Consider the following 55,864-nt stretch of genomic DNA (forward strand, 5'->3'; position numbering starts at 1 on the left):
TCGTAGATATCCGGCTCATGGCTGCGCAGCTCGTCGAGGTAACGGCTGGCGCGGAACAGGAACATGCCGCTGTTCCAGTAGTAGCCACCGCTGCGCACGAACTCGCTGGCGCGCACAGGGTCGGGCTTCTCGACGAACTGCTTGACGCGGTAAGCGCCGGGGACCAGGGTCTCGCCCTCCTCGCCACGCGCCGCCTTGATGTAGCCGAAGCCGGTTTCCGGGCGGTCCGCGGGAATCCCGAACAGCACCATCTCGCCCTCTTCGGCGGCGATGCGCGCCAGTTCCAGGGCCTGGCGCAGGCTCAGCTCGTCACTGATCACATGGTCGGCCGGGAGGATCAGCATCAGCTCGTCACGCTCCTCGGCCAGCAGCTGCAGGGCGGCCATGGCCACCGCCGGCGCGGTATTGCGCCCGAACGGTTCGAGCAGCATGCCCTGGGCAGTGATGCCGATCTTGGCCAACTGCTCGTTGACGATGAAGCGATGCTCCAGGTTGCACACCACCAGCGGCTTCTGCATGCCTTCGAACGCCAGGCGTTGCAGGGTCTGCTGGAACAGCGACAGCTCGCCGGTGAGGGCGAGGAACTGCTTGGGATACATCTTGCGCGACAAAGGCCACAGGCGAGAGCCGCTACCACCAGAAAGAATGACCGGGATCATGGGTCTGTCTCCAATTTAATATCCGTTTAAATTTGGACCTGTCTCGCCGCCGGAACGGATGTACCGGGCAGCGGGAACTGCATCAGGAATCACTTTCAAGGCAGTTGCCCGGAAAACAGCTGGGTCATGTCACCGCCGAGCCGGTAGGTGCTCAGCGGCTCGATCGAGCGCCGCCACGCGTCCGTGCTCTCCGAGCACGGGTACAGCGCGCAGTAAGGCTCCAGCCAGGCAAATCGGTTGCTGTCCTGCAGGTCCTCCAGGGTCTGCGGGTAACCGGTCTTTTCTTGGAATATCTGCGGCTCGCGCAGGCCGGCCTGCATGCGTAGCGCCAGGCGTTGCAGGGCGCCGTCATTCTCGCCACGCAGGTCCAGGCCATTGGCCTCGGCGAACGCCGCGATCATCAGCAGCGGCCCCATGCTGTAGTTGTGGTACGCCAGCGCGCGGGTCTGCCGGGACAGCTCCAGCGGCAGATAGCCTTCGCCATCGACCTGCTGCATGCCATGCCGGTACTGCGCGACGGCCCAGTCGAACAGGTCGCGCCGGTCGAGCACCACGGCCGTGGCCATCACCGACCAGGCGGCCCAGTACTGGTGATTGTTGCGCCGCTCCAGCGGCTGGGCGTTCCAGTCGATCACCACCTGATCGGCCAGCTCGCCCAGCCACGCCTCGATGCGTTCGGCCTGTTCGGCATGCCCCGCGAGCGGCTGCGAGCGGGAAAACTTCAAGCGCAGGTAGGCGCCCGCGACGCTGCCCAGGGCCCATTTGCGCACCGATTTGCCGGTGTGGTTGTAACGCTCGCTGAGCAGCGCCTCGGCCTCGGCCCAGGTGTCCAGCCAGCTCAGCGCGCAATCGGCATAGGCCGGCTGGCCCGTCGCCAGGTAGCGGCCGACCAGGCGGTTGCTGCCGTTCTCCAGCTGGCGCACGTCCTCGGTGAGCTGCGCATAGCGGGCCGCGGCCGCACCGTTGATCTTGTCGCGGGCCGCATCGGACCCGGCGTACTTGCTCGGGAAGTACAGCTCGCCGGTATAGGGCGGCGGCACCGGCGGGCAGCTCGGCACCTTGCCCTGCGCCGTGGCGGCGCTGCGCAGGTAACCGGCGGGCGGCACCAGCGTGGCGCCAGCGCGCTCCCAGGAGCAGCCCTGGGCCAGCAGCAAGGCCAGGCAAAGCCCGCCACGCAGCAGCACCGCCAATGTCCGATCCGCAAGCTTCATGGCCATTCCTCAGTCGGTGGTGACCGGACGCTTAACCCACACCGGCGACAGCTTGTCGGCGCTGCCGGTGACGTACAGGCTGACCACCTCGCCACGCTCGATCACCAGGGGGCTGAGGTCGCTGACCTTGCGCTCGCCGGCAAACAGCGCCAGGCGCACCTTGACCGGGTTGATCTCGCGCTCGCCACGGGCCTGGCCGGCTACCGCCTTGATCACCTCGGTCTTGCCGTCGGCGGTCTTCAGCGTCAGCGCGCTGTCGGACAGGTTCTGCAGGCGCAGCAGCGACTTCTGCCGGTTCTTGAACAGCGGCTCCTCGATCAGGCTCAGCTCGCCGCCCGGCAGGCGCACCAGGGTGTAGTAGGTGTTTTCGGCCAGGCTGACGGCCAGGCTCTTGCCGCCCGCCTTGGCGCTGTAGCTGCCGGCGGGAAGAAACTCGTAGTCACTGCTGCCCTTCGGCGCGATATCGCTGAAGTGCAGGTTGCCCAGGTTGGCATCCAGGGTTTCATTGGCGGCGTTGTAGCTGCGCACGAAGGCCGAGCCGTCCGGGGCGACCGGACCGTACAGGGTGGCTTCGTCGGCCATGGCCAGCGGCGCGCACAGGCTGAGCAACAGGCTGCCCAGACGAGCGGAGCGGTTGAGGGTACGAATCATCGACATGGGTGTTTCCTCGGCAGACAGGACGACTCAGCGAGCCGTCGCGGGTTTAACGGGATCGCGCAGCGCCAGCTGCTCATTACCGCGCAGGCGCTCGAGCCAGGCGCTGTCGAAACCGGACAGGTCGCTCGGCAGCATCAGGTAGCGCTCCGGGAACTCCCAGATCACCAGGCGCAGATCGGCGGTTTCCGCCCGCTCGCGCTGCAGCAGGCGCAACATCGGCACCAGCGGGCCATGGCCATCCTCGGCGTAGTTGAGCAGGTCGCTGCCCAGCTCCTGCTTGAGCGCGCCGGCGAAGTTCCATTTCGGGTTTGCGCTGTAGCTGGTACCGACCAGCGCCACCTGCGGCTGGGCGTCGCCGAACAGTTCGGCGGCCGTCTCCGCGCCCGCCTCGGCGGCCTCGGTATGCCGCGGCTGCAGGCTTTCCGCCTGCGGCTGCAGGGCGGCGAAATAGGGTTCCATGGGCAGGAAGCTGAGCAGGTCGCCCTTGTGCGGCTGGCTATCGGTGGTACGGGTGACGAAGCGCTGCTCGCCACGCGACCAGTCCCCCCGTGCGGCCAGGTACTCGGCCAGCGCCTTGGCAGTGGCCTCGGCGCCATGGGGCGTCCAGTGGGTGTCGGTGCGCAGGAACACCGCCGCAGCGCTCTTGGCCTGCTGCAGCGCCGGCAGCAGATCCGGGCCCGGCAGCTGCTGCGTCTGCATCAGCGCATGGGCCTGGGCATACAGCGCCTGCTGGGCGGCGACCGGCTTGGCCGCGGCCAGCTGTTCCGGGTACAGGCGCGCCTTGGCCGGCAGCAGGGCCAGCACCAGTTCGATGTCGCGGCGCTTGAACTCCTCCTGCACGGCCGCGATCAGCCGCCAGTTGTCCTGCAGCTGCTGCGGGTTGCTGGCCGGCTTGAACTCCTCGTCGGTGAACAGCCAGTCCTCGCGCCCCACCACCACGCCCGGGCGACCTTCGCCGAACAGGGTGAACTCCAGGGCGGCCCAGGCGTTGGTGCCGAACTCCTTGACCGGGAACTGCTTGTCATAGTGCTTCTCGATGGCATGCGCCAGCTTGCCGTTCAGCAGCGGGGTTTCGCTGGCCGCGGAGAAGCTCAGCAACGCCGGCAGCGAGGCCAGCGACAGGGCCAGCAGCAAGCCGAGAAACAGCAGGCTGTACAGGATATTGGCGGTACGCGACATGACGGCGCCTCCTCAGAACTGGAAATACAGGAAGGGAGAGAAGCTCTGTGCCGACAGCTTCAGCACCGCGGCGGCGAACAGCAGCAGGACGGCAGCATGGAACAGCAGCGCGCGGTAGCTCAGCGCCACGCCCACGGCAGCGCCCCCCGCCGGGATGGCGTCCGCGGCCCGCGCCTTGGGCGCACCGGCCAGCGGCTGGGCATAGAACTGGCGAATGCCGCACCAGGCCATCACCGCATAGGACAGCAGCAGGGTGGCGACCTGCAGGCTGGTCAGCTGCGCGCGGGTCAGCTCGGAGAGGCGCCAGTCGCCGAAGCTGAACATGGCCGCATACATGCGCCAGGCCACGTCGAGGTTCTCGGCGCGGAAGATCACCCAGCCGATCACCACCAGGGCGAAGGTGAAGGCCCACTTCAGCGGGCGGATGCGCTGCGGCGCGGCGTCGACGCCCAGGGCGCGCTCGATGGCCAGCCACATGCCATGCCAGGCGCCCCAGATCACGTAGGTGAAGTTGGCGCCATGCCACAGGCCGCCCAGCAGCATGGTCAGGAACAGGTTGCGGTAGGTGGCGAAGGTGGTGCCGCGGTTGCCGCCCAGGCTGATGTACAGGTAGTCGCGCAGCCAGGTGGACAGGCTGATGTGCCAGCGCCGCCAGAACTCGGTGATCGACTGGCTGATATAGGGCTGGTTGAAGTTCTCCATGAAGCGGAAGCCCATCATCAGGCCCAGGCCGATGGCCATGCTGCTGTAACCGGCGAAGTCGAAATACAGCTGCGCGGTATAGGCCAGGGCCCCCAGCCAGGCATCGCCGGTACTGGGGTTGGCCAGGGCGAAGCAATGGTCGGCGATCGGCGCGATGCTGTCGGCGATGAACACCTTCATGATGAAGCCCTGCATGAAGCGCGTGCAGCCTTCGGCGAACTTGTCCACCGTGTGGGTGCGGTGGTTGAACTGGTCCACCAGGTCGCGAAAGCGCAGCACCGGGCCGGCGATCAGGTGCGGGAAGATCGCCACGAAGGCGGCGAAGTCGATCAGGTTGTGGGTGGCCGGGGTATCGCCGCGGTAGACGTCGATGATGTAGCTGATCGACTCGAACACGTAGAACGAGATGCCGATCGGCAGCAGGATGTGGGTGAGCACGAACGGCTCGATGCCGAACGAGGCGATGATGGCATTGAGGCTGTCCACGCCGAAATTGGCGTACTTGAAGTAGCCCAGCACGCCCAGGTCGACCACCACGCCGAGGATCAGCCATTTCTGCGCGGCCCTGGTGCGCACCCCGGCCGCCCCGACCCGCAGGCCGATCCAGTAGTTGAGCAGGGTGACCGCGGCGAACAGCGCGAGGAAGTCGATGCGCCACCAGGCGTAGAAGATGTAGCTGGCCACCAGCAGCAGCAGATTGCGGTAGCGATTGCCGCTCAGGTAGTACAGGCCGAGAAATATCGGCAGGAACAAAAACAGAAATACGTTGGATGAAAAAACCATGCCTTCACTCTCCGATTAAGCCGCGCCCTCCCCCCGATCCCTCGGGGGTAAGCCGGTGCCCGCTGGGCACCGGCGCGTCCTGGTTTCGTTAGTCCGCGCGAGCCTGCAGGGCCGCCCCGGCGTCGTCGCGACGCGGGCAGATGCTGGCCTCGACCTGCATGCCGGCGGGGATGTCCGCGGGCATCTCGATCTCCAGGGACAGCAGGGTCTGCCCCGACCACTCCGGGCCATCGCGCAGGCCGAAGACGAAGCGGCCGTCGGGCTCCACTTCCGGGGCGCGGGAAATGTTCAGGTTGTCGCGCGAGCCACTCATGTACAGAAACGAGCTGCGCAGGTCGCGCACATTGCCGCCGCTGAACTGGATATCGGCGACATAGTCCTCGCTGCGGATCGGCTTGACCGTGGTGTTCACCAGAATCTGGTTGACCCCCGGGTGCAGGGCCACCTTCTGGCTCAGCGCCGCCGGCGAGGCCTGGCAACCGTTGGCGAGCATCGGCATGATCTGCCGGTAGAAGATCGACATGGCCAGGTCGTAGTAGCTGTTGATCTCCCAGACCAGGATCTTCGGCGGGTCGTTCTGGAAGTCCTGGCTGCCCAGGTACTGCAGCATGGCGCTGTGGAAGCCACCGCCGGTTACCGAGCGGTTGTCCACATCGACACTGGCGTACTGCTTGAGGAAGCCATCGAAGTTGTACTGCGCGGAGCTGAAGCTGGTGCCCACCAGCACCACATCGGGCGCCGCGGTTTCGCCGAACAGCTCGGAGCTTTCATCCTTGGGCTCGGTGGCCACGCGGGTGAAGTATTCGTTGGCGTAACCGTTGCCGCAGATCTTGCCAAAGGCCTGGTTGAGCGAGCCGATCTTGTGCCGTACGCCCTCCGTGCGCGTGACGAACTCCTTGCGTGGAATGCTCTTGAACACCTCCGACTTGCCCAGCTCGGCGGCCAGCAGCTGCGCCGTCTGTTCGGCGCCACGGGGCGTCCAGTGGTTGTCGCGCTTGAAGAACAGCGTCTCGCGTACCGCCGCCGGCTGTTCCAGCAGCGCCGACAGGTCTGGCACGCGAATGCCCAGACTGCGCAGGCGCTCGATGGTCGCCAGGTAGTTCTTGCGTGACAGCTCGGCATCGTAGCCGCTGCGGCTCTGCGCGCTGAGCATCTCCGGGCTGACCAGGCCACGCGGCGGCAGGTAGACCATGACCAGCTCCACGCCCCGCTCCTTGAGGGCATCGCGCAGGCGCTGCAGGTGCTGGTAACCCTCGGCCGTGGTGCCGATATCGGTCATCAGATCGATCTTGCTGCGGAACAGCCAGTCATCGCGGCCCTGCACCAGCTTGGTGAACTCGCCCATGTCGCCGGTATAGGTGCTGTCTTGCAGGGCCTGCGGGCAGATTTCGCAGCAACGCTCGATCTTGTACTGCGGCGCCTCTTCGGCACGGGCGGTGCCGGCCAGCAGGCCGAACAGCCCCAGCGAGGCCAGCAGGCCGGCCGCTTTCGCGCTTGAATTGCGTGTCATCGCTCGTTCCTCACTTCTGCAATTGCGCCAGCTGGTCTAGCGGCAGGACCAGCACGGCCTTCTTCTGCCGCACGAGCAGGTCGAGAATCTGGTTCTTGTCGGCGGCCAGCGCGCCGAACATGCCGATACCCGTGGGTTTGGTCGGCATCAGCATGTCCAGCTGGTAGAGTTTCACGCTCTGCGGCCCCACCACCGAGATGGCACCCGACTGGTTGCCCACCAGGCGCCCGCCGACCACGGTCATCGACAGGTTCATGTCGAAGGGGTCCAGCGCCAGGTCGCGGTCGGTACCGTTGAGGTCCTTGACGTGGCCGTAGATGCCGAGCAGGCCGTTGGCCACCGCCAGGTTCTCGTACAGACCGACCTCGGCGCTGTTGCGCACCCGGATGCCGTGCCGGTCGTTGTTGAAGGCCTTGTTGCCCCAGAGCAGGTTCTGGCCGCTCTCGTAGATGGTGATGCCGTCGGACTTGTTGCGGTAAATCTCGTTGTAGGCGATCACGTTGTTGACGCTGGTACGGTCGATGACGATGCCGGACAGGTGGTTCTCGTAGGAGCGGTTGTTGAAGATCCAGCTGTCGTTGACCTCGCGCGAAATGATGATGCCGTGCTTCTGCACCGTGCCGTAGGCGGTGTTCTCGGCAATGATCAGGCGCCGCGAGCGGTCGTGGGGGTCGATGCCGTAGACCAGGTTGTTGCGGTAGGTATTGCCGCGCAGCACCACGTCGAAGGCCTCGTAGCAGTAGAAGCCGTACCACATGTCGTCGAACATCGAGTTGAGCAGCCAGCCGGTGGGATGACCGCGCTGCATGATCGGGTGCATCGCCGGGCTGTACTGCGAGATCGACACGCCGTAGGACTTGCTCGCGGTGTAGCCGAGGCTGGAAACCACGCTGTTGACGATGTAGGTCTCGGTGCCGCCCCAGGAGTTGAGGAACGGGCGGAACTTGCCCTTCTTGCGGAACCAGTCCTGCTGGTTCTCGGCCTCGCGCCAGGCGGTCAGGCGGCTGTCGGTGATGAACAGCTTGCCGTCGTTGATCAGGAACGCGCCGCGCTCGCTGGACAGACGGAAATCCTTGGTCTCCTTGCCGATGTGCAGGGTCGCGCCCTGGCTGACCACGATCGGCAGGCGGGCCAGGTACACGCCCGGCTCGGTCTCGCGGAAGTACTTCTGCGGCAGGCTGCGCGCCAGGTCCACCGGGGTCACGTAGCCGCCCTCGATGAACACCACCTGGGGCATCTCGCCCTGGCGCTTGACCCACTCGCGCAGGCGCTCGTCGCCACCGGTGAACTCCACCAGCGGGTTCTGCTCGATCATGCCGCGCACCACCACGCGCCCGGCCGGCTTGGCCTGGACCTTGGCGTAGACCGCCTCGGCGGTGTAGCCGCTCAGGTCGGGCAGCTGTGGCGCCTCACGCTGCAGCGACTCGACCGGGATGCTCGACACCCGATAGGCCTGGTGCTTGACCTCGGCGGCCTCGGCGGCCACGGCCAACGCCAGCCCGCCCGCCAGCAGCAGGCCATGGCGCAGCAGTTGCCTGAATGCTCTAGGTGAATCCATCTTGCCAGTCTCCATGTTCACTTCCGGCCGCCTCAGTAACGCCAGACCACGTCGACAACGGCGCGGTGCATGTTCGAATCGCTGTCGCGGGAAAAGGCGTCGCCCGGCAGGAACAGACCGCCGCGAAAACGCACCAGCGCCGACTTGGCACCCAGCCAGCCCAGTTCGGCGGGCATCTGCCCCTCGTTGAAGTAGCGGGTCAGTACCAGGTCGACTTCCTGCCCCAACTCCTTCTCCCCCGGTTCCAGCGCCGCCTGCAGGCCGCTGGCGCTGTCGGCCTGGTCATCCACCCGCCAGAAGCGGTGATAGACCAGGCTAGCGTCGTAGTCCTTGTTCAGCTGCCAGGCACCGAACAGGCTGGCCGCCTGCAGGTTGTTCAGCTCGCCGCGATAGGCCTCGCCGAAGCGGTTGACGGTGGAGTTGGTGCCGGTGAAGTTGGCGCGATTGCTCTGCAGATCGGTCTGCACGAACTGCTCGGAATCATCGCCATCGCCGCCGCCACTGGCGCGCGAATAGGTGGCGCCGAGCCGCCAGTGGTCATCGATGTTCCAGCGCAGGCCGAGATCCAGGGCCCAGGCATCGACGTCCTGATTGCTCTCGCCGACGGCCCGGCGCACACCGTCAACGCTGCGCGTGCTGAGCACGTCGGCATCGCCGGTCAGCCAGGTCAGGCTGGCCATGTAGCTCAGCGGCAGGCTGCTGCGGTAGTTGTAGAAGTCGCCATTGGCCTCGATGCCCAACCAGGTCAGCTGGCCGCTGTAGGTCTTGCTCAGCTGGTCCACCTCTTCGCCCGGATTCGGCAGGCTGCCGTTATCGTCGCTGTGGTGGAGCTTGAGCCCGGCCCAGTGCCCCGGCCGCCACTGGCTGGAGAGATCGCCCAGCAGGTGCAGGCGATCCTCGTCCTGCGGCGCCAGGTCGTCGAGGTCGGTGCGGTAGTCGCTGAAGCGCTCGGCGATGCCGACATGGGCGTTGAGCAGCGTGGTATCGAAGTTCCAGCGCAGCGCCTCGATATTGCTGTCCCACCACAGGCCGTCGACGCTGCGGATCTTCTGCCGGCCCAGGCGCAGGGACTCGCCGGGATAGGCGGTCAAGCCGCCGTAGTCGACCCAGAACTCGTGCAGGGCGAGGAAGTTGTCGTCGCGCTCGCGGGCATCGGTGGAGTCGATGGTGTCGGATTCGCTGGTATCGGATTCGATCACATCGCTGGCGACGAAGGCCTCGGCCATCAGGTAGGCGCTCCAGTCGCCGCGCAGGCCGTAGACCCAGGGCCGCACGCTGAGGCCGACGCCATTGAAGTCGCCGCCATCGCGGGTGCCCAGGTCGCGGTCGTCGAGCGACTGCGCGGTGATCTTCAGGTTGGCCCCGTAGGACAACCCGGGCTGCGCCTCGGCCGCCAGCAGGAGCGGGCTGCCGAGCAGGCCGGCCGTGCACGCGAAAACGGCGGCGCAACGGTTGGTCGAAGTCATAGCATTCCCTGCATTGGATGGGTCGAATTACGGATGCTCAGCTGCTCGCCGCCACGGGCACGCAGCTCGCGGGCCAGCAGGCTCTCCACCTGCGCGTAGTCCTGCGCTTGCAGGCGCGGCGCCAGGCGCTCCTGCAGCGCCTGGCCCTGGGGCGCGCCCTGCTGCTTGGCCAGGGTGGCGAAGGTGTAGGCGTACACCGCATTGATGCGGATGCCCTTGCCAGCGCCGAACAGCTGGGCCAGGGCCACGTCGGCACTGGGGTTGCCGCTGCGGGCGGCGATCAGCAAGTGCTCCAGGGCCTTGTCCGGATCGATGTCGCCCAGCTGCCCTTCGCTGTAGATCTTGCCGAGGAAGAAGTGCGCCTTGGGCTCCTGCGGCAAGGCCTGCAGCAGGTACTTCTCGGCGGCCTGGGGATCGCCCGGCAGGATCTGGCCTTTCATGTAGTGCTGGCCCAGGGTCATGGCCGCGCGCGAGGAACCCACCGCCACGCCCTGCTCCAGGTAGGCCTGGATTTCCGCGACGCCCCCCAGCTCCGGGTAGCTCTGCGTCAGTTCCGCCAGGCTGACCCAGGCGTCGGCATGGACGGGAGCGATCAGCTCGAACAGCTCCTTGGCGGTCTGCGCAGCCGGCTCGCCGTTGGCCGGGTCGGCGAGCACCTTGGCCACCGCCTGCAGACGGTCGGGCAGCACCGCGCCGGCCTGATAGCCCTCGCGCAGGCGTACCAGCAAGGCCTCCAGCGCCGCGCTATCGGCCTGCTGCTGGTAGATAGCCGCCAGCTCGGCGTAGCACTCGCTGACCTGGGCCAGCCAGGCTTCGCAGGTCTGCCTGATCTGTGCCTGGTGCTGGGCGTAGTCGCCGCGCACGCGGTACAGCTGGATCATGCCCAGCTGGGCCTCGCCCAGCCCCTGGGCCTGCCAGTGCGCCAGTTCGCGGTCGATCTCGCCGCTGCTGACCTTCAACGGGTCGAGCAGCTGCACCTGCACCAGCGGCAACAGTGCGCTGCGGTCGCCCTCCTGCAGGCCCTGGCGCAGCTGGCGCTCGGCCTCCTGGCGTTGCTCCACGCTCAACTGCGGCTGGCTGGCCAGCCACTTGCCGAGGCGCACCGGCGCCAGTGGCGAGCGCCCCAGGGCGCCGCGATAGAGCGCCTCGCCCTGCTCCTGCTGCGCCACCGAGGGGCTGCGCACGAGGATGTCGGCCAGGCCGATTTCGGCGTCGACATAGCCCTGCGCCGCCAGCGCCTGGAAGTTGGCCTGGGCGGTCGCCAGATCGCCGGCGTTTTTCGCCTGCTTGGCCAATTGCAGGTCGGGCAGGCTCATGCAGCCCGACAGCAGGCCGAGGCCCAGAGTCCCGAGTGCCAGGCTGAGCCGTTTCATTTGCCGGCAGCCAGGCTGTTGCTCGACCACAGCCCGCCCAGCGGCTGGATGCGTACGTCCACCGGGCGCTTGGCCAGTTCGCTGGCCAGCGGCAGTGCCGGCTCGATCATCACGCGGATGTCCGAGGCCAGGCCGCCGTCCTGCAGCGCCATGCTGCTGATCACGCCGCTGCGCGGCTCGGTCTCGCCGCCCACCAGGAAGCTGACCTGGGTGCCCGGCTGCAGCTCGGCGAAGGCCCGGTAAGGGAAGCGCGCCTCGACGGTCGCCACGCTGTCGGCCGGGGCCAGGGTGAACACGGCAGTGCCCTTGACCGCCATCTGCCCGTCGCCCACCAGCTGTGCCACCACGCGGCAATCGCAGGGGCTGGTCAGGGTGCCCTGGAAGCTCTTGCTGAACAGGCGCTCGAGGTTGTCCGGGGTCATTTCCGCCTCCGGCAACGCGCCTTTCAGGGCATCCAGCATGGTCGCGGAGAAGGTGGCCACCGGCGCCCCCTTGGCCACCGTGTCGCCGACCTTGACCAGGCTCTGCACCGATCCTTCGCGTGGCATGGCCACCTGCTGCCCGGGCACCATGACCTGGGCCGAGTCGGCATGGGTGACAAAGTAGATGTCATACAGTTGATAAAGCACGTAGCTGCAGGCGCTGACCCCGACCAGGAAGATCGCCAGGCTCAGGCCCAGGGCGCGCAGGCGCGCCAGCGGGCTGACCGGGCCGTCGGCCTTGTTGTTGCGCGCCTTGGTGAAGTTCTCCCGTTGCAGGGTGCTGATCAGGTCGCCGACGGTGACCAGCTCGCCGCTGAGGAAGCCGCTGATCAGGTAGCGCAGCGCGGAGACTTCGCGCGGCTTGAGGTTGTGGAACTCGCAACCGACGCGCTTGCCGCCCTGCAGCGAGCGCACCTGGAACTCCACGTCCATGGCGAAACCTATCCCCTCGATCTCGAACATCAGCTTGCCGCGCAGGTGCTGGCCTTCGCTGATCAGTCCGGAATTGGGCTCGAAGCTGAAACCACCGGCCGACAGATCCAGCAGCGGTGCTTCCAGATCCTGGCCCTGCGGGCTGCGGTAGACGATCTTCGCCGGCAGCTTCAGGCGCGCGTACTGGCGCTGGGCTTCCGACTCGTGGACAACATTGCTGTTGCTGCTTGGACTCATCACTGCACTCATGGCTTTTCCCTTTTAAATTAATGAGTTAACTCGGGCATCAAGTGGCCTTCGGCCATCCGTTGCCGCTTACACCACCCACATCAAGGCAGCGACGAAAATACTGCCCGCCGAAAAGGTCATGGCTCGCGACGACCAGGTGTTGAACCAGCGCTGGAAGCTGGCCAGGTCGCGATTGAGCTTGGTTTTCTGGCGGGTCCAGGACTGCTGGTCGAGGCGGAAGAACACGTACACCTTCACCAGGGCCCCGACGATCTGGTTGTAATAGAGGATCAACGGGTAGGCCGGGCCGATCTCATGCCCGGAGGCCAGCAACAGCAGGGTCAGCACCAGGCGCGTCAGGCCGATCCACAGCAGGTAGATCAGCAGGTAGGCGAAGCCGTACTTGATGCTGGCGATGATCGCCACGCTCGGCCCCAGCAGGCTGGTCCACATCGAGATGCGCTGATCCAGCAGCACCAGACTGGTGAACCAGCCCAGGCGCGACGGACCCAGGCCGAGGGCGCGCGAGTTCTGCCGCAGGTTGTTGCCGTACCAGCGGAACATCAGCTTGCGGCTGGCCTTGATGAAACTCTTCTCCGGCGGGTGCTCGACCGTATTGATCGTCGCGTCCGGCACGTAGAAGGTGTCGTAGCCCAGGCGCATCAGGCTGTACCAACTGGACTTGTCGTCGCCGGTGAGGAACTTGAAGCGGCCGAGGCGCCAGTGCTGCAGGTGGTCGTTTTCCACGTCGGCGATGAAGCCGGGGTTGGTCACCACCTCGGCGCGGAACACCGACATGCGCCCGGTCAGGGTCAGCACGCGCTTGGACAGGGCCATCGAGCACATGTTGATGTGGCGCTGGGCGAAGCGCAGCTTGTGCCACTCGTGCATGATGTAGCCGCCGCGCACTTCGCAGAACTCGTTGGTGGTCAGGCCACCCAGGTTTTCGAACAGGCCGAAGTACGGCACCGTCTTGCGCACCACGCCGGCACTCAGCACGGTGTCGCCATCGACCACGGCCACCACGGCCCGGTCGTCCGGCTGCGCCCGCGAGATGGCGCGGAAGCCCTGGGCCAGGCCGTCGCGCTTGCCGGTGCCGGGAATCCGCACGAAGGTCAGCTTGACTCGCTCCGGCGGATTCAGGCGATTCCACAGGTTCTTGACCAGCAGTTCGTCGGACAGCTCGACGATCGAGCAGACCACCGTGCACGGGTAGTCGCAGTTGATCGCCTCCTCGATCACCGAGCGATAGACCTCGGCGGTGGTCAAGGCATCGATGCGGAAACTGGTGACCATCAGGAACACATGCGATGGATCGGCATCCGCCCCCAGCTTGCGCGCCTTGCGCCGGTAATAGGGGAACACCAGGTAGAGAAAGATCATCCCGCGCACATAGTGGGTGATGCCCACCGAATAGCGCCAAATCCCCACTGCACCCAGCAGCAGGAGGAAATCGGTGGATTGCGGATCGAACACGCTGTGCGGCAGCAGTAACGCCATGCCCCCCAACGCGCTGAGATAGAAAAGCCAACCCGCGGCAGTGCGCAGGCGCCCCCGAATATCGTCCATGTAACCAACCCCGTTTGAGTTTCGACTCTGCAACGGGGGCGTTCTTATTCTTGTTGTAACGCCCTGTGCATGTTCAACGCTGCAGCAGTCGCTACCAGCAGAGGCCTTCCTTGACGTCGTCACTGCAGTGGCGCATGAAACCGACCAGATCGATCAGCTTCTTGCCCGCCGGCAGGTTCTGCACCACGGTCTCGAACAGCTCGTCGCTGTTGCCCAGCACGATCACGTCGGCATCGGCCACGACCTGCTGCAGGTCGGAGCGCAGCAGCGATGACACATGGGGGATCTTGGCTTCGATGTATTCGCGGTTGGCGCCATGGACGCGGGCATATTCGACGTTGCGGTCGAAGATCTTCAGGTCGAAGCCCTTGCCGATCAGTTGCTCGGCAAGCTCCACCAGCGGGCTCTCGCGCAGGTCGTCGGTGCCGGCCTTGAAGCTCAGGCCGAGCAGCGCGATCTTGCGCTTGTCCTGGCTGGCGATCAGGTTGTAGGCGTTGCGCACCTGGGCTTCGTTGCTCGGCATCAGCGAATTGATCAGCGGCGACTCGACGTCGAGCTGGGTGGCGCGATAGTTGAGGGCGCGCACGTCCTTGGGCAGGCAGGAGCCGCCAAAGGCGAAGCCGGGCTTCATGTAGTACTTGGACAGGTTGAGTTTGTGGTCCTGGCAGATCACATCCATCACCTCGCGACCGTCGACGCCGACCGCCTTGGAGATGTTGCCGATCTCGTTGGCAAAGGTGATCTTGGCCGCGTGCCAGACGTTGCAGGTGTACTTGATCATCTCCGCGACCTCGATGGTCTTGCGGATGATCGGGGCGTCCAACTCGCTGTAGATCGCTTCGAGCAGGTCGCCCGAGGTCTTGTCCAGCTCGCCGATCACGGTCATGGCCGGGAAGTCGTAGTCCTTGATCGCGGTACTCTCGCGCAGGAACTCCGGGTTGACCGCCACGCCGAAGTCCTCGCCGGCCTTGAGGCCCGAGTACTTCTCCAGGGTCGGGATGACCACGTTGCGCAGCGTGCCTGGCAGCACGGTGCTGCGTACCACCACGGTGTGGCGGGTGCTCTTTTCCGGGAGAACCCGGCCGATCTGCTGGCAGACTTCCTCGATGTAGGACACATCCAGGTCGCCATTGCGCTTGCTCGGCGTCGGCGGGGCGAGGAAGGAGATATCCGTCTCCAATACCGCCTCGCGCATGTCCAGCGTGCCGCGCAGCTTGCCGCTCTTGATGCCCTGCTGCAGCAGCTCCTCGAGCCCCGGCTCGACGATTGGCGCCTTACCGCTGTTGATCAGGTCGATCTTCAGCGCCGAAATATCCACACCGATGATCTGATGCCCCCGGGCCGACAGGCAACCGGCACACACAGCTCCTACATAGCCAAGCCCAAAAATGCTGATGCGCATTTGGCGATCTCCTCCTTGCGTTGATCGATGCGGCAGCCACACGGCTGACCCGCCTATCTCGCGAGACCGAAAACAGGTACGACAAAACCCTCGAGCCCCTTCACCAACCAGTCAACTTCTGCCTCATCCAAGGCAGAGAAAGTTCAACTTGGTCAGAGCAAAACCAATGCCACACGAAGACACTAAGTTCCTCATGTGACAGTTGTTAAGTTATTCCTTTTTAAAACAGTAACCTAGTTACCAAGAGTAACGCGTGACCAGCTTCACAAATGCCATTTTTCTGGCACCAAGATGATGCAAGCGCTCTGGAATGGATCATACAGAAGATGGATTAGAAAGTAACACCCAAAAAACAGGCATTACCCGAGGTAATAATCGCACCGAACAGCATATGTAAAACACGCGAATGCCATTTTTCTGACGCCATATATCGAGACAAAAACAGCACTATATAGGACACTATTAGCCGAGCCGGCTAAGTTGAATATCAATATCCACCGAACACTTCAGCCATTTCCCATTTACTGCATATATAAACAGCCAGTCCAAATAAAAAGTTGGCGCCAAAATATTCTTATCCATCCAGACAGGTTACAATCGGTTACGAACGTTCGGATCGACCGCTAAATTTTCACCGCTCACGGCCGATCAACTCTGACAAGCCCTTCGCCGAAGAATCGACACGCATGCGAAACAACCAGCCCATCACCCAGCGCGAGCGCACCTTCCCGGCCCAGCAGCGCCTGATCTCCACCACCGATGCCAAAGGTCAGATCACCTACTGCAACCAGGCCTTCATCGAGATCAGCGGCTTCACGCGCGACGAACTGATCCGGGCGCCACACAACCTGGTGCGCCACCCGGACGTGCCGCCGGCGGTGTTCGAGCACATGTGGACGACCCTGAAGAAGGGCCGCCCGTGGATGGGCATCGTCAAGAACCGCAGCAAGAACGGCGACCATTACTGGGTCAACGCCTACGTGACCCCGATGCTCGAAGGCGGCCAGGTGGTGGGCTACGAGTCGGTGCGGATCAAGCCGACCGCCGAGCAGGTGAGCCGCGCCCAGGCCCTGTACGCGCGGATCAATGCCGGCAAATCGGCGATCCCCAGCCGCGACAGCTGGCTGCCGCTGCTGCAGGCCTGGCTGCCGTTCATCCTGATCAGCCAGATCGGTTTCCTGATCGGCCACTGGATGGGTTCGACCTGGGGCTTCCTGCTCGCCGCCCTGCTCTCGGTGCCGCTGGGCCTGACCGGGCTGGCCTGGCAGAACCGCGGGATCAAACGCCTGCTGCGCCTGGCCGAGCAGACCACCTCGGACCCGCTGATCGCCCAGATGTACACCGACAGCCATGGCGCCGAGGCGCGCCTGGAAATGGCCATGCTCAGCCAGGAGGCCCGCCTGAAGACCTGCCTGACCCGCCTGCAGGACACCGCCGAGCGCCTGACCCACCAGGCCCGCCAGGCCGACCAACTGGCCCACAACAGCTCCGCCGGCCTGGAGCGCCAGCGCGTGGAGACCGAACAGGTCGCCACCGCGGTCAACGAGATGGCCGCCACCACCCTGGAAGTGGCCAGCAACGTGGCCCGCACCGCCATCGCCACCCAGGAAGCCAACCGTCTGACCGGCGAAGGGCGCAATGTCACCGCGGAAACCCGCGACGCCATCCAGCGCCTGTCGCTGTCGGTGGGCGAAACCGGCGAAACCGTGTCGCGCCTGGCCCAGGACAGCAACGAGATCGGCGGCGTGGTCGATGTGATCAAGGGCATTGCCGACCAGACCAACCTGCTGGCGCTCAACGCCGCCATCGAAGCGGCCCGCGCCGGCGAGATGGGCCGCGGCTTTGCCGTGGTGGCCGACGAGGTGCGCTCGCTGGCCCAGCGCACCGCCGAATCCACCGGGCAGATCCACGCCCTGATCGCCAAGCTGCAGCGCACCGCCGAAGAGGCGGTGATGACCATGGAAATCGGCCGCAAGCAGGCCGACGAAGGCGTCGAGCGCGTGCAACAGGCCGACCAGGCCCTGCTGGGCATCAGCGAGGCGGTGGCGAATATCGCCGACATGGCCAACCAGATCGCCGCCGCCGCCGAGGAACAGAGCGCCGTGGCGGACGAAATCAACCAGAACATCACCACCATTGCCCAGCTGGCCGACCAGACCGCCGGCGAAGCGCAGAACACGGCGAACCTCAGCGAGGCACTGACCAGCACCGCGCAGGACCAGTACTCCCTGGTGGAGCGCTTCAACCGCTGAAGACTGGTAACGTGCAAGAAAGCCGGCTGATGCCGGCTTTTTTTGTGGCGCGGCAACCGCGCAATGCCGCTGCGCAACCGCACCCGGCCGCATGCTTAGCCGCGAAAGCAGCGCCGGGCGGCGTCTCGCCCCGATCACCCCACGCCCACATCAGCCGCCGCTGCACGACCTCGCCGGCCGGGCGACTCAGCGCCGCAGAAACCCGGCCACCGCATCGGCGGCGCTGCACAGGTGCTGCTCGTGGCTGAAGCCGCTCGCCTTGAGCGGCTTCAGGTCATGATCCCCGGCAGCGAGCCAGTGCAGCTCGACCGCTGCCGACAGGGCATAGCCCGCCACCGTGGCCCGCGCACCCATGGCGTCGCGCTCGCCCTGGACGATCAGGGTTGGCGTGCGCAAGTCGGCCAAATGGGCGACCCGCGGCTTGTCCTGCTTGCCCACGGCATGGAAGGGATAGCCCAGACACACCAGCGCGTCGGCGCCCACTTCGTCGGCCAGCAGGCTGGCCATGCGCCCGCCCATGGACTTGCCGCCGATCGCCAGCCGCCCCGGCACCTGCTCGCGCACGGCGGCATAGACCTGGCGCCAGCACTCCAGCAGCTGCGCCTGGGGATTGGGCGGCCGCTTGCCGCCGCCCAGACGCCTCTGCGCCATATAGGGGAATTCGAAGCGCAGCACCGCGATGCCGCGTGCCGCCAACAACCCCGCCATGCCGGCCATGAACGCGCTGTTCATCGGCGCGCCGGCGCCGTGCGCCAGGATCAGATCGACTTGCGACAGCCTGTCACACCCGTCCAGAAGCCACTCACCCACCGTGCATTGACCTCCGTCAATAACTGTCACCGTGCCATTACCCATGCTTGTCCTGCTTTTCATAAACCGTGGATGGAAGCCCAACACATGAACACAACCAGCAGAACCGCCTACAACTACAAGGTGGTCCGCCAGTTCGCCATTATGACGGTGGTTTGGGGCATAGTCGGGATGGGGCTCGGCGTGTTCATCGCCGCGCAACTGGCCTGGCCCGAACTCAACTTCAACCTACCCTGGACCAGTTTTGGCCGCTTGCGACCCCTGCATACCAACGCGGTGATCTTCGCCTTCGGTGGTTGCGCCCTGTTTGCCACCAGCTACTACTCGCTGCAACGTACCTGTCAGACCCGCCTGATCTCGGACAGCCTGGCCGCCTTCACCTTCTGGGGCTGGCAGCTGGTCATCGTGCTCGCGGCGATCAGCCTGCCCCTGGGCTGGACCAGCTCCAAGGAATACGCCGAGCTGGAATGGCCGATCGACATTCTGATCACCATCGTCTGGGTCTCCTATGCCGTGGTGTTCTTCGGCACCCTGATGAAGCGCAAGACCAAGCACATCTATGTGGGCAACTGGTTCTTCGGCGGTTTCATCCTGACCGTGGCGATCCTGCACCTGGTCAACAACATGGAGCTGCCGGTCACCCTGACCAAGTCCTACTCGCTGTATGCCGGCGCCACCGACGCCATGGTGCAGTGGTGGTACGGCCACAACGCCGTGGGCTTCTTCCTCACCGCCGGTTTCCTGGGGATGATGTACTACTTCGTGCCCAAGCAGGCCGGGCGCCCGGTGTATTCCTATCGCCTGTCGATCGTGCACTTCTGGGCGCTGATCACCCTGTACATCTGGGCCGGTCCGCACCACCTGCACTACACCGCCCTGCCAGACTGGGCCCAGTCCCTGGGCATGGCCATGTCCCTGATTCTGCTGGCTCCGAGCTGGGGCGGCATGATCAACGGCATGATGAGCCTGTCGGGCGCCTGGCATAAGCTGCGCAGCGACCCCATCTTGCGCTTCCTGGTGGTGTCCCTGGCCTTCTACGGCATGTCCACCTTCGAAGGCCCGATGATGGCCATCAAGACCGTCAACGCCCTGTCCCACTACACCGACTGGACCATCGGCCACGTGCATGCCGGCGCCCTCGGCTGGGTGGCGATGATCTCCATCGGCGCGCTGTACCACCTGATCCCGCGCGTCTTCGGCCGCGAGCAGATGTACAGCATCGGCCTGATCAACGCCCACTTCTGGCTGGCCACCATCGGCACCGTGCTGTACATCGCCTCCATGTGGGTCAACGGCATCACCCAGGGCCTGATGTGGCGTGCGGTCAACGAAGACGGCACCCTCACCTACTCCTTCGTCGAAGCCCTGGAAGCCAGCCACACCGGCTTCGTGGTGCGCGTTCTGGGCGGGGCAATCTTCTTCACCGGCATGCTGCTGATGGCCTACAACACCTGGCGCACCGTACGCGCCGTGCAATCGGCCGAATACGACGCTGGCGCGCTGATCACTGAGGGAGCCCACTGATGAGCAGCAAACACGAAATACTCGAGAAGAACGTCGGCCTGCTGGCCCTGTGCATGGTCCTGGCGGTGAGCATCGGCGGCCTGACCCAGATCGTCCCACTGTTCTTCCAGGACGTGGTCAACGAGCCGGTACAGGGCATGAAGCCCTACACCGCGCTGCAGCTGGAAGGCCGCGACATCTATATCAAGGAAGGCTGCGTCGGCTGCCACTCGCAGATGATCCGTCCGTTCCGTGCCGAAACCGAGCGCTACGGCCACTACTCGGTGGCCGGTGAAAGCGTCTGGGACCACCCGTTCCTCTGGGGCTCCAAGCGTACCGGCCCGGACCTGGCCCGCGTCGGCGGCCGCTACTCCGACGACTGGCACCGCGCGCACCTGTACAACCCGCGCAACGTGGTGCCGGAGTCGAAGATGCCGGCCTACCCCTGGCTGGTCGAGAACAAGCTGGACGGCAAGGACACCGCCGCCAAGCTTGAAGCCATGCGCACCCTCGGCGTGCCTTACAGCGACGCGGATATCGCCGGCGCCGCCGAAGCCGTCAGCGGCAAGACCGAGATGGAGGCGCTGGTCGCCTATCTGCAGGCCCTCGGCACCAGCCTGAAGAACAAGAGGTAAGTCATGGTCATTCACCCCTTCCTGTTTCTGTCACGGAGTACACAGCCATGACCTCTTTCTGGAGTGGCTACATCACCCTGCTCACCCTCGGCAGCCTGGTCGCCCTGCTGTGGCTGGTATTCGCCACCCGCAGCGGCGAGAACAAAGGCACCACCGAGCAGACCATGGGCCATGCCTTCGATGGCATCGAGGAGTATGACAACCCGCTGCCCAAGTGGTGGTTCATGCTGTTCGTCGGCACCATCATCTTCGCCGCCGGCTACCTGGCCATCTACCCGGGCCTGGGCAACTGGAAAGGCTGGCTGCCGGGCTACGAGAACGGCTGGACCCAGGTCGGCCAGTGGCAGCGCGAAATGGACAAGGCCGAGCAGCAGTACGGGCCGATCTACGCCAAGTTCGCTGCCATGCCCATCGAAGAGGTGGCCAAGGACCCGCAAGCCGTGAAGATGGGGGGCCGCCTGTTCGCCTCCAACTGCTCGGTCTGCCACGGCTCCGACGCCAAGGGCGCCTACGGCTTCCCCAACCTGACCGACAACGAGTGGCGCTGGGGCGGCACTCCGGCCGACATCAAGCAGACCATCATCGCCGGCCGTCACGGCATGATGCCGGCCCAGGCTCCGATGATCGGCGAAGATGGCGTGCGCAACGCTGCTGCCTACGTGCTCACCGAACTGGCCGGGCGCAAGCTGCCGGAAGGCGTGAACGCCGACATCGAAGCCGGTCGCAAGGTCTTCTCCAGCACCTGCTTCGCCTGCCACGGCGCGGACGGCAAGGGCACCCCGAGCATGGGCGCACCCAACCTGACCAAGCCGAGCGCCTTCATCTACGGCAGCAGCTACGCCCAGCTGCAGCAGACCATCCGCTACGGCCGCAACGGCAACATGCCGGCGCAGCTGCAGTACGTGGGCAGTGAAGACAAGGTGCACCTGCTGGCCGCCTACGTGTACAGCCTGTCCGCCCAGGCCGAGAAAACCGCGGCCAAGTAAGCCCGCACCAACGCGCGGCGTCGCCCGACGCCGCCGCACAGGCAAACGACACATCCCGCCCAAACCACCTGCCGCGCCCGCGGCAGGTGGCATTTCCCCGTGCGACCGAGCGTCGCACCCCTCCGACCAGCAGCACACCCTGTCGTTTGACATGGACTAAGCTGCTGACAGTCGCACGCAGTAACAATTACAAGCGATTCCCTCTTCCGCGCAGCGCCCCTCAAGGTGCGAAAGCTTCGCAATTGCGGCGCTCTTTGCCCCCCGCCAAGGCCCGGCAAAAGCCGCTAAAACCTTGATCGCACAGGCATGTAGCGTTGCAATGGGTACCTCATTTCTCCATACTTGCCGCCGTTTTTTACCCCCCAAAAAACCTCCATTAACCGTGGAACCCCTAGCATGAGCACAGCAATCAGTCAGACTGCTTACAACTACAAGGTGGTCCGCCAGTTCGCCGTCATGACGGTAATCTGGGGCGTCATCGGGATGAGTCTAGGCGTGTTCATTGCCGCACAACTCGTGTGGCCAGAACTCAACCTGAACCTCCCCTGGACCAGCTTCGGACGCCTGCGTCCGCTGCACACCAACGCAGTCATCTTCGCCTTCGGTGGTTGCGCCCTGTTCGCCACCTCCTACTACGTGGTGCAGCGTACCTGCCAGGCCCGCCTGGTCTCCGACGGTCTGGCCGCCTTCACCTTCTGGGGTTGGCAAGCCGTGATCGTGCTGGCCGTGATCACCCTGCCGCTGGGCTACACCAGCTCCAAGGAATACGCCGAGCTGGAATGGCCGATCGACATCCTGCTGGGTCTGGTCTGGGTCACCTATGCCGTGGTGTTCTTCGGCACCGTGATGAAGCGCAAGAGCAAGCACATCTATGTGGGCAACTGGTTCTTCGGTGCCTTCATCCTGGTGACCGCCATGCTGCACATCATCAACAGCATGGAAATGCCGGTCAGCCTGTTCAAGTCGTACTCGCTGTACGCCGGCGCCACCGATGCCATGGTGCAATGGTGGTACGGCCACAACGCCGTGGGCTTCTTCCTGACCACCGGCTTCCTGGGCATGATGTACTACTTCGTACCCAAGCAGGCCGGCCGCCCGATCTACTCCTATCGCCTGTCGATCGTACACTTCTGGGCGCTGATCACCCTGTACATCTGGGCCGGTCCGCACCACCTGCACTACACCGCCCTGCCAGACTGGGCCCAGTCCCTGGGCATGGCCATGTCCCTGATTCTGCTGGCTCCGAGCTGGGGCGGCATGATCAACGGCATGATGAGCCTGTCGGGCGCCTGGCATAAGCTGCGCAGCGACCCCATCTTGCGCTTCCTGGTGGTGTCCCTGGCCTTCTACGGCATGTCCACCTTCGAAGGCCCGATGATGGCCATCAAGACCGTCAACGCCCTGTCCCACTACACCGACTGGACCATCGGCCACGTGCACGCTGGCGCCCTCGGCTGGGTGGCGATGATCTCCATCGGCTCGCTGTACCACCTGATCCCGAAAGTATTCGGTCGCGAGCAGATGCACAGCGTCGGCCTGATCAACGCCCACTTCTGGCTGGCCACCATCGGTACCGTGCTGTACATCGCCTCCATGTGGGTCAACGGCATCACCCAGGGCCTGATGTGGCGTGCAGTCAACGAAGACGGCACCCTCACCTACTCCTTCGTTGAAGCCCTCGAAGCCAGCCATCCCGGTTTCCTGGTCCGCGCTATCGGCGGTGCCTTCTTCGTCGCCGGCATGTTGCTGATGGCCTACAACACCTACCGCACCGTGCGCGCGGCCAAACCGGCTGAATACGAAGCCGCCGCCCGCATCCCTGCCGAGGTCGCTCACTGATGAAAAGCCACGAAATAGTCGAGAAGAACATCGGCCTGCTGGCTCTGTTCATGGTCATCGCCGTCAGCATCGGCGGCCTGACCCAGATCGTCCCGCTGTTCTTCCAGGATGTCACCAACACCCCGGTTGAGGGCATGAAGCCACGCACCGCCCTGGAACTCGAAGGTCGCGACATCTATATCCGCGAAGGCTGCGTCGGCTGCCACTCGCAGATGATCCGTCCGTTCCGTGCGGAAACCGAGCGCTACGGCCACTACTCGGTCGCCGGCGAAAGCGTCTGGGACCACCCGTTCCTGTGGGGCTCCAAGCGTACCGGTCCGGACCTGGCCCGCGTCGGCGGCCGCTACTCCGATGAATGGCACCGCGCGCACCTGTACAACCCGCGCAACGTGGTACCGGAGTCGAAGATGCCGGCTTACCCATGGCTGGTCGAGAACAAGCTGGATGGCAAGGACACCGCCACCAAGCTCGAAGCCCTGCGCTCCATGGGCGTGCCCTACACCGACGCCGACATCGCTGGTGCGGCAGAAGCAGTCAAAGGCAAGACCGAGATGGAGGCGCTGGTCGCCTACCTGCAGGGTCTGGGCACCTCAATCAAGAACAAACGGTAACGCATGATGGATATCGGGACGCTTCGCGGTATTGGCACCGCCGTGGTTTTCATCGCTTTCATTGGCGTGGTGCTCTGGGCTTACAGCAGCAGACGCAAGGACAGCTTCGACGAAGCCGCCAACCTGCCCTTCGCCGACGACGCCCCCGCCAAAAAGCGTGACGAACAAGCTTCTGGGAGCAATAAAGAATGACTACCTTCTGGAGTCTGTACATCACCGTGCTGAGCCTGGGCACCATCGTCGCCCTTACCGTGCTGATCTTCAGCGTGCGTAAGGGGCAACGCCAGGAAGCCACGGAAGAAACCCTCGGCCACGAGTTCGACGGCATCGCCGAATACGACAACCCGTTGCCGAAGTGGTGGTTCATGCTGTTCATCGGCACCATCGTCTTCGCCCTCGGCTACCTGGTGCTCTACCCGGGCCTGGGTACCTGGAAAGGCCTGCTGCCGGGCTACAACGAAGTAGGCGACGGCAAGCCGTTCGCCAACGGCGAGCCAGGCTGGACCGGCGCGCACCAGTGGGAAAAGGAGATGCTGCGCGCTGACAAGCAGTACGCACCGATCTACGCCCAGTACGCCAAGATGCCGATCGAGGAAGTGGCCAAGGACGAGAAAGCCCTGAAGATGGGTGGCCGCCTGTTCGCCTCCAACTGCTCGGTCTGCCACGGTTCCGACGCCAAGGGTGCCTACGGCTTCCCCAACCTGACCGACAACGAGTGGCGCTGGGGCGGCGCTCCGGCCGACATCAAGCAGACCATCACTGCTGGTCGTCACGGCATGATGCCGGCCCAGGCTCCGATGATCGGCGAAGATGGCGTGCGCAACGCTGCTGCCTACGTGCTCACCGAACTGGCCGGGCGCAAGCTGCCGGAAGGCGTGAACGCCGACATCGAAGCCGGTCGCAAGGTCTTCTCCAGCACCTGCTTCGCCTGCCACGGCGCGGACGGCAAGGGCACCCCGAGCATGGGCGCACCCAACCTGACCAAGCCGAGCGCCTTCATCTACGGCAGCAGCTACGCCCAGCTGCAGCAGACCATCCGCTACGGCCGCAACGGCAACATGCCGGCGCAGCTGCAGTACGTGGGCAGTGAAGACAAGGTGCACCTGCTGACCGCTTACGTGTACAGCCTGTCGCACGGCGCAAAGCCGGAAACAGTCGAGAAGTAAACCGCCATTTGTCCGGGAGCGCGACCCAAGGTCGCACCCGGACAAAGCTCGTTTCGGCGTACTATATAGGCATGCGTGACGCCCTGACTCCAGTCGGCATGTACTGACCGGAGCAATCACCTACCGCCGTGGTACGAGCCGATGAGCGAACAAATCCCCGTCAAGAATGTCACCCCGCAACATGCCAAAGGCAGCGTCGACCTGTACGCCAGCCGCGAAAAAATCTACACCCGCGCCTTTACCGGCCTGTTCCGCAACCTGCGCTTAGGTGGCGGCGCCCTCCTCTTCATCCTCTATTTCGGTACCGCCTGGCTCAGCTGGAATGATCGGCAAGCAGTCTGGTGGGATCTCCCCGAGCGCAAGTTCTACATCTTCGGCGCCACCTTCTGGCCACAGGACTTCGCCCTGCTGTCCTGGCTGCTGATCATCTGCGCCTTCGGCCTGTTCTTCATCACCGTGTTCGCCGGTCGCGTCTGGTGCGGCTACACCTGCCCGCAGAGCGTGTGGACCTGGGTCTTCATGTGGTGCGAGAAGGTCACCGAAGGCGACCGCAACCAGCGCATGAAGCTGGACAAGCAGCCCATGAGCGGCCAGAAGTTCCTGCGCAAGGCCGCCAAACACTCGCTGTGGATTCTGATCGGCCTGGTCACCGGCCTGACCTTCGTCGGCTACTTCTCGCCGATCCGCGACCTGGTGCCGGGCCTGCTCAACGGCAGCGCCGACGGCTGGGCCTATTTCTGGGTCGGTTTCTTCACCCTGGCCACCTACGGCAACGCCGGCTGGCTGCGCGAGCAGGTGTGCATCTACATGTGCCCCTATGCGCGCTTCCAGAGCGTGATGTTCGACAAGGACACCCTGATCGTCTCCTACGACCCGCGCCGTGGCGAAACCCGTGGCCCGCGCAAGAAGACCGCCGACTACAAGGCCGAAGGCCTCGGCGACTGCATCGACTGCACCCTGTGCGTGCAGGTCTGCCCGACCGGCATCGACATTCGTGACGGCCTGCAGATCGAGTGCATCGGTTGCGCCGCCTGCGTCGACGCCTGCGACAGCATCATGGAGAAGATGAACTACCCGAAAGGGCTGATCAGCTACACCACCGAACACAACCTGTCCGGCCAGCAGACCCACCTGCTGCGCCCGCGCCTGATCGGCTACGCTATCGCCCTGATCGCGATGATCAGCCTGTTCGGCTGGACCGTCGCCCACCGCTCGCTGGTCGAACTCGACGTGCTCAAGGACCGTGTGCTGTTCCGCGAGAACGAACAGGGCTTCATCGAGAACGTCTACACCCTCAAGCTGATGAACAAGGCCCAGCGCGACCTGACCTTCATGGTCAGCGCCGAAGGCCTCGACGGCTTGATCTACGAAGGCAAGCGCGAACTCAAGGCCGCCGAAGGCGAGGTACTCTCGGTACCGGTGGAGCTGTCCATCCCGCCGGAGAAACTGCCGTCGAGCACCAACGAGATCCGCTTCAAGATCCAGGCGGTCGAAGACCCGAGCATCCAGAGCGACTCTGTCAGCCGCTTTATCGGCCCCAGCGTCAGGTAACCGTTGAACCCTGCCGGCCCGCTCAAGCGGACCGGCAGGCGATCCCCACTCAGTAAGGCAGTCGATGAAGAGCTTTGACGTTTTCCACCACCCCGCCCACGGCCTCGAGGCCGTCAAGACGGGCTTCTCCTGGCCGGGCCTGTGCTTTGGCCTGATCTGGGCGCTGTACAAGCAGCTCTGGTGGCTGGCGCTGGGGCTGTTGCTGCTGACTCCGTTACTGGTGCTGCTGGTTCTCCAGCTGCCGGACGGCCTGGCGCAGAGCAAGCCCCTGCTGATCGCCGCCGTGCAGCTGCCGCTGTTCTGCCTGATCGGATTCAAGGGCAACCAGTGGCAGGCGGCCAACCTGCAACGCCGCGGCTTCGCCCTGCTGCGCCGCCTGCAGGCCGCATCGCCGGAAAACGCGGTGCTTGCCATCGCCCCGAGCGAGCTGCCGCCAACCCAGCCCTACCACAGCGTCTGGTACAAGCAGTTCTGGCCCTGGTTCATCCTCGGCATTCTCGGCATGTCCATCACCCTCGGCACCACCATGCTGGTGATCGCGACCAAGAACCCTCCGGGCCTGATCGCCGACAACTATTACGACGTCGGCAAGGGCATCAACACCTCGCTGGAGCGCGAGAACCTGGCCAACCGCCTCAAGCTCAAGGCCAGCCTGGTAGTGGACAACGACAAGGGCACCGCCAACCTGCAGCTGCAGGGCTACAGCAACCCGCCGCAGCTGGTGCTCAACCTGATCTCGCCGACCCAGCCCGAGCGTGATCGCCGGGTGATCCTGCAACTGCAGGGCGACGGCAGCTACTTCGGGCAGATGCCGGACCTGGTCGAAGGCCGCCGCTTCGTCGAGCTGATCGGCCAGGAAGGCGGCCAGGACTGGCGCCTGTTCGAGGAAGAGCAATTGGCCAGCGGCCAGTCGGTCCAGCTCGGCGAGTGACCGATCCGCACCCATGAGCAGCCCCCTCCCCTGTTATCACTGTGGCTTGCCGGTTCCCGCCGGCAGCCGCTTCGAGGCCCGTGTACTCGGCGAGACGCGGGCCTTGTGCTGTCCGGGCTGCCAGGCGGTGGCCGAGGCCATCGTCGCCGGCGGCCTGGAAAACTACTACCGCCACCGCAGCGACAGCGCGATCAACCCGCAGGCCCTGCCCAAGGCGCTCAGCGACGAGCTGGAGCTGTACGACCGCAGCGAAGTGCAGCAGCCCTTCGTCCAGCACCAGGGCGAGCTCAGCGAAACCGTGCTACTGATCGAGGGCATCAGCTGCGCGGCCTGCGGCTGGCTGATCGAGAAACACCTGCGCACCCTGCACGGCGTCGCCGAGGCCAACCTCAACCTGTCCAATCAGCGCCTGCAGGTGCGCTGGGCCGACAGCCAGCTGCCACTCAGCCAGCTGCTCAAGGAACTGCGCAAGATCGGCTACGCCGGCCACCCCTGGCAGGCCGACGCCGCCAGCGCGCGCCTGGCCGAGGAGAACCGCAAGGCCCTACGGCAGATCGGCGTCGCCGGCCTGCTGTGGATGCAGGTGATGATGGCGGCGATGGCCACCTGGCCGGAATTCAACATCGACCTGTCGCCCGAGCTGGACAAGATCCTGCGCTGGACCAGCCTGTTCCTCACCACGCCCATCGTTTTCTACTGCTGCGGCCAGTTCTTCCGCGGCGCCCTGCGCGACCTGCGCACCCGCCACCTGACCATGGACGTCTCGGTGTCGCTGGCCATCGGCGGCGCCTACCTGACCGGCATCTGGTCCACCGTCACCGGCATCGGCGAGCTGTACTTCGATGCGGTCGGCATGTTCGCCCTGTTCCTGCTGGCCGGCCGCTACCTGGAACGGCGCGCCCGCGAGCGCACGGCGGCGGCCACCGCACAGCTGGTCAACCTGCTGCCGGCCTCCTGCCTGCGCCTGGATCAGGCCGGCCAGAGCCAGCGCATCCTGCTGCGCGAGCTGCGCGTCGGCGACCACGTACTGGTGCCGCCCGGCGGCCTGCTGCCGGCGGACGGCTGCATCCACAGCGGCCAGTCCAGCGTCGACGAGTCGCTGCTCACCGGCGAGTACCTGCCGCTACCCCGCGCGGAAGGCGACTCCGTGACCGCCGGCACCCTCAACGTGGAGAGCCCGCTGACCGTCGAGGTCCAGGCCCTCGGCGCCGATACCCGGCTGTCCGCCATCGTCCGCCTGCTGGAACGCGCCCAGGCCGACAAGCCGCGCATCGCCGAACTGGCCGACCGGGTGGCGCAGTGGTTCCTGCTGATCGTGCTCGGCGTGGCGGCCGTGGTCGGCCTGGTCTGGTGGCAGATCGACAGCGAACGTGCATTCTGGATCGTCCTCGCACTGCTGGTCGCCACCTGCCCCTGCGCCCTCTCCCTGGCCACCCCGACCGCGCTGACCACCGCCACCGGCAGCCTGCACAAGCTCGGCCTGCTGCTCACCCGCGGCCACGTACTGGAGGGGCTGAAGCAGATCGACACGGTGATCTTCGACAAGACCGGCACCCTCACCGAGGGCCGCCTGACCCTGGACCGCATCCTCACCCTGCGCGAGTTCGACAGCGACGCCTGCCTGGCGCTAGCCGCCGCCCTCGAACACGGCTCCGAACACCCCATCGCCCGCGCCTTCGGCCATAGCCAGCAAGGCGCCCAGCAGCTGCGCAGCGAACCCGGCCAGGGCCTGGAAGGCGTGGTCGACGGCCGCCGCCTGCGCATCGGCCAGCCTGCCTACGTGGCCGCGCTGGCGGCGCGCAGTGCCCCGCCGATTCCCGGCGAGCATGGCCAGTGGCTGCTGCTCGGCGATGAGCGCGGGCCGCTGGCCTGGTTCGTCCTCGACGATCGCCTGCGCGCCGATGCCGCGCAGCTGCTCGCCGCCTGCCGCGCCCAGCACTGGAATATCATCCTGCTGTCCGGCGACAGCTCGCCGATGGTCGGCGAAGTGGCGCGCCAGCTGGGCATCGACGACGCCCGCGGCGGCCTGACCCCGGATGCCAAGCTGGCCGTATTGCAGCAGCTGCACCAGGACGGCCACCGCGTGCTGATGCTCGGCGACGGGGTCAACGACGTGCCGGTACTGGCCGGCGCCGACATCAGCGTGGCCATGGGCAGCGCCACCGACCTGGCCAAGACCAGCGCCGATGCCGTGCTGCTGTCCAATCGCCTGGGCAGCCTGGTGCAGGCCTTCGCCATGGCCCGTCGCACGCGGCGCATCATCGTCGAGAACCTGGCCTGGGCCAGCCTGTACAATGGTCTGGTACTGCCGTTCGCCGCCGCAGGCTGGGTTACCCCGCTGTGGGCCGCCTTCGGCATGTCGGTCAGCTCGCTGCTGGTGGTACTCAACGCCCTGCGCCTGACCCGTACCCCGGCGACTCGCCCCTAAGCCCATCGGAGCCCCCATGTCCGCGCTGTATATCCTGATTCCGGTTGCCGTGGCCCTGGTCGGTTTCGCCATCTGGCTGTTCGTCTGGGCCGTGGACAACGGCCAGTACGACGACCTCGACAGCCCGGCGCACAGCATCCTGTTCGACGACGAAGACCCGCAGCACAAGGCCGGCATCGCCGAGGCCGACAAGCCGGCGGCGCAGGACGAACCCCGTGCCTGAACTGGCGCCGCTGCTGGTTTCCGCGCTGATCCTCGGCCTGCTCGGCGGCGGCCACTGCCTGGGCATGTGCGGCGGTCTAATGGGCGCCCTGACCCTGGCCATTCCCGCCGAGCAGCGCGGCCGGCGCCTGCGCCTGCTGCTGGCCTACAACCTCGGCCGCATCCTCAGCTACGCAGCAGCCGGGGTGCTGATCGGCCTGGCCGGCTGGGCCGTGGCCAGCAGCCCGGCGGCCATGGTCCTACGGGTCATCGCCGCCCTGCTGCTGATTACCATGGGCCTGTACCTGGCCGGCTGGTGGAGCGGCCTGACCCGCATCGAAGGCCTCGGCCGCCATCTCTGGCGCCACCTGCAGCCGATCGCCAGCCGCCTGATGCCGATCAGCAGCGTGCCGCGCGCCCTGCTGCTCGGCGCGATCTGGGGCTGGCTGCCCTGCGGCCTGGTCTACAGCACCCTGCTGTGGGCGGCCAGCCAGGGTTCGGCCTTAGACAGCGGCCTGCTGATGCTGGCCTTCGGCCTCGGCACCTGGCCGGTGCTGCTGGCCACCGGCATGGCCGCCGAACGCCTGACCGCCGTGCTGCGCCGGCGCGGCGTGCGCATGGCCGGCGGCCTGCTGGTCATCCTGTTCGGCCTGTGGACCCTGCCCGGCCCCCACCAGCACTGGCTGATGGGGCACTGAACAACAGCCCCTGCGTTAAACAGCGCACAGTTGCGCAACGCGCCGAGCCGCCGCAGCCGTCAGCCACCGCCACCCTGATCCAGGTCAAGACCCGTCTGCCCCGCGCTGCCTAGACTCGCAACCATTGCTTGCCTTTGCAGGGACAACCGCATGCTCGACGCCATCCGCTGGGACACCGACCTGATCCGCCGCTACGATCTGCCGGGCCCGCGCTACACCTCCTACCCGACCGCCGTGCAGTTTCACAGCGATGTCGGCTCGTTCGACCTGCTGCATGCCCTGCGTGACAGCCGCAAGGCCCTGCGTCCGCTGTCCCTGTACGTGCACGTGCCGTTCTGCGCCAACATCTGCTACTACTGCGCCTGCAACAAGGTGATCACCAAGGATCGCGGCCGCGCCCTGCCCTATGTCGAGCGCCTGGAAAAGGAAGCCGCCAACATCGCCTGCCACCTGGACCGCCAGCAGGTGGTCGAGCAGCTGCACTTCGGCGGCGGCACCCCGACCTTCCTCAGCCATGACGAACTGCGCCGGCTGATGGCCCATCTGCGCGAGCACTTCACCCTGCTGGACGATGACTCCGGCGACTACGGCATCGAGATCGACCCGCGCGAGGCCGACTGGTCGACCATGGGCCTGCTCCGTGAGCTGGGCTTCAACCGCGTCAGCCTCGGTGTGCAGGACCTCGACCCGGCCGTGCAGCGGGCGATCAACCGCCTGCAGAGCCTGGAAGAGACCCGCGCCATCGTCGAGGCGGCGCGGACCCTGCAATTCCGCTCGGTGAACATCGACCTGATCTACGGCCTGCCCAAGCAGACCCCGGAAAGCTTCGCCCGCACCGTGGCCGAAGTCATCGCCCTGCAACCGGATCGCCTGTCGGTGTTCAACTACGCACACCTGCCGGAGCGTTTCCTGCCGCAGCGGCGGATCAACAGCGAAGAGCTGCCCTGTCCGGCCGACAAGCTGGCCATGCTGCAGGGCAGCATCGAGCAGCTGACCGCCGCCGGCTACCGCTACATCGGCATGGACCACTTCGCCCTGCCCGACGACGAACTGGCCACCGCCCAGGAAGACGGCACCCTGCAGCGCAACTTCCAGGGCTACACCACCCACGGCCACTGCGACCTGATCGGCCTCGGCGTGTCCTCCATCAGCCAGATCGGCGACCTCTACTGCCAGAACAGCAGCGACCTGGGCAACTACCAGCAGAGCATCGACAACGGCCAGCTCGCCACCCTGCGCGGCCTGGTGTGCAATGAAGACGACCGCATCCGCCGTGCGGTGATCCAGCAGTTGATCTGCGAATTCCAGCTGGATTTCCAGCAGATCGAAGAACGCTTCAACATCGATTTCCGCGGCTACTTCTCCAGCCTCTGGCCGCAGTTGCAGCAACTGGCCCGCGACGGCCTGATCGAGCTGAGCGACAAGGGCATTGATGTGCGCCCGGCCGGCCGCCTGCTGGTGCGTTCGGTGTGCATGCTGTTCGACCGTTATCTGGAGCAACAGAACCAGCAGCGGTTCTCCCGGGTAATCTGAGCGGCGCCTGGCCCGGTGCGCGGGGGGCGCGCCGAGCCAGACGCCGAGCAGGTTCAATCCGCGGCCAGCACTTCGAGCCGGTACGAGCGCTCGGCTTCCTTGCCCACGCACTGGGTGCCGTAGCTACCGGCATAGATCCGCAGCGAATACACCCCCGGGGTCAGTGGCGTACCGCCAATGACGCCATGGGCAGCACGCTCTGCATGCTCCAGCGCCAGGCCGGCCGGCAGCGGTTGCCTGGGATCGACATGGATGCCGGTCAGCGGCGAGCTGGTATCCACCACCTCGATGCGCACCCGGTAGGGCTCACCCGCCCGCGCCACCGGCAGCTCCCGGGGCAGGATCTCCATCTCCGGGCGCATGGCGCAGCCGACCAGGGTGTTGGCCACGAACAGCACCTCACAACCTGCCAGCAGCAGGGCGCAGCCGAGTAGCGCGAATAATTTCAGGGGCATGCCGATCCTTGGTCTGTGCGGGGGTGGGCAAAATGCCGCTGCGGCTAAAGCGCACAACGGCGCGCCCATCTTTGCCCCGCCGCGGCCTGGGTGCAACCGGCACCTGTGTCTTCGCGCCCACGCCAAGCCCTGGCGCTGCGCTGTCTATCCGTAACAACCCGCTCTCCTCTGGCCGTGCGCGACGGTCTTATCGGTCTAAACCTGAACGAACCGTCAGGTCACCGTTCTAGGCTGGCTGATGAACCGGGCATGCGTTACCCTTGCCACTCATGCGTGTTTAGCCAGCAGGAACCCCCCGTGATGCCCGAGACCATCAAGGTGCATACCCCGCACCAGGCCCATTGCAAGGATTGCAGTCTGGCGGCGCTGTGCCTCCCGCTGTCACTGAACCTGGAGGACATGGATGCCCTCGACGAGATCGTCAAACGCGGCCGCCCGCTGAAGAAGGGCGAGTTCCTGTTCCGCCAGGGCGATGCCTTCGCCTCGGTATTCGCCGTGCGCGCCGGCGCGCTGAAGACCTTCAGCCTGAGCGATGGCGGCGAGGAGCAGATCACCGGCTTCCACCTGCCCAGCGAGCTGGTCGGCCTGTCCGGCATGGACACCGAGCTGTACCCGGTTTCCGCCCAGGCCCTGGAAACCACCTCGGTCTGTGAAATCCCCTTCGAGCGCCTGGACGAACTGTCCGTGCAGCTGCCGCAGCTGCGCCGCCAGCTGATGCGGGTGATGAGCCGGGAAATCCGCGACGACCAGCAGATGATGATGCTGCTGTCGAAGAAGACCGCCGACGAGCGCATCGCCACCTTCCTGGTCAACCTGTCCGCGCGCTTCCGTGCCCGCGGCTTCTCGCCCAACCAGTTCCGCCTGGCCATGTCGCGCAACGAGGTCGGCAACTACCTGGGCCTGGCTGTGGAAACCGTCTCGCGGGTGTTCACCCGCTTCCAGCAGAACGGCCTGCTCGCCGCCGAAGGCAAGGAAGTGCACATCCTCGACCCGATCGAGCTGTGCGCCCTGGCAGGCGGCAACGTGGACAGCTGATACCCCGCACAAAACCGGCCGACAGGAATCTGACGATGATCTTCGATGAATTCAGCATCAAATCCCTGATCCGCCCGGTGCCGGACTTCCCCAAGCCGGGCGTGGTGTTTCGCGACATCACCCCGATTTTCCAGTCGCCGCGCGCCCTGCGCATGGTCGCCGACAGCTTCATCCAGCGCTATGTGGAGAACGACTTCAGCCACATCGCGGCCATGGATGCACGCGGCTTCCTGATCGGCTCGATCATCGCCTACGAACTGAACAAGCCGCTGATCCTGTTTCGCAAGCAGGGCAAGCTGCCGTCCGAGGTGCTGAGTGAAAGCTACCAGACCGAATACGGCGAGGCGCTGCTGCAAGTGCAGGCCGACAGCCTGTGCGAAGGCGACTCGGTACTGATTTTCGATGACCTGATCGCCACCGGCGGCACCCTGCTCGCCGCCTCCCGCCTGGTCCGGCGCATGGGCGCCAAGGTCCACGAAGCCGCGGCGATCATCGACCTGCCCGAACTGGGCGGCTCGCAGAAGCTGCAGGACAGCGGCATCGCCGTGTTCTGCCTGACCGCCTTCGAACTCGGCGAGCATTAAGTCTTCCCCCGCCCATACTGCGACACTGCGCCACGCCCGACACTAGCGAGCGTTTGATCAAGATCAAACGCTAATAAGCTACTATGTTCAGGCTATAAGCATACTCCATGGGGTATCCGCATGAAGACGATCCAGCCGTCCATCTGGCGCATTGCGCTGGTCCGCGAAATTGCCGCGATCCTGCTGATCAAGCTGGCCCTGCTGTTCGCCATCAAGGCCATCTGGTTCGACGCACCCACCGTGCCCGAAGACGGCCTGAACCGTGTCGCCCATCACCTGCTAAGTAACGCCGGCAGCCCATCCCCAAGCACTGAGGAGACCCCGAGATGATCTCGGAAACCGTCGTCGACCTGTCACGTCTGCAGTTCGCCATGACCGCGATGTACCACTTCCTGTTCGTGCCACTGACCCTGGGCCTGGCCTTCCTGCTGGCGATCATGGAGTCGGTCTACGTGATGACCGGCAAGCAGGTCTACAAGGACATGGTCAAGTTCTGGGGCAAGCTGTTCGGCATCAACTTCGCCCTCGGCGTCACCACCGGGCTGACCATGGAATTCCAGTTCGGTACCAACTGGGCCTACTACAGCCACTATGTCGGTGACATCTTCGGTGCGCCGCTGGCCATCGAGGGCCTGATGGCATTCTTCCTTGAGTCGACCTTCATCGGCCTGTTCTTCTTCGGCTGGGATCGCCTGTCCAAGATCCAACACCTGGCCGTCACCTGGCTGGTGGCCATCGGCTCGAATATGTCGGCGCTGTGGATCCTGATTGCCAACGGCTGGATGCAGAACCCGGTGGGCGCCGAGTTCAACTTCGAGACCATGCGTATGGAGCTGACCGACTTCGGCGCCCTGCTGTTCAATCCGGTGGCCCAGGTCAAGTTCGTCCACACCGTGGCCGCCGGCTATGTCACCGGGGCGATCTTCGTCCTGGCCATCTCCAGCTACTACCTGCTGAAGAAGCGCGACCAGGGTTTTGCCCGCCGCTCCTTTGCCATCGCCTCGGCCTTCGGCCTGGCCTCGATCCTCTCGGTGATCGTGCTGGGTGACGAATCCGGCTACGAGATCGGCGACGTACAGAAGACCAAGCTGGCCGCCATCGAGGCCGAGTGGGAGACCCACCCCGCCCCGGCCGGCTTCACCCTGTTCGGCCTGCCCAACCAGGAGGAGATGCGCACAGACTACGCGGTGAAGATTCCCTACGCGCTCGGCCTGATCGCCACCCGCTCGCTGGATACCGAGGTCAAGGGCATCAAGCAGCTGATTGCCGAGCACGAAGTGCGCATCCGCAGCGGCATGCAGGCCTATGCCCTGCTGGAACAGCTGCGCGCCGGCGACAAGAGCGAGGCCAGCATCGCCGCCTTCAACGCAGTCAAGCAGGACCTCGGCTACGGCCTGCTGCTGAAGAAATACACCACCCAGGTGGTCGACGCCACGGACGCGCAGATCAAGCAGGCGGCGCTGGACACGATCCCCAACGTCTTCAGCCTGTTCTGGACCTTCCGCATCATGGTCGCCTCCGGCTTCCTCATGCTGGCTCTGTTCGCCTGCGCCTTCTGGGCCTCGGCGCGCAAGAACGAGGAGCGCAAACCCTGGCTGCTCAAATGGGCACTGCTCAGCCTGCCGCTGCCCTGGATCGCCGCGCAGACCGGCTGGTACGTGGCCGAACACGGCCGCCAGCCCTGGTCGATCGGCGAGGTGCTGCCGACCCACCTTTCCACCTCCAGCGTGTCCGCCGGCGATGTATGGGGTTCGCTGATCGCCCTGATCGCCTTCTACAGCCTGCTGCTGGTGGTCGAGATGTACCTGATGATCAAGTTCGCCCGCCTGGGCCCGAGCAGCCTGCACACCGGCCGCTACCACTTCGAACAGCAACAGCCGGCCCAGGCCTGAGGAGATCGCCATGTTCGACTATGAAAGCCTCAAGCTGATCTGGTGGGTGCTGGTCGGCGTCCTGCTGATCGGCTTTGCCCTCACCGATGGTTTCGATCTCGGTGCCGCCGCCCTGCTGCCCTTCGTCGGCCGCACCGACCAAGAGCGCCGGGTGGTGATCAACACCATCGCCCCGCACTGGGACGGCAACCAGGTCTGGCTGATCACCGCCGGTGGTGCGCTGTTCGCCGCCTGGCCACTGGTCTATGCCGCCTCGTTCTCCGGTTTCTACTGGGCCATGCTGCTGGTGCTGTTTGCCCTGTTCGTGCGTCCGGTCGGCTTCGACTACCGCAGCAAGCTGGAAAACACCCGCTGGCGCAGCAGCTGGGACTGGGGCCTGTTCGTCGGCGGCCTGGTGCCGTCGCTGGTGTTCGGCGTGGCCTTCGGCAACCTGCTGCTGGGCGTGCCCTTCCAGTTCGACGACACCCTGCGCGTCAGCTACCACGGCAGTTTCTGGCAGCTGCTCAACCCCTTCGGCCTGCTCGCCGGGGTGGTCAGCCTGAGCATGCTCATGCTGCACGGCGCCACCTGGCTGATGATGCGCACCGAAGGTGACATCGCCCGGCGCAGCCAGCGTGCCGCACAACTGACGGCCCTGGTCTACCTGGCCGCCTTCATCGGCGCCGGCGCCTGGCTGTGGCTGGGCAATATCCAGGGCTTCGCCCTGGCCGCGGCCATCGACACCAATGCGGCGATCAACCCGCTGGGCAAGAGCGTGCTGCACGACAACGCCGGCTGGCTGGCCAACTATGCCAGCTACCCGCTGACCAAGCTGGCCCCGCTGACCGGCATTCTCGGTGGCGTCCTGGCCCTGGCGGCCGCCAGTGGCAAGCGTGGCGCCTGGGCCTTCCTCGGCTCCAGCCTGGCCATCAGCGGCACCCTGTGTACCGCCGGTTTTGCCATGTTCCCCTTCATCATGCCGTCGAGCCTGGACCTGAACTCCAGCCTGACCCTGTGGGATGCGGTATCCAGCCACAAGACCCTGGGCATCATGTTCGTCGCGGCCTGCATCTTCGTTCCGCTGATCCTCGTCTACACCCTGTGGTGCTACGCGAAGATGTGGGGCAAGGTCACCACCGGGCAGATCGAACAGAACGGCCACGGGCTTTATTGAGGAGATCGACCATGTGGTACTTCACCTGGATTCTCGGCGTATTGCTCGCCTGCAGCTTCGGCATCATCAACGCCCTGTGGCTGGAAACCACCCAGGACCTCGACACGGAGCCTGCGGGTGACGAGTGAGGCCCGCCCCCTGCTGCAGCGCCCGTGGAGCCGGGCGCTGTCGCTGCTGCTGGCCAGCCCAATGGCCCTGCTGCTGCTCATCCACCCGGCGGTCATGCTCGATGAGCAGGGCCGCTACAGCCATTCGCTGCTAATGCTGGTGATGGTGGGTGTAGCGGGCGGCTTCGTTCATGGCGTTGGTTTCGACCCACTCAACCGCCTCTGGCGCCTGCTGTTAGGCCCGGCCTGCGCCTGGCCGCTGCTGGCGCTGGGCTATGCCCTGCTGGCCAAGGCGCAAGCGCTGCTCGGCTGAGCGCTACCCGCCAGCTTCTCGCCCGCCGGGAACGCCAGCCTGGGCGCGGGCCATCTGCCTGATTCGGCTGCGACGCCCTGCCCCAGTCCGACACTCGGGCGGCAGCGGTTACACTGCGTTTTTGCCCGGAGCCCCGTTCATGTCCGATTCCCCGACCTATGGCGTTGGTGACGCCTCCTACCAGGCCGCTGGCGGCATCGACGGCCTGCGCCGCCTGGTCGACGACTTCTATGACCTGATGGAGCAGCGCCCGGAGGCTGCGGCCATCCGCGCCATGCACCCGGACAATCTGGATCTCGCGCGCGACAAGCTGGCCTGCTTCCTCAGCGGCTGGCTGGGCGGCCCGCGCCTGTTCAGCGAGCGCTACGGCCCGATCGCCATCCCGGCCTTCCACGCCCAGTGGCCGATCGACCAAGCGCACAGCCAGGCCTGGCTGGACTGCATGGCAGGCGCCATCGCCCGCCAGCCCTATGCGCCGGACTTTGCCGAATACCTGCTGACCCAGCTGCACGTACCGGCAGCGCGCATTGTCCAGGCCAGCCGCCACAAACACGGTGCGGCGTAAACACCGGACAGAAAAAAGCCCCGCCAGGCGGGGCTCTCTTCACGGGCTGAGCAGCCTGTTTGCTCGCAGGCGCCATGCACACAGGGTTGGCGGCCTACAGGCCCATCTGCTTGCTGATGATCTCGTTCATCACCTCGCGCGTGCCGCCACCGATGGAGAGAATGCGGTTGTCGCGGTACAGGCGCTCGACCAGCGACTCACGCATGAAGCCCATGCCGCCGAGGATCTGCGTGGCGTCGTAGGTGATGCGGTCGGAGACGTCGGTGGCGAAGTTCTTGGCCATGGAGATCTCCTTGATCACGCTCTTGCCGGCGGCCATCTTGGCGGCCTGGCGGTAGGTGAACTCGCGCGACACTTCCAGCTGGGTGGCCATCTCGGCCAGGCGGTGCTTGAGCACCTGGAACTTGCCGATCGGCTTGCCGAAGGCCTGGCGCTCGCCGGCCCATTTCAGCGCCTCCTCCAGGGCCAGCTGCGAGGTCATGTTGGCCATGATCGCCAGCGACAGGCGCTCGCTCTGGAAGTTGGCCATGATCCCGGCAAAGCCCATGTTCTCGGCGCCGATCAGGTTGCCCAGCGGCACCGTGCAGTCGTCGAAGAACAGCTCGGCGGTATCCGACGCCCACCAGCCCATCTTCTTCAGCGAGCGGCCGACGCTGAAGCCCGGCGTGCCCTTCTCGATCAGCAGCAGGCTGACGCCACCGAATCCCTCGCCGCCGGTGCGCACCGCCACGGTGTAGTAGTCGGCGCGCACGCCGCTGGTGATGAAGGTCTTGCTGCCGGTCACCCGGTAGCAGTCGCCATCGCGCACGGCACGGGTCTTGAGGCTGGCCACGTCGGAGCCGCCGGACGGCTCGGTCACCGCCAGGGCCATGATCTTCTCGCCGGCCAGCACCTGCGGCACCACGCGCTCGCGCACCTCCGGACGAGCCCACTTGAGCACCGGCGGCAGGCCGATATCCAGCGAGCCGAGCCCGGCCACCAGGCCGCCGGAGCCGCAGCGCATCAGTTCCTCGCTGGCCGCCACCTTGGCGAACAGGTCGCCCTCGTGGCTGCCGCCGAACTGCTCTGGGTAGCCGATGCCGAGGATGCCGGCGGCACCGGCCTTGCGGTACAGCTCGCGGGGAAACTCCTCGGCCTCCTCCCAGTCCGCCACGTGGGGCAGGATTTCGCGCTCGACGAAACGGCGCACCGAATCGCGGACCAGTTGATGGGAGTCGTCGAAATAGTCCTGGAAGGCGGTCATGGGGCTGCTCCGGATAAGGTTGTCACGACCTTAACCGAGCGCTTGCTTGGTTTCAAGAAGGCGTATCGGCCAAGCCAGGCGCCGATAGTGCTGCCCGCCGCCGGATGGCGAAGCGCCGCGCCTGCTGCTTGCGCCACCAGATCACCACACCAGTGACGCTGAGCACGGCGATCGCCACCCCCAGCACGGCGATCAGCACCCGCCCGGGGAAGCCGAGGATGCGCCCGCCATGAATCGGCAGCTGCAGCTGGTAGAAGCGCTCGCCGAGCGTGCCGACGCCGGGGAGTTCGCGACCGAGCACGCGGCCGTCCTCGCCATCCACGAAGAGCCAGGCGTTGCCCTGGTCGCTGGCGTGGTCGCCGAAGCCGGCGCCGAAGAAGTTGTACTCGAAGCTGTAGTACAGCTCGGTGATCGGCGCGTGCAGGCCCAGGCGGTCGCCCTCCTCGCGCGCCAGCCGGTAGGCCTGGCGATGGTCCAGGCGCAGTTCGCCCAGTTCGTCCTTCGGCAGCCGCCCGCGCGCTTCATAGGTGCTCAGCGGTACCTCGGAGAACAGCGACACCAGCGGCTTGAACACCTCGGCCGGCAGGTTCATCGCCACGCTGCTCACCGCCACCGGCGTCAGCAGCAGCCACAGCCACAGGCCGCCGGCGCGGTGCAGGTCATGGTTGAGGCGCTGGCGCTTGATCTGCCAGGCCTTGCCCCACCTGCGCCAGAACGGCCGGCCGCGCGGCAGGGTCAGCCACAGCGAGACCAGGCAGTCGATCGTCCAGAGGATGGCGATGATGCCCATCAGCCAGATGCCCCAGTTGCCCGGCAGGCTGAGGTTGTAGTGGAACTCGAGGATAAAGGGGACGAAGTTTTCCCGGGAGAAACAGCAGGCGCCCCACTCGCGCTCGCCGAGCACGCGGCCGTCGGCCGGGTCGAGGTAGAACACCCGCGGCGCCAGCGCATAGGGCCGGCCGCTGGCCGGATCGTTGCGCGGCACGGTGGCCAGCAGTGCCGAATGGCCGGGCTCGTCCGGCTGCTCCAGGTACCAGACCAGGCGCCGCGGCTGGCTGGCCTCGAAGCGTTCGATCAGGCTGGGGCCGTCCAGCCGCGCCGTGGCGGCGCTGTCGGTCCGGTAGAACTGCGGGTTGAGCCACTCGTCCAGCTCGTGGTGGAAGGCCAGCACGCTGCCGGTGAGGCCGGCCAGGGCGAGGAATATCGCGGTGGCCAGGCCCAGGTAACGGTGCAGCAGAACCAGGAGGTTGCGCATGATGATTTTCCGTCTCGCAGACAGCAGGAAACCGCCGCTTCTCGCGAAGCGGCGGCCGGTTCGGGGCCTCAGAACTTCTGGGTGACGCTGGCCACCACGCTGCGCTCCTCGCCCAGGTAGCAGGCGTTGGCCGAGTAGCAGGACGCCACGTAGTACTCGTCGGTGAGGTTGTTGGCGTTGACCCGCAGCGAAGTGCCCTTGAGGCCGACGTTGGCCAGGTCGTAGCTGAGCGCCGCATCGAACAGGGTGTAGGCCGGCACCTCGAAGTCGTTGAGGTCGCTGCCGTAGCTCTCGCCCACGTAGCGCGCGCCGGCGCCTAGGGTCAGGCCGGCCAGCAGGCCGTCCTTGAAGGCGTAGTCGGCCCACAGGCTGGCCATCTGCTCGGGGGTCTGGTACGGCGTGTTGCCCTTGGCATCGGCCACGCCGCCGAGGGCGTCGAAGACGAAGTAGGACTTGCTGTATTCGACGTCGTTGTAGGTGTAGCTGCCCATCAGCTGCAGGTTGTCGCTGACCTGCACCCGCGCCTCCAGCTCCACGCCCCTGGAGTCGACGCCGCCGACGCCCTTGTACTCGTAGTCGTCGGTGAAGCTGTTCTCCTTGGCGAACAGGTTCTCCATCTCGATGCTGAAGAAAGAGAGGGTGTACAGGTCGTCGCTGCCCGGCGGCTGGAACTTCAGGCCGGCTTCCCACTGCTCGCCGGTGGTCGGCTTGAGGATCTGCGCGCCGTCGGAGTAGTTGGAAGTCGGGTTGAACGAGGTGGAGTAGCTGACATAGGGCGACAGACCGTTGGCGAAGGCATACAGCACGCCGAGGTGGCCGCTGAGCTTGTCGCCGGTGTTGGCGTCCTTGCTGCCCTGGCGGTAGTCGTCGATGGACACGTCGTACCAGTCCTGGCGCAGGCCGGCGCTGAGGTTCCAGCCGCCCAGCTCGACCAGGTCCTGCAGGTACAGGCCGGCCTGCTTCTGGCGGCGCAGCGCCTCGCTGGCGGTGGCCAGGGCGGACAAATCGTTCAGGCTGTAGACCGGGTCGAAAACGTCGATCGGGGTCACCGAGCTGTAGTCGCGGTCGTAGCGCACCTTGTTCTTCGAGTACTGGTAGTCCAGGCCGGTGACGACGGTGTGCTGCGCCGCGCCGGTGACGAAGTCGGCCTGCAGCAGGTTGTCGACGATCCAGGCGTGCAGGTTCTCCTCGCCGCCGCTGAAGCCGCGGTACAGCTGGTTGCTGCTGGGGCTCAGGTAGCCGCTGGCCCAGACCTGGCTGTTCTCGGTGCTGGCGTCCAGGTAGCGGAAGTTCTGCCGCGCGCTCCAGGTGTCATTGAAGCGGTGCTCCAGTTCGTAGCCGAGCATCTGCTGGGTACGGGTGAACTCCTCGATGCTCGGATCGCCCTCGAAGAAGCTGGCGGAGATGCGCTCGCCGTTGCGCTTGTGCAGGGTGCCGGAGGCCGGCGCGCTGCCGTGGTAGCCGCCGTTTGGATCGTGCTGCAGGTAGGCGTAGAGGTTCAGGTAGGTGTCGTCGCTGAGGTTCAGCGCCAGGCTGGGCATCAGCGCGTAGCGGGTTTCCTCGACATGCTCGACCTGCACGTCGCTGTCCTTGGCCAGGCCGACCAGGCGGTAGGCGAGCTTGTCGCTGAGCGGGCCGGTGACGTCGAAGGCAGTCTGCTGGTAGTCGTGGCTGCCGTAGGACAGGTCGATGCGCCCGGCCTGCTCGAACTCGGGGCGCTTGGTGGTCAGCGCGGCCAGGCCGCCCGGGTTGCTGCGCCCGTAGAGCACCGAAGACGGGCCCTTGAGCAGGTCGATGCGTTCGATGAAGTAGGGGTCGATCTGCAGGCTGGTGAAGGAGCCCGGGTCGCCCATGGACTTCAGGCCGTCGATGATGATGTTGTCCACCGAGCCGTCGTTGATCCCGCGCATGGCCAGGTAGTCGTAGCGGTGGGTGTTGCCGTAGGGGTTGGTGAGCACGCCGGCGGTATAGCGGGCGGCCTCGGCGACGGTGCGCGAGCCCTGCTGCTCGATCTGCTCGCGGGTGACCACGGACACCGCCTGGGAGGTCTTGACCAGCTCCTTGCTGGTCTTGGTCGCCACGCTGCTGTGGGTGGCGTTGTAGCCGTCCATGCTGCCCAGCGCGTTGCCCAGGGCGAAACCTTCCACCGTGGTGGCCGGCAGGGCCAGGCTGCTGCCCGCCTCCAGGGCGATCAGCGAATAACCGCCGCGGGCATCGCGCAGCACCTGTAGACCGCTGCCCTGCAGCAGCCGGGCCAGCCCCTCGTCGATCACGAACTGGCCCTGCAGGCCCTGGGTCTGCTTGCCGGCGGTGAGCTGGCCATCGACCGCCAGGAGAATCTGCGCCTCGCTGGCGAAGCGGCTCAGCGCGGTGGACAGCGCACCGGCCGGGATCGCATAGCTGCGCAGCGCCTGCTGGCTGTCCGCGGCCTGGGCCAGGCCGGCCAGGCCCGGCGTCAGGGTCGCCAGCGGCATGGCCAGCAGGGCGGCGCGCACGGCGCGACGCAGCGGCTGCAGAACGGGACGAGTGGATGGGGTACGCATGAATGACCTCGCGAGCTCGGTTGAATGACGGGCCGGATCGGCCCTGTTAACCCTGAAGCCAAGCGAGATCGGAAAAGGGGAACCCGCGATGGGAAATATTTTCCGGCGCACTCAAGTCGCAGCCGCTTCGCGCGGCTCGACGCTGATCCACCAGGGCAGGCGGCGCACCACGCGCACCGGCAGGCTGGCCTCCAGGGCGCCGAAGATGCGTTCACGCTCGGCCAGCGGGAAAGCGCCGACCAGGCGCAGCTCGGCCACCCGCGGATCGCAGCCGAGATAACCCTGCTGGTAGCGGCTGAGCTCGGCGATGAAATCGCCCAGGCGCATGTCGTCGGCCTGCAGCACGCCGCGAGTCCAGGCCTGGCGGGCCGAATCCAGGGGCTGCGGCGCACCGGCCTGGCTGCCGAGCAGGCGCTGCTGCCCTGCCGCGATCCGCACCGCCGGCGACAGCAGCTCGATGCTGCCGGCATAGGCCGCTACCTGGGTGCCGTGCTCGCGCTCATGCACGCCGAAGCGTCCGGCCGCCGCGCGCAGCCGCCCACGGGCGGTATCGATCAGCAGCGGCCGGCCATCGGCCACCGCCTCGATCAGCAGCTCGCCGCGATACAGCGCCAGGCGCCGCTCGCCGGCACTGAAGAACAGCTCCACGGCACTGTCGGTGTTCAGCCACAGACGGCTGCCATCGGCAAGACGCGCCTCGCGCACCTCGCCCACCGCCGTGCGCTGGCTGGCCTGCCACTGCTGCCAGGGCAGCGCGCGGCCGGCCAGCAGCAAGGCGCTGCTGGCGCCGAGCAGCGAGAGCAGCTTCAGCGCCTGCCGACGCGGCAAGCCTTGCGCCTGCAACGCCTGGCGCGCCACCTGCGGCTGCGCCAGCCCCTCGAACTGCCGGCTGATCGCCTCGACCCGCTGCCAGGCCAGGCGATGCTGCGGTCGCGCCTCCAGCCACGCCTGCCAGCGCGCATGCTCCTGGGCGGCCAGACCTTCGCTGCGCAGCAGGGCGAACCATTCGGCGGCCTGCTCCAGCACCCTGAAGTCGATTGGCTGGTTCATTTCAGTCCTGCACCAGCGTCAGGCAGTGCAGCATGGCCTGGGCCATGTACTTCTTCACCATGCGCTCGGAAACGCCGAGCCGGCTGGCGATCTGCGCATAGGTCAGGCCATCGAGCTGGGCCAGGAGAAAGGCCTCGCGCACCTTGCCCGGCAGGCGACGCAGCATGGCGTCGATCTGCAGCAGGGTGGCCATGATCAGCTCGCGCTCTTCCGGCGACGGCGCATGGCCCTCGGCCTGCTGCGCCAGGGACTCCAGGTAGGCGCGCTCGATGGCCAGGCGCCGCCAGTGGTTGACCAGCAGCGAGTGGGCGATGGTCGACAGGTAGGCGCGCGGGTCGCGCAGCGGGGACAACTCACGCTCCTTGCCGAGCAGGCGCAGGAAGGTGTCCTGGGCCAGGTCGGCGGCGCTCTGCGTGCAGCCCAGGCGCCGGCACAGCCAGCCCCGCAACCAGCCGTTGTGCTCGAGATAGAGCTGCTGCACGGCTTGCTGCCGATGCGTTGCGCTGACTGCCATGGAAGACCATCCACCTCTTCACCCCGAATAGACGCGAATGGTAATGCTTCTCATATATACATGCCAGCGTCATATCCCTGCCGTGCAGAGTCCGCGCTGACGGCAACGCATTGCCCTGGGCCACTCGCGACTGAGCCGCCCCCAGGTGGCCGGCGCAGGCTCAGTGGGCGATCGGCCGCCTTCCGGCAAAGGCGTGGGCCAGGGTGCCGCCGTCCACCAGTTCCAGCTCGCCTCCCAGCGGCACGCCGTGGGCGATACGCGACAGGATGATGCCCTTGCCGTCGAGCAGCTGGGCAATGTAGTGGGCGGTGGCCTCACCTTCTACCGTCGGGTTGGTGGCCAGGATCACTTCGCCGAAGCTGCCCGCCTCGACCCGCGCCAGCAGCTCGGGGATGCCGATGGCCTCCGGGCCCAGGCCGTCGAGTGGCGACAGGTGGCCCTTGAGCACGAAGTAGCGCCCGCGGTAGCCGGTCTGCTCGACGGCGAACACATCCAGCGGCCCCTCGACCACGCACAGCAGGCTATCGTCGCGGCGCGGGTCGGCGCACTGCGGGCACAGGTCGTCCTCGCTCAGGGTCCGGCAGCGCGTGCAGTGCCCTACCCCCTCCATCGCCGCGCTCAGCGCCTGGGCCAGGCGCAACCCGCCACTGCGATCGCGCTCGAGCATCTGCAGGGCCATGCGCTGGGCAGTCTTCTGCCCGACTCCAGGCAGGATGCGCAGGGCGTCGACCAGTTGGCGGATCAGTGGGCTGAAGCTCATGGAAGGGTACCGTGAATGAAGAGCAGGAAAGCTTGTGTGCCCCACTCGGGGCAAGGGGTGATCAGACGCGGTGCAGAGCAAGGCGCGATTCGCCACGGGCAGCGGAGTTTACTGGCCGTAAATGAGCATGCCCGGGGCGGATTGCAACGCCGCTATGTGCTGCGGCTGGACGCCCCGTTTCAGAAGGGCATTTTGAAGCCGGGGGGGAGCTGCATGCCTGCGGTCATGCCGGACATCTTGTCCTGGCTGTTCTGCTCGACCTTGCGCACGGCGTCGTTGACCGCTGCGGCGATCAGGTCTTCGAGCACTTCCTTGTCTTCCTGCATCAGGCTGTCATCGAGGGTGATGCGCTTGACGTCGTGGCGACCCGTCATCACCACGCTGACCAGGCCGGCGCCGGACTGGCCGGTGACTTCGGCGTTGGCCAGCTCTTCCTGCATCTTGGCCATTTTTTCCTGCATTTGCTGAGCCTGCTTCATCAGGCCTGCCATGCCACCTTTCATCATGATGGGTTCCTCAGCTATCCAATTAGGTATTCAGGGGTTCGATGGAGTCGGCGCGGATCACCGCACCGAATTGTTGAATCATCTGCTGGATCAGCGGATCGGCGTGAATCGACTGCTCGGCCTGGCGCTGGCGCTCGGCGCGCTTGCGCGCGGCGGCCTGGGCCGGGGTTTCCTGCTCGGGCAGGATCAGCTCGATGCGCAGCTCGATGTTACGCCCCAGATGCTGGTTCAGCGCATCATTCAGACGACGCTGCTGGGTGGCATTGAACAGCGCGCTGTGGCCTGGGTCCAGGTGCAGCAGCCAGGCGTCGCCATCGGCTTCGATCAGGGTGCAGTTGGCGCCGATGCTGCCGGTCATGCCGGACAGCCCCAGGCGCGGGAACAGGTCCAGCCACTCGGCCGCCAGGCCGGTGGCCGGCTTGGCCGCCGGCAGCGGCTCGGGTTCGGCCTGCGGCTCGGCGGCCGACACGTCGAAGTCGTAGTCGAGGCTGTCGCCATCCACTTCGGCATAGTCGTAGTCGCCGGGCGGCGGCTCGTCGTCATCGCCCTCCTCGGCCTGCGCAACGGCTGGCACGGCCGGAGCCGGTACCGCGGCGTCAGGCTGCAGCTCGGCCGCGACCGCCACAGGGGCAGGTTCGATCGCCGCCACCGGCTCAGCTACAACAGGCGCGACCAGCGCTTCGGCGACGGGCTCGGCAACCGGCAACGCAGGCGCAGACGCCGCCTCTTCCCAGGGCAGATCGACCACGGCGAGCGCAACGCTGGGCGCGCTGACCGGAGCACTGGCGACTGCCTCGGCCGCCGGCGCAACAACAGGCTGCGATGCCGCCGGCGCGGGCGCGACAACTACAGGCGCCGGTGTCGGTGCGACAGGCTGGGCGGCAACAGGAGCGGAAAAAGCAGCCGGCTGGGCAGCAATGGCTGCGCCGGCCACTGGGTTGTTCGTGGAATCAGCTGTGGCCTTGCTGATTCCCAGATCCTTTAAAGGTGAGCGGGGCGCCACGTCGGCATCCGCCGGGCGGAACGCCAACATGCGCAGCAGGACCATCTCGAAACCGCTGCGCGGGTCCGGCGCCAGCGGCAGGTCGCGGCGGCCGATCAGGCCCATCTGGTAGTAGAACTGCACGTCCTCGGCGGGCAAGGCCTGGGCCAGCGCCAGGACCTTGTCGCGGTCGCCCTGGCCATTGTCAACCGCTTCGGGCAGGGCCTGGGCCACCGCCACCCGGTGCAGCACGTTGAGCATCTCGGAAAGCACGCCGTTCCAGTCCGGGCCTTGCTCGGCCAGATGGCGCACGGCCTCCAGCAGCGCCCGCGCATCGCCTTCGAGCAGCGCATGCAGCACGCCGTAAACCTGACCATGGTCGAGGGTGCCGAGCATGGCGCGCACATCGGCGGCCAGCACCTTACCCTCGCCGAAGGCAATGGCCTGGTCGGTCAGGCTCATGGCATCGCGCATCGAACCATCGGCGGCTCGGCCGAGCAGCCACAGGGCGTCGTCCTCGAACGGCACGCTCTCGGCAGTCAAAACATGGGTCAGGTGCTCAACCACCCGCTCCGGCGGCATATTCTTCAGGGAGAACTGCAGGCAACGGGAGAGGATGGTGACCGGCAGTTTCTGCGGGTCGGTGGTGGCCAGCAGAAACTTGACGTGGGGCGGCGGCTCTTCGAGGGTCTTGAGCAGCGCGTTGAACGAGTGCGTGGAAAGCATGTGCACTTCGTCGATCAGGTAGACCTTGTAGCGCCCGCGGCTCGGTGCGTACTGCACGTTTTCCAGCAGTTCGCGGGTGTCCTCGACCTTGGTGCGGCTGGCGGCGTCGACTTCGATCAGGTCGACGAAACGCCCCTCGTCGATCTCGCGGCATACCGAACACTCACCGCACGGCGTGGAGCTGATGCCGGTTTCGCAGTTCAGGCACTTGGCGATGATCCGCGCGATGGTGGTCTTGCCCACCCCGCGGGTACCGGTGAACAGGTACGCGTGGTGCAGGCGCTGGCTGTCCAGGGCATTGATCAGGGCCTTGAGCACATGGGTCTGGCCGACCATTTCGCGGAACGAGCGCGGACGCCATTTACGTGCAAGAACCTGATAACTCATCGAAAACCGTCGCGTCTGGGTAACAGAGGGGCTAATCCTAGCGGAGCACCGGGTAAATTGCATCCGCGCCGGCGGAATGCCCGGTCGGGAACTGCCACGGATGAGGGCCGACGCCGCAAGGAGCGTGCAAGAGGCATGCTTTCGCCCTGGCAGGCCATGAGCAGCAGATAAGACGAAGGGGAAGATTTCGGGAAATAGACAACCCGGAGCGGGTTATGGAGGCGGTCCCGCCAGCCACACCCCGGCACACGATGTCACCGCTGCGGCTGCTCCCTTCCGGGCCTGACCGGGTTCACGGCTGATCGTTGCGGGGGGACCGACGGAACCACCATAACGAAGCCCGTCAGGCGACGGGCCGCGCCATTGTACTGGTTAAGAACAAACTTACAACTGCTTCAAACACTTAGAGTGCTAAACCCGGAAACGTCCGACCAGTTGCGCCAGGCCGCTGGACAACTCGGACAGCCGCGCACTAGCCTGGGTGCTCTGCTCCGAGGTCAGCGCCGCTTCATTGGAGAGGTCGCGAATATCGCTGATGTTGCGCGCAATTTCCTCGGTCACGCTGCTCTGCTCCTCGCAGGCGGTGGCGATCTGCGCCGCCATGTCGTTGATCCGCGCCACCGAGTCGCCGGTGGCCGACAAGGCGCCATCGACACCGGCGGCACGCTCGACGCTGTCGCGAGCCTTCTCGCTGCCCGAGTGCATGGCCTTGACCGCATTCTGTACGCCGATCTGCAAGCGCTCGATCATCTGCTGGATATCCTTGGTCGAGTCCTGGGTGCGCGCGGCCAGCGCCCGCACCTCGTCGGCGACCACGGCAAAACCACGGCCCTGCTCACCCGCACGGGCCGCCTCGATCGCCGCATTCAGCGCCAGCAGGTTGGTCTGTTCGGCAATGCCCTTGATCACCGCGAGAACCGCACCGATGTTGGCCGTTTCCTGCTCCAGGGTCTGGATGGTACTGGAGGCGCTTTCCACCTCATGGGCCAGCTGGCGGATGGCCTGGATGGTCGCACCGACCACCTGCGCCCCTTCACGCGACTGGGTTTCGGCCGAGCGCGCCGCATCCGCGGCATGCTGCGCATTGCGCGCCACCTCATGCACGGCGCTGCTCATCTCGGTTGCCGCGGTGCTGACCTGATCCACCGCTGCATGCTCGCTGCTGATCAGGCGGTCATTGGCGGCGGCCATGCCGGCCAGGGTCTGCGCCGAGTCGGCCACCTCGCCGGTGACCCGGCCGACCTCCTTGATCAGCGGCTGCAGCTTGTCGAGGAAGCGGTTGAAGGCATGGCTGAGCTTGCCCAGCTCATCGCGCGACAGCACATCCAGGCGCACCCGCAGGTCGCCGTCGCCGTCGGCGATCTGCTCGATGCGCTGCAACAGGTTGTGCAAGGGGCGCGTCACCAGAACCGGGAAGCCCAGCACCAGGACGACGCAGACCGCCAGGCCGATGGCGATGGTCAGCCCCTGCTGCCAGCGCAGCTCCTCGCCCAGGGCAATCGCCGCGGCGCCTTCGGCATTGGCGGCCCCATCTTCCAGTTCGCCCAGCTTGTCGATCGAGTCGCGCATGGCTTCGAACTGCGCTTCGCTGTCGCCATAGCTGAGCGCCGAGGCCGCAGCCGGATCACTGGCCAGCAGCTGCAGAACCCGCCTGGAAGTCGTCTGCCACTGGCTAAAGCCGCGGTCGAAATCGGCCACCAGCTTGAGCGCCTCGGCACTGGGCTGCATTTCGGCGTACTTGTGCACGCGCTCGTAGGCCTGCCGGGCATTTTCGGCAAGGGCGTCACGCAGCGCAGAGGCATGTTCGCTGGCGCCTTCATCGAGCAGGCTGCGTTCGGCGACGAAGGCCTGGTACAGGTCGCGGTCGGCATTCAGCAGCAGGCTGATGGCCGGCAGGGAACGATTGCTCAGGCGCGTGCTGGAATCGGCCACCTGGCTGATGCCACGCATCCCCAGAAACCCCATGAGTACCAGCAGCACCGCCAGCAGGAGTATCGGCAGGGCAATCTTCCAGCGGAAGCCAAGATCGGCGAAGAAACGCAGCATGGGGAAACTCCAGACATGACGGCAACTTGTTGTTATGTCGGTAAGCATAGCCAGTTTCTTGAGCGCTCCGGCGCCCCGCCTGGCCGCGTCGGAGCGGCTCTGCTAGCCTGCGCGCCCCGGCACAGGAAAGGACTCGTATGCGCCGCTTGCCCTCTACATCAACCGTTGCAGAGACCTGCGGCGATCAACGCCCGATGAGCCGCACCTGGCTCTGGCACGGGCTCAGCCTGTTCAGCCTGCTGAGCTGTGCCGGTTGGGCGCTGGTCGGTGGTTTCTACGCACTGCAGGTGCAGGATGTCGGCGGCACCCTGCTCGGCGGAATCGGCGGTGCCCTGGCGCTGCTGACCTTGCTCGCGGCTCTGGCCGGCCTCGGTCTGGCCTGGCTGCTCGGCATGAGCGGGGCTCGCCGAACCTGGGGGCTGACCTTGCTGCTGCTCGGCGGCCTGGCGCTCTACCAATGGCTGGGTTACCCGGCTGAGCATGACGGCTACCTGATACTCTCGCCGAGCCGTGACGAACTCAGTGGCTATACGCTGATCTGTGCGATCGCCCTGCTCGCCGCCGTGCTGCTTCCCAGGCGCCGGCTGGCAACACCGGGCCGGCTGCGCTGGGTACTGGGCGCGGGCCTGGCGCTGAGCTGCCTGTACAGCCTGCTGCTGTTGCTCGGCCAGATTCAGTCGAGCAACCTGCCCTATTGCGCATTCGATGCCGACAGCGGCCAGCAGCTGACCATCTGCCTGGGTGATGAACCGCGCGTCTTGATCGACTGAAGCCACGCTGCCGACCCAGCCCCTGCGGCAATCGGCCAATGCCGGCGTGACGACGCTTTGTGGTAGCGTGCCTGGCGAGTCACCCGTCAGCCAAGCTGCGCTGGCGGCCATTCCCCCTTTGCATGGAGTGCCCCATGGCCATTACCAAAGACCAGCTGATCGGCGATCTTGCCGAAGCCATTGACCTGCAGAAGAACGATGTGCGCGCCCTGCTCGAGCAGCTCGGCGAAATCGTCGCCGATGCCCTGGAGAACGACGGAGAAATCAGCCTGCCGGGTATCGGCAAGCTGAAAGTCAGCGAGCGTCCGGCACGCACCGGGCGCAACCCGCAAACGGGCAAGGCGATTCAGATCGACGCGAAGAAAGTGGTCAAACTGGTGCCCGCCAAAGGCCTGACCGACGCACTCAACCAGGCCTGATGCGTCACGCCCCGGAGTCACCACGTACTCCGGGGTTGCTCAGGGTCCCGTCATCACTTCACCGGTGGGCACTACCGCGAACGCCTCGGCTGCCGGGGCGCCCTGGTTGACACCATGTTGGCGAATGCTGCGGATCTGCTCGACACGGCGCAGGTTCTCCGAAGCCATCTCATAGTGCGCGGGCGATTGCTCGATCGCGCTGCGGAAGAACTGCTCTGCGACATCCAGCTTGCCTTCGACCAGGCAGATATAGCCCACATCGTTGCTCGCTTCCGCCCGGCTCTCGACCTGCTCGAAAGCCGACAAGGCCTGTTCGTACCGTCCCTGGCGAGCCAGCAGCAATGCATAGTTTCGCCATAGTGGCGCATAACGGGCATCGAAGCTGATGCCCCGCTTGTAGGACTGTTCGGCCTCCGGCCACTTGCCGGCCAGGTACAGCGAATAGGCCTGACTGTTGGCCACCAGCGCCGAGCGCGGATCGATCTGCGAAGCCAGGCGATAGTAGAGCGCCGCCTTGTCGAAATCATCCTCCAGATCGGCCAGCACACCTAGGCCGTTGTACAGTTTGAGCGGCGAGGCACTATCCACCTTGAGGGTGTTCGGCGCACTACTGTTTCCACCGCCCAACCGTTTCTGATCCACCAGTACGGCCTTGTCCAGCGACTCGCGAGCTGAATCGGGACGTCGCATGGCCAATTGCACCAAGCCCATTTCGGTAAGCGCCGAGAGGTTATCAGCCTCGTTTTGCAGAACATCGGCGAAGGCCATTTCCGCCAGGTGGTTGTTGCCACGTTCGCGGTGGATGCGGCCAACCCAGACCAACGCCTCGTAGCGCTTAGGATCCAGTTCCACTGCACGCAGGTACTGGTAAAGCGCCTGATCCAGCGCACCAGCGCGGTAGGCCACATCCGCCATGCCCATGGCTTGCTCGGATGACTCCGCCTGATCCTGTACCTGGTACAGCAACGCGTTCTTGCCACCGTACATGGAAGATCGATCGAGATCGCCCGACCCCACACCCTGAGTCTGGCAACCGGCCAGCGCGCCCAGCATGGCTAACAGCAGTAAATTCCTGTTCATGGTTATAGCTTCCCGGTCGCTTTGAGTACCTTGATAATTGCCGGGCCAATGGCAATCAAGAAAAAACTAGGCCACATGAAAAAGGTTAGAGGAAATATCAGTTTGGTACCGATTTTCGCTGCTGATTCTTCTGCAGCCTGAGTGCGCCGATCCCTAAACTCTTCGGCGTAGATCCGCAGAGTGTCGGCCACGCTGGTGCCAAAGCGGATGCTCTGCGCCAATAGACTCACCAACCCTCGCACATCATCCAGCCCGGTACGTTCAGCCAGATTCTTAAGTGCCTGCGTACTGGGGATGCCTGCACGGATCTCCATGTTGACCAAGGCCAACTCCATGGCCAGTTCGGGTTGACTGACCAGCATCTCCTCGGCCACTCGCTCCATCGCCTGCGGCAGGGCAAGTCCCGATTCCACGCACACCACCATCAGGTCAAGTGCGTCCGGAAAGCCCCTGCGCAGACGCCGCAAACGCCCTTCCTTGCGTTTTTCCACATAGATGGACGGTGCCAGCCAGCCAAGGCCTAGAGCTGCACCGGCGGCCATGACGCCGATGTTCAACGTGAGCTTCGGCACCAGAGGCAACACGAAAAGCACGCACACCAGCAGGAGCAACGGCAGCAACAGGCGGATAGCCCAATAGACCTGCAACGCCGAGCTGGAGCGATAACCGGCATGCATGAGCAGTTGGCGTGTCGCCGAAAGCTTTTCGTCCTCAGTACTCACCAGATGCTGGCCTACCTGGGAAAGCAGCAACTGCAGATTACCCGGTGGGGTTAGGCCTGGAGCGCCGCCCCCCTGCGCCTGCTTGAGACCGGCCAAGCGCCGATGCAACGGATCCTGCAGACTCCATACCAGTACGGCCACGGTTGCGGTCAGCAACAGCACACTCAGTCCTATGGCGCCTACGAACAACACCCGAGCCAGCCCCTCGTTACCGACCAGGCTGTTGAACATACCGAGCAGATAGTCCATGACAACCTCCTAGACATCGATCCGAATGATTTTACGGATCCAGAAAATACCCAGCAGCATGGCGACGAAGGAGGTCACGATCAGTTTCTGCCCGAACGGATCCTTGATCAGAACCGGCAGATAACTCGGCGTCGTCACCGCAATGACCACCGTCAGCACGAAAGGCACCGCCATTAGAACCCACGCTGACATACGCCCCTCGGCGGACAAGGTCTTGACCTTGCGCTGGAAGCGGAAACGCCCACGAATCAGGCTGCTCAAACGCCCCAGCACCTCGGTGAGATTGCCGCCGGTTTCCCGGTGAATGAGGATGGAGGTCACCAGCATCATCACCGTCATGCTCGGCATGCGCTCAAGTAGGCCGAGCATGGCTCGACGCACATCGTTGCCGTAGTTGATGTCGGCGAACGTCAGCCCGAATTCGTGAGCCACCGGGCCCTTATGCTCTTCGGCGACCAGGTGCAGGGTTTCACCGAACGGATGGCCGGCGCGTAGTGCCCGGCAGATGGCATCCAGGGCATCCGGCAAGCCTTCTTCGAAGGCAGCGAAGCGCTGGCTACGATCACTGGAAATCTTCACGAAGGGGATACAGAAAGCCACCACAGCCAGGATCAACGATGCCCACCAGAGCTTGAGCAGCAGCCACAAGCCAATCCCAGCAGCGGCCGCCAGCAGCAGCGCCAGCAGCACCACGCGATAGCTGCGATAGCCATGCCCGGCTTGCTCGATCAGCGGCGCCAGGCTCTCGCAGAAGGGCAACTGCTCCAGCCGGGCCTCCAGCGGCGACAGGTGCTTGAGATATTTCTGCCGCAGCACCATCTGCATGTTCGGCAGCTGGTTGGCACTCTCCAGCAGATTAAGGCGTGAGCGGATGCGTTTGCGCATCTTGCCCGCCTCGCCGAACACCGGCACCACCAACCCCTGACTGAGCAGGAAGACGGCGGTGAAGATCATGCCCAGAAAGGCGAAAATATACTCACTGGGAATCTGGCTCATGACTGCACGGCCTCCATCCAGTCAGGGCGGAACAAATTGATCGGCAGGTCGATGCCGCGCTTGGCCAGCACGTCGCGGAAGGCCGGCACCATGCCGGTCGGACGATACTCGCCGAGCACTTCACCATGCTCACCAATGCCCCGCCGCTCGAAGGTGAATATCTCGGTCATGGTGATGATCTCGCCTTCCATGCCGTTGATTTCCTGCACACTGACCAGGCGGCGCTTGCCATCCTCCTGACGCTCAAGCTGGATCACCACGTCGATGGCCGAAGCGATCTGTTGCCTCAGGGCTTTGATCGGGAAGGTTGCACCGGTCATGGAAACCATATTTTCCACGCGGCCCAAAGCATCGCGCGGGGTGTTGGCATGGATGGTGGTCAACGAACCATCATGGCCGGTGTTCATTGCCGTGAGCATGTCCAGCGCTTCAGTACCCCGGACCTCGCCGATGACAATACGATCCGGGCGCATGCGCAGGCTGTTGCGCACCAGTTCACGTTGGTTAACCTCTCCTCGCCCTTCGATGTTCGGCGGACGGGTTTCCAAGCGCACCACATGCGGCTGCTGCAATTGCAACTCGGCCGAGTCTTCGATGGTGACTATGCGCTCGTTGTCCGGAATGAAGCTCGACAACACATTCAGCATGGTGGTCTTGCCGGTGCCGGTACCCCCGGAAACCAGTACATTCAGGCGCCCACGCACAATGGCCTTGAGCACCAGGGCTATGGCCGGGGTCAGAGTGCCCATCTGCACCAGGCTCTCGGAGCTCAGCAGATCCACGGCGAAGCGGCGGATCGACATACTGGGACCATCGATGGCCAGTGGCGGAATGATCGCATTGACCCGCGAGCCATCCTTGAGTCGTGCGTCCACCAGCGGCGAAGACTCGTCGATACGACGCCCCAGATTGGAGACGATGCGGTCGATGATGTTCAGCAGGTGCTGGTCATCGCGAAAGCGCACATCGGTTCTTTGCAGCTTGCCATGTCGCTCGACGTAGACCGAGGCATGGCCATTGATCAGGATGTCCGACACGCTGTGATCCGCCAACAGCGGTTCGAGCGGTCCAAGGCCGAGCACTTCGTCACCGATCTGCTTGATGATCAATTGCCGTGCGGGCGCCGACACGGGGGCCGAATGTTCGTCCAGCAGGCG

51 protein-coding genes, 1 other RNA gene and 2 pseudogenes (2 of these 54 running past the window's edge) are annotated in these 55,864 nt (G+C 65.4%); 25 read left to right on the top strand and 29 right to left on the bottom strand.

The window, feature by feature from the left end:
* From F3I16_RS11780 to F3I16_RS11835, 12 genes are all read right to left on the bottom strand, one after another.
* A protein-coding gene (locus F3I16_RS11780; RefSeq protein ID WP_160493809.1) for a mannose-1-phosphate guanylyltransferase/mannose-6-phosphate isomerase crosses the window boundary here: on the bottom strand, positions 1-659 show its beginning. It extends 781 nt beyond the left edge of the window; only the first 659 of its 1,440 coding nucleotides appear in the window; its start codon is at positions 657-659; its stop codon lies beyond the left edge, outside the window.
* Positions 660-754: 95 nt separating this feature from the next.
* Positions 755-1,876, bottom strand: coding sequence for a mannuronate-specific alginate lyase (locus F3I16_RS11785; protein WP_372239622.1), 1,122 nt, complete (start codon positions 1,874-1,876; stop codon positions 755-757).
* 3 nt (positions 1,877-1,879) lie between these two features.
* Positions 1,880-2,527 (bottom strand): alginate O-acetyltransferase AlgF, encoded by a 648-nt coding sequence (locus tag F3I16_RS11790; RefSeq protein ID WP_160493811.1) that lies wholly within the window; start codon positions 2,525-2,527, stop codon positions 1,880-1,882.
* Positions 2,528-2,554: 27 nt separating this feature from the next.
* A complete protein-coding gene (locus F3I16_RS11795) occupies positions 2,555-3,706 on the bottom strand; it encodes an alginate O-acetyltransferase (protein ID WP_160493812.1) in 1,152 nt (383 codons plus the stop codon).
* Positions 3,707-3,718: 12 nt separating this feature from the next.
* A complete protein-coding gene (locus F3I16_RS11800; RefSeq protein ID WP_160493813.1) occupies positions 3,719-5,191 on the bottom strand; it encodes an MBOAT family protein in 1,473 nt (490 codons plus the stop codon).
* 88 nt (positions 5,192-5,279) lie between these two features.
* Positions 5,280-6,701 carry an alginate biosynthesis protein AlgX gene (locus F3I16_RS11805; RefSeq protein WP_160493814.1) on the bottom strand — a complete coding sequence of 474 codons (1,422 nt, stop codon included), beginning with the start codon at positions 6,699-6,701 and terminating at the stop codon, positions 5,280-5,282.
* A 10-nt stretch (positions 6,702-6,711) separates the two neighbouring features.
* Entirely contained in the window at positions 6,712-8,274 is a 1,563-nt protein-coding gene (gene algG, locus F3I16_RS11810) for a mannuronan 5-epimerase AlgG (RefSeq protein WP_256670156.1), read from the bottom strand.
* A gap of 17 nt (positions 8,275-8,291) precedes the next feature.
* Entirely contained in the window at positions 8,292-9,725 is a 1,434-nt protein-coding gene (locus tag F3I16_RS11815; RefSeq protein ID WP_160493815.1) for an alginate export family protein, read from the bottom strand.
* On the bottom strand, positions 9,722-11,098 hold the full coding sequence (locus F3I16_RS11820; protein ID WP_160493816.1) for a tetratricopeptide repeat protein: 1,377 nt from the start codon (positions 11,096-11,098) through the stop codon (positions 9,722-9,724). Before F3I16_RS11820 ends, F3I16_RS11815 begins: the two co-directional genes overlap by 4 nt.
* The gene (locus tag F3I16_RS11825; protein ID WP_160494033.1) at positions 11,095-12,249 is read right to left on the bottom strand and encodes a PilZ domain-containing protein; all 1,155 of its coding nucleotides are present in this window, start codon (positions 12,247-12,249) and stop codon (positions 11,095-11,097) included. Before F3I16_RS11825 ends, F3I16_RS11820 begins: the two co-directional genes overlap by 4 nt.
* A 78-nt stretch (positions 12,250-12,327) precedes the next feature.
* Positions 12,328-13,809, bottom strand: coding sequence for a glycosyltransferase family 2 protein (locus F3I16_RS11830; RefSeq protein WP_160493817.1), 1,482 nt, complete (start codon positions 13,807-13,809; stop codon positions 12,328-12,330).
* Positions 13,810-13,900: 91 nt separating this feature from the next.
* The gene (locus tag F3I16_RS11835) at positions 13,901-15,211 is read right to left on the bottom strand and encodes a nucleotide sugar dehydrogenase (protein WP_160493818.1); all 1,311 of its coding nucleotides are present in this window, start codon (positions 15,209-15,211) and stop codon (positions 13,901-13,903) included.
* 686 nt (positions 15,212-15,897) lie between these two features.
* Between F3I16_RS11835 and F3I16_RS11840 the strand changes: the two genes are divergently transcribed.
* Positions 15,898-17,463: a PAS domain-containing methyl-accepting chemotaxis protein gene (locus F3I16_RS11840; RefSeq protein WP_160493819.1), complete on the top strand. Its 1,566-nt coding sequence runs from the start codon at positions 15,898-15,900 to the stop codon at positions 17,461-17,463.
* A gap of 186 nt (positions 17,464-17,649) precedes the next feature.
* Here F3I16_RS11840 and F3I16_RS11845 read toward each other — a convergent pair whose 3' ends face one another.
* On the bottom strand, positions 17,650-18,318 hold the full coding sequence (locus tag F3I16_RS11845) for an alpha/beta family hydrolase (protein WP_160493820.1): 669 nt from the start codon (positions 18,316-18,318) through the stop codon (positions 17,650-17,652).
* Between the two features lie 42 nt (positions 18,319-18,360).
* Here F3I16_RS11845 and ccoN (F3I16_RS11850) point away from each other — a divergent pair, with 42 nt between their 5' ends.
* From ccoN (F3I16_RS11850) to hemN, 14 genes and pseudogenes are all read left to right on the top strand, one after another.
* On the top strand, positions 18,361-19,797 hold the full coding sequence (gene ccoN / locus F3I16_RS11850) for a cytochrome-c oxidase, cbb3-type subunit I (protein ID WP_160493821.1): 1,437 nt from the start codon (positions 18,361-18,363) through the stop codon (positions 19,795-19,797).
* Complete coding sequence (gene ccoO / locus F3I16_RS11855) at positions 19,797-20,411, top strand: cytochrome-c oxidase, cbb3-type subunit II (protein WP_160489713.1); 615 nt, start codon at positions 19,797-19,799, stop codon at positions 20,409-20,411. The genes ccoN (F3I16_RS11850) and ccoO (F3I16_RS11855) overlap by 1 nt, the downstream gene beginning before the upstream one ends.
* Before the next feature lie 47 nt (positions 20,412-20,458).
* Entirely contained in the window at positions 20,459-21,397 is a 939-nt protein-coding gene (gene ccoP / locus F3I16_RS11860) for a cytochrome-c oxidase, cbb3-type subunit III (protein ID WP_160493822.1), read from the top strand.
* 396 nt (positions 21,398-21,793) lie between these two features.
* Positions 21,794-23,236 carry a cytochrome-c oxidase, cbb3-type subunit I gene (gene ccoN / locus F3I16_RS11865; protein ID WP_160079425.1) on the top strand — a complete coding sequence of 481 codons (1,443 nt, stop codon included), beginning with the start codon at positions 21,794-21,796 and terminating at the stop codon, positions 23,234-23,236.
* On the top strand, positions 23,236-23,847 hold the full coding sequence (gene ccoO, locus F3I16_RS11870; protein ID WP_160079424.1) for a cytochrome-c oxidase, cbb3-type subunit II: 612 nt from the start codon (positions 23,236-23,238) through the stop codon (positions 23,845-23,847). The genes ccoN (F3I16_RS11865) and ccoO (F3I16_RS11870) overlap by 1 nt, the downstream gene beginning before the upstream one ends.
* Positions 23,848-23,853: 6 nt before the next feature.
* On the top strand, positions 23,854-24,039 hold the full coding sequence (locus tag F3I16_RS11875) for a cbb3-type cytochrome c oxidase subunit 3 (protein WP_160083272.1): 186 nt from the start codon (positions 23,854-23,856) through the stop codon (positions 24,037-24,039).
* Positions 24,036-25,013, top strand: a complete 978-nt coding sequence (ccoP, locus tag F3I16_RS11880; RefSeq protein ID WP_160493823.1) for a cytochrome-c oxidase, cbb3-type subunit III — start codon at positions 24,036-24,038, stop codon at positions 25,011-25,013. Before F3I16_RS11875 ends, ccoP (F3I16_RS11880) begins: the two co-directional genes overlap by 4 nt.
* A gap of 141 nt (positions 25,014-25,154) precedes the next feature.
* Positions 25,155-26,564: a cytochrome c oxidase accessory protein CcoG gene (ccoG, locus tag F3I16_RS11885; RefSeq protein WP_160493824.1), complete on the top strand. Its 1,410-nt coding sequence runs from the start codon at positions 25,155-25,157 to the stop codon at positions 26,562-26,564.
* Positions 26,565-26,628: 64 nt separating this feature from the next.
* Positions 26,629-26,904, top strand: a pseudogene (locus F3I16_RS21200) (DUF2628 domain-containing protein); the annotation flags it as partial.
* An 87-nt stretch (positions 26,905-26,991) separates the two neighbouring features.
* Positions 26,992-27,495 carry a FixH family protein gene (locus F3I16_RS21205; protein WP_256670167.1) on the top strand — a complete coding sequence of 168 codons (504 nt, stop codon included), beginning with the start codon at positions 26,992-26,994 and terminating at the stop codon, positions 27,493-27,495.
* Between the two features lie 13 nt (positions 27,496-27,508).
* A complete protein-coding gene (locus tag F3I16_RS11895) occupies positions 27,509-29,923 on the top strand; it encodes a heavy metal translocating P-type ATPase (RefSeq protein ID WP_160493826.1) in 2,415 nt (804 codons plus the stop codon).
* 16 nt (positions 29,924-29,939) lie between these two features.
* Entirely contained in the window at positions 29,940-30,146 is a 207-nt protein-coding gene (gene ccoS / locus F3I16_RS11900) for a cbb3-type cytochrome oxidase assembly protein CcoS (RefSeq protein WP_160079419.1), read from the top strand.
* Positions 30,139-30,822 (top strand): sulfite exporter TauE/SafE family protein, encoded by a 684-nt coding sequence (locus F3I16_RS11905; protein ID WP_160493827.1) that lies wholly within the window; start codon positions 30,139-30,141, stop codon positions 30,820-30,822. Before ccoS ends, F3I16_RS11905 begins: the two co-directional genes overlap by 8 nt.
* A gap of 150 nt (positions 30,823-30,972) precedes the next feature.
* Positions 30,973-32,355 (top strand): oxygen-independent coproporphyrinogen III oxidase, encoded by a 1,383-nt coding sequence (hemN, locus tag F3I16_RS11910; RefSeq protein ID WP_160493828.1) that lies wholly within the window; start codon positions 30,973-30,975, stop codon positions 32,353-32,355.
* Positions 32,356-32,408: 53 nt separating this feature from the next.
* Here hemN and F3I16_RS11915 read toward each other — a convergent pair whose 3' ends face one another.
* Positions 32,409-32,810 (bottom strand): hypothetical protein, encoded by a 402-nt coding sequence (locus F3I16_RS11915; protein WP_160493829.1) that lies wholly within the window; start codon positions 32,808-32,810, stop codon positions 32,409-32,411.
* Positions 32,811-33,110: 300 nt separating this feature from the next.
* On the opposite strand from F3I16_RS11915, the gene fnr reads away from it, so the two are divergent.
* The 8 genes from fnr (at position 33,111) to F3I16_RS11955 (ending at position 38,459) form a co-directional block, all read left to right on the top strand.
* Entirely contained in the window at positions 33,111-33,845 is a 735-nt protein-coding gene (fnr, locus tag F3I16_RS11920; protein WP_160079415.1) for a fumarate/nitrate reduction transcriptional regulator Fnr, read from the top strand.
* A gap of 35 nt (positions 33,846-33,880) precedes the next feature.
* On the top strand, positions 33,881-34,429 hold the full coding sequence (locus F3I16_RS11925; RefSeq protein ID WP_160493830.1) for an adenine phosphoribosyltransferase: 549 nt from the start codon (positions 33,881-33,883) through the stop codon (positions 34,427-34,429).
* 120 nt (positions 34,430-34,549) lie between these two features.
* Positions 34,550-34,759, top strand: coding sequence for a cytochrome oxidase putative small subunit CydP (cydP, locus tag F3I16_RS11930; RefSeq protein WP_160493831.1), 210 nt, complete (start codon positions 34,550-34,552; stop codon positions 34,757-34,759).
* Positions 34,756-36,321, top strand: a complete 1,566-nt coding sequence (locus F3I16_RS11935) for a cytochrome ubiquinol oxidase subunit I (RefSeq protein WP_160493832.1) — start codon at positions 34,756-34,758, stop codon at positions 36,319-36,321. The genes cydP and F3I16_RS11935 overlap by 4 nt, the downstream gene beginning before the upstream one ends.
* Before the next feature lie 10 nt (positions 36,322-36,331).
* Positions 36,332-37,474 carry a cytochrome d ubiquinol oxidase subunit II gene (gene cydB, locus F3I16_RS11940; protein WP_160493833.1) on the top strand — a complete coding sequence of 381 codons (1,143 nt, stop codon included), beginning with the start codon at positions 36,332-36,334 and terminating at the stop codon, positions 37,472-37,474.
* 11 nt (positions 37,475-37,485) lie between these two features.
* Positions 37,486-37,602 (top strand): cytochrome bd-I oxidase subunit CydX, encoded by a 117-nt coding sequence (gene cydX, locus F3I16_RS11945; RefSeq protein WP_160079410.1) that lies wholly within the window; start codon positions 37,486-37,488, stop codon positions 37,600-37,602.
* Entirely contained in the window at positions 37,592-37,894 is a 303-nt protein-coding gene (locus tag F3I16_RS11950) for a cyd operon YbgE family protein (protein WP_160493834.1), read from the top strand. Before cydX ends, F3I16_RS11950 begins: the two co-directional genes overlap by 11 nt.
* Positions 37,895-38,033: 139 nt before the next feature.
* Positions 38,034-38,459: a group II truncated hemoglobin gene (locus F3I16_RS11955; protein WP_160079408.1), complete on the top strand. Its 426-nt coding sequence runs from the start codon at positions 38,034-38,036 to the stop codon at positions 38,457-38,459.
* A gap of 94 nt (positions 38,460-38,553) precedes the next feature.
* Here the strand turns inward: F3I16_RS11955 and F3I16_RS11960 are convergent, their stop codons facing one another.
* The 11 genes and pseudogenes from F3I16_RS11960 to F3I16_RS21375 all read right to left on the bottom strand — a co-directional run.
* Positions 38,554-39,702: an acyl-CoA dehydrogenase family protein gene (locus F3I16_RS11960; protein ID WP_160493835.1), complete on the bottom strand. Its 1,149-nt coding sequence runs from the start codon at positions 39,700-39,702 to the stop codon at positions 38,554-38,556.
* Between the two features lie 52 nt (positions 39,703-39,754).
* Positions 39,755-40,957 carry a PepSY domain-containing protein gene (locus tag F3I16_RS11965; RefSeq protein ID WP_160493836.1) on the bottom strand — a complete coding sequence of 401 codons (1,203 nt, stop codon included), beginning with the start codon at positions 40,955-40,957 and terminating at the stop codon, positions 39,755-39,757.
* A gap of 68 nt (positions 40,958-41,025) precedes the next feature.
* A complete protein-coding gene (locus F3I16_RS11970; protein ID WP_160493837.1) occupies positions 41,026-43,500 on the bottom strand; it encodes a TonB-dependent siderophore receptor in 2,475 nt (824 codons plus the stop codon).
* Between the two features lie 111 nt (positions 43,501-43,611).
* Complete coding sequence (locus tag F3I16_RS11975; protein ID WP_160493838.1) at positions 43,612-44,550, bottom strand: FecR domain-containing protein; 939 nt, start codon at positions 44,548-44,550, stop codon at positions 43,612-43,614.
* Position 44,551: 1 nt separating this feature from the next.
* Positions 44,552-45,064, bottom strand: a complete 513-nt coding sequence (locus tag F3I16_RS11980; RefSeq protein ID WP_160493839.1) for a sigma-70 family RNA polymerase sigma factor — start codon at positions 45,062-45,064, stop codon at positions 44,552-44,554.
* Between the two features lie 160 nt (positions 45,065-45,224).
* Complete coding sequence (gene recR, locus F3I16_RS11985) at positions 45,225-45,824, bottom strand: recombination mediator RecR (RefSeq protein ID WP_160493840.1); 600 nt, start codon at positions 45,822-45,824, stop codon at positions 45,225-45,227.
* Positions 45,825-46,003: 179 nt separating this feature from the next.
* The gene (locus tag F3I16_RS11990) at positions 46,004-46,330 is read right to left on the bottom strand and encodes a YbaB/EbfC family nucleoid-associated protein (RefSeq protein ID WP_160489699.1); all 327 of its coding nucleotides are present in this window, start codon (positions 46,328-46,330) and stop codon (positions 46,004-46,006) included.
* 22 nt (positions 46,331-46,352) lie between these two features.
* Positions 46,353-48,425, bottom strand: a complete 2,073-nt coding sequence (gene dnaX / locus F3I16_RS11995) for a DNA polymerase III subunit gamma/tau (protein ID WP_160493841.1) — start codon at positions 48,423-48,425, stop codon at positions 46,353-46,355.
* 225 nt (positions 48,426-48,650) lie between these two features.
* Positions 48,651-48,747: signal recognition particle sRNA small type (gene ffs / locus F3I16_RS12000), an RNA gene on the bottom strand.
* Positions 48,748-48,836: 89 nt separating this feature from the next.
* Complete coding sequence (locus F3I16_RS21370; RefSeq protein ID WP_372239626.1) at positions 48,837-49,616, bottom strand: methyl-accepting chemotaxis protein; 780 nt, start codon at positions 49,614-49,616, stop codon at positions 48,837-48,839.
* A gap of 78 nt (positions 49,617-49,694) precedes the next feature.
* A pseudogene (locus tag F3I16_RS21375) lies at positions 49,695-50,519 on the bottom strand (MCP four helix bundle domain-containing protein); the annotation flags it as partial.
* Positions 50,520-50,665: 146 nt separating this feature from the next.
* Between F3I16_RS21375 and F3I16_RS12010 the strand changes: the two are divergent.
* A complete protein-coding gene (locus F3I16_RS12010) occupies positions 50,666-51,241 on the top strand; it encodes a hypothetical protein (RefSeq protein ID WP_160493843.1) in 576 nt (191 codons plus the stop codon).
* Positions 51,242-51,375: 134 nt separating this feature from the next.
* Entirely contained in the window at positions 51,376-51,660 is a 285-nt protein-coding gene (locus tag F3I16_RS12015; protein ID WP_160493844.1) for an HU family DNA-binding protein, read from the top strand.
* 39 nt (positions 51,661-51,699) lie between these two features.
* On the opposite strand, the gene F3I16_RS12020 is transcribed toward F3I16_RS12015, so the two are convergent.
* The 4 genes in view from F3I16_RS12020 to F3I16_RS12035 are tightly spaced (at most 9 nt apart) and all read right to left on the bottom strand, a layout consistent with a single transcriptional unit that may run on beyond the window.
* Positions 51,700-52,740, bottom strand: coding sequence for a lipopolysaccharide assembly protein LapB (locus F3I16_RS12020; RefSeq protein WP_160493845.1), 1,041 nt, complete (start codon positions 52,738-52,740; stop codon positions 51,700-51,702).
* 2 nt (positions 52,741-52,742) lie between these two features.
* Complete coding sequence (locus tag F3I16_RS12025; protein WP_160493846.1) at positions 52,743-53,711, bottom strand: type II secretion system F family protein; 969 nt, start codon at positions 53,709-53,711, stop codon at positions 52,743-52,745.
* Between the two features lie 9 nt (positions 53,712-53,720).
* On the bottom strand, positions 53,721-54,707 hold the full coding sequence (locus tag F3I16_RS12030; RefSeq protein WP_160493847.1) for a type II secretion system F family protein: 987 nt from the start codon (positions 54,705-54,707) through the stop codon (positions 53,721-53,723).
* Positions 54,704-55,864 carry the 3' portion of a CpaF family protein gene (locus F3I16_RS12035; RefSeq protein ID WP_160493848.1) on the bottom strand. The gene runs 270 nt beyond the window's last position, so the window shows 1,161 of its 1,431 coding nt (coding positions 271-1,431); its start codon lies off the right edge, out of view; it ends in the stop codon at positions 54,704-54,706. Before F3I16_RS12035 ends, F3I16_RS12030 begins: the two co-directional genes overlap by 4 nt.

The organism is Pseudomonas sp. L-22-4S-12 (assembly GCF_009799935.1).
Taxonomy (GTDB): Bacteria; Pseudomonadota; Gammaproteobacteria; order Pseudomonadales; family Pseudomonadaceae; genus Aquipseudomonas.

What these genes read in the sequence shown, in the direction of transcription:
- F3I16_RS11785 (WP_372239622.1), bottom strand. Translation starts at nt 1,876, where the DNA reads ATGGCCATGAAGCTTGCGGATCGGACATTGGCGGTGCTGCTGCGTGGC.
- F3I16_RS11790 (WP_160493811.1), bottom strand. Translation starts at nt 2,527, where the DNA reads ATGTCGATGATTCGTACCCTCAACCGCTCCGCTCGTCTGGGCAGCCTG.
- F3I16_RS11795 (WP_160493812.1), bottom strand. Translation starts at nt 3,706, where the DNA reads ATGTCGCGTACCGCCAATATCCTGTACAGCCTGCTGTTTCTCGGCTTG.
- F3I16_RS11800 (WP_160493813.1), bottom strand. Translation starts at nt 5,191, where the DNA reads ATGGTTTTTTCATCCAACGTATTTCTGTTTTTGTTCCTGCCGATATTT.
- F3I16_RS11805 (WP_160493814.1), bottom strand. Translation starts at nt 6,701, where the DNA reads ATGACACGCAATTCAAGCGCGAAAGCGGCCGGCCTGCTGGCCTCGCTG.
- algG (WP_256670156.1), bottom strand. Translation starts at nt 8,274, where the DNA reads ATGGAGACTGGCAAGATGGATTCACCTAGAGCATTCAGGCAACTGCTG.
- F3I16_RS11815 (WP_160493815.1), bottom strand. Translation starts at nt 9,725, where the DNA reads ATGACTTCGACCAACCGTTGCGCCGCCGTTTTCGCGTGCACGGCCGGC.
- F3I16_RS11820 (WP_160493816.1), bottom strand. Translation starts at nt 11,098, where the DNA reads ATGAAACGGCTCAGCCTGGCACTCGGGACTCTGGGCCTCGGCCTGCTG.
- F3I16_RS11825 (WP_160494033.1), bottom strand. Translation starts at nt 12,249, where the DNA reads ATGAGTCCAAGCAGCAACAGCAATGTTGTCCACGAGTCGGAAGCCCAG.
- F3I16_RS11830 (WP_160493817.1), bottom strand. Translation starts at nt 13,809, where the DNA reads ATGGACGATATTCGGGGGCGCCTGCGCACTGCCGCGGGTTGGCTTTTC.
- F3I16_RS11835 (WP_160493818.1), bottom strand. Translation starts at nt 15,211, where the DNA reads ATGCGCATCAGCATTTTTGGGCTTGGCTATGTAGGAGCTGTGTGTGCC.
- F3I16_RS11840 (WP_160493819.1), top strand. Translation starts at nt 15,898, where the DNA reads ATGCGAAACAACCAGCCCATCACCCAGCGCGAGCGCACCTTCCCGGCC.
- F3I16_RS11845 (WP_160493820.1), bottom strand. Translation starts at nt 18,318, where the DNA reads ATGGGTAATGGCACGGTGACAGTTATTGACGGAGGTCAATGCACGGTG.
- ccoN (WP_160493821.1), top strand. Translation starts at nt 18,361, where the DNA reads ATGAACACAACCAGCAGAACCGCCTACAACTACAAGGTGGTCCGCCAG.
- ccoO (WP_160489713.1), top strand. Translation starts at nt 19,797, where the DNA reads ATGAGCAGCAAACACGAAATACTCGAGAAGAACGTCGGCCTGCTGGCC.
- ccoP (WP_160493822.1), top strand. Translation starts at nt 20,459, where the DNA reads ATGACCTCTTTCTGGAGTGGCTACATCACCCTGCTCACCCTCGGCAGC.
- ccoN (WP_160079425.1), top strand. Translation starts at nt 21,794, where the DNA reads ATGAGCACAGCAATCAGTCAGACTGCTTACAACTACAAGGTGGTCCGC.
- ccoO (WP_160079424.1), top strand. Translation starts at nt 23,236, where the DNA reads ATGAAAAGCCACGAAATAGTCGAGAAGAACATCGGCCTGCTGGCTCTG.
- F3I16_RS11875 (WP_160083272.1), top strand. Translation starts at nt 23,854, where the DNA reads ATGGATATCGGGACGCTTCGCGGTATTGGCACCGCCGTGGTTTTCATC.
- ccoP (WP_160493823.1), top strand. Translation starts at nt 24,036, where the DNA reads ATGACTACCTTCTGGAGTCTGTACATCACCGTGCTGAGCCTGGGCACC.
- ccoG (WP_160493824.1), top strand. Translation starts at nt 25,155, where the DNA reads ATGAGCGAACAAATCCCCGTCAAGAATGTCACCCCGCAACATGCCAAA.
- F3I16_RS11895 (WP_160493826.1), top strand. Translation starts at nt 27,509, where the DNA reads ATGAGCAGCCCCCTCCCCTGTTATCACTGTGGCTTGCCGGTTCCCGCC.
- ccoS (WP_160079419.1), top strand. Translation starts at nt 29,940, where the DNA reads ATGTCCGCGCTGTATATCCTGATTCCGGTTGCCGTGGCCCTGGTCGGT.
- hemN (WP_160493828.1), top strand. Translation starts at nt 30,973, where the DNA reads ATGCTCGACGCCATCCGCTGGGACACCGACCTGATCCGCCGCTACGAT.
- F3I16_RS11915 (WP_160493829.1), bottom strand. Translation starts at nt 32,810, where the DNA reads ATGCCCCTGAAATTATTCGCGCTACTCGGCTGCGCCCTGCTGCTGGCA.
- fnr (WP_160079415.1), top strand. Translation starts at nt 33,111, where the DNA reads ATGCCCGAGACCATCAAGGTGCATACCCCGCACCAGGCCCATTGCAAG.
- F3I16_RS11925 (WP_160493830.1), top strand. Translation starts at nt 33,881, where the DNA reads ATGATCTTCGATGAATTCAGCATCAAATCCCTGATCCGCCCGGTGCCG.
- cydP (WP_160493831.1), top strand. Translation starts at nt 34,550, where the DNA reads ATGAAGACGATCCAGCCGTCCATCTGGCGCATTGCGCTGGTCCGCGAA.
- F3I16_RS11935 (WP_160493832.1), top strand. Translation starts at nt 34,756, where the DNA reads ATGATCTCGGAAACCGTCGTCGACCTGTCACGTCTGCAGTTCGCCATG.
- cydB (WP_160493833.1), top strand. Translation starts at nt 36,332, where the DNA reads ATGTTCGACTATGAAAGCCTCAAGCTGATCTGGTGGGTGCTGGTCGGC.
- cydX (WP_160079410.1), top strand. Translation starts at nt 37,486, where the DNA reads ATGTGGTACTTCACCTGGATTCTCGGCGTATTGCTCGCCTGCAGCTTC.
- F3I16_RS11955 (WP_160079408.1), top strand. Translation starts at nt 38,034, where the DNA reads ATGTCCGATTCCCCGACCTATGGCGTTGGTGACGCCTCCTACCAGGCC.
- F3I16_RS11960 (WP_160493835.1), bottom strand. Translation starts at nt 39,702, where the DNA reads ATGACCGCCTTCCAGGACTATTTCGACGACTCCCATCAACTGGTCCGC.
- F3I16_RS11965 (WP_160493836.1), bottom strand. Translation starts at nt 40,957, where the DNA reads ATGCGCAACCTCCTGGTTCTGCTGCACCGTTACCTGGGCCTGGCCACC.
- F3I16_RS11970 (WP_160493837.1), bottom strand. Translation starts at nt 43,500, where the DNA reads ATGCGTACCCCATCCACTCGTCCCGTTCTGCAGCCGCTGCGTCGCGCC.
- F3I16_RS11975 (WP_160493838.1), bottom strand. Translation starts at nt 44,550, where the DNA reads ATGAACCAGCCAATCGACTTCAGGGTGCTGGAGCAGGCCGCCGAATGG.
- F3I16_RS11980 (WP_160493839.1), bottom strand. Translation starts at nt 45,064, where the DNA reads ATGGCAGTCAGCGCAACGCATCGGCAGCAAGCCGTGCAGCAGCTCTAT.
- recR (WP_160493840.1), bottom strand. Translation starts at nt 45,824, where the DNA reads ATGAGCTTCAGCCCACTGATCCGCCAACTGGTCGACGCCCTGCGCATC.
- F3I16_RS11990 (WP_160489699.1), bottom strand. Translation starts at nt 46,330, where the DNA reads ATGATGAAAGGTGGCATGGCAGGCCTGATGAAGCAGGCTCAGCAAATG.
- dnaX (WP_160493841.1), bottom strand. Translation starts at nt 48,425, where the DNA reads ATGAGTTATCAGGTTCTTGCACGTAAATGGCGTCCGCGCTCGTTCCGC.
- F3I16_RS21370 (WP_372239626.1), bottom strand. Translation starts at nt 49,616, where the DNA reads ATGGCCGCCGCCAATGACCGCCTGATCAGCAGCGAGCATGCAGCGGTG.
- F3I16_RS12010 (WP_160493843.1), top strand. Translation starts at nt 50,666, where the DNA reads ATGAGCCGCACCTGGCTCTGGCACGGGCTCAGCCTGTTCAGCCTGCTG.
- F3I16_RS12015 (WP_160493844.1), top strand. Translation starts at nt 51,376, where the DNA reads ATGGCCATTACCAAAGACCAGCTGATCGGCGATCTTGCCGAAGCCATT.
- F3I16_RS12020 (WP_160493845.1), bottom strand. Translation starts at nt 52,740, where the DNA reads ATGAACAGGAATTTACTGCTGTTAGCCATGCTGGGCGCGCTGGCCGGT.
- F3I16_RS12025 (WP_160493846.1), bottom strand. Translation starts at nt 53,711, where the DNA reads ATGGACTATCTGCTCGGTATGTTCAACAGCCTGGTCGGTAACGAGGGG.
- F3I16_RS12030 (WP_160493847.1), bottom strand. Translation starts at nt 54,707, where the DNA reads ATGAGCCAGATTCCCAGTGAGTATATTTTCGCCTTTCTGGGCATGATC.